At 31.6% G+C, this 57,671-nt stretch carries 57 protein-coding genes, 1 tRNA gene and 1 riboswitch; of the genes, 33 read left to right on the top strand and 25 right to left on the bottom strand.

The genetic code is table 11. The features are described 5' to 3' along the window. Positions 1 to 82: 82 nt before the first annotated feature. The 3 genes from B3578_RS08505 to B3578_RS08495 form a co-directional block, all read right to left on the bottom strand. The gene (locus B3578_RS08505; RefSeq protein ID WP_291047838.1) at positions 83 to 1,177 is read right to left on the bottom strand and encodes an LptF/LptG family permease; all 1,095 of its coding nucleotides are present in this window, start codon (positions 1,175 to 1,177) and stop codon (positions 83 to 85) included. A 1-nt stretch (position 1,178) separates the two neighbouring features. Next, a complete protein-coding gene (gene tgt / locus B3578_RS08500) occupies positions 1,179 to 2,309 on the bottom strand; it encodes a tRNA guanosine(34) transglycosylase Tgt (protein ID WP_291047836.1) in 1,131 nt (376 codons plus the stop codon). Between the two features lie 111 nt (positions 2,310 to 2,420). Next, positions 2,421 to 3,722 carry an OmpA family protein gene (locus B3578_RS08495; RefSeq protein ID WP_221856083.1) on the bottom strand — a complete coding sequence of 434 codons (1,302 nt, stop codon included), beginning with the start codon at positions 3,720 to 3,722 and terminating at the stop codon, positions 2,421 to 2,423. 172 nt (positions 3,723 to 3,894) lie between these two features. Here B3578_RS08495 and B3578_RS08490 point away from each other — a divergent pair, with 172 nt between their 5' ends. Both B3578_RS08490 and B3578_RS08485 read left to right on the top strand, forming a co-directional pair. Continuing rightward, complete coding sequence (locus B3578_RS08490) at positions 3,895 to 4,797, top strand: mechanosensitive ion channel family protein (protein WP_221856081.1); 903 nt, start codon at positions 3,895 to 3,897, stop codon at positions 4,795 to 4,797. Then, on the top strand, positions 4,797 to 6,053 hold the full coding sequence (locus B3578_RS08485; protein WP_219033816.1) for a D-alanyl-D-alanine carboxypeptidase: 1,257 nt from the start codon (positions 4,797 to 4,799) through the stop codon (positions 6,051 to 6,053). The genes B3578_RS08490 and B3578_RS08485 overlap by 1 nt, the downstream gene beginning before the upstream one ends. A gap of 49 nt (positions 6,054 to 6,102) precedes the next feature. Here the strand turns inward: B3578_RS08485 and B3578_RS08480 are convergent, their stop codons facing one another. Continuing rightward, complete coding sequence (locus B3578_RS08480) at positions 6,103 to 6,576, bottom strand: DUF6702 family protein (protein ID WP_114998668.1); 474 nt, start codon at positions 6,574 to 6,576, stop codon at positions 6,103 to 6,105. A gap of 179 nt (positions 6,577 to 6,755) precedes the next feature. After that, positions 6,756 to 7,184 carry a hypothetical protein gene (locus B3578_RS08475; RefSeq protein WP_114998669.1) on the bottom strand — a complete coding sequence of 143 codons (429 nt, stop codon included), beginning with the start codon at positions 7,182 to 7,184 and terminating at the stop codon, positions 6,756 to 6,758. Positions 7,185 to 7,319: 135 nt separating this feature from the next. Between B3578_RS08475 and trmB the strand changes: the two genes are divergently transcribed. Both trmB and B3578_RS08465 read left to right on the top strand, forming a co-directional pair. Continuing rightward, entirely contained in the window at positions 7,320 to 7,997 is a 678-nt protein-coding gene (gene trmB / locus B3578_RS08470) for a tRNA (guanosine(46)-N7)-methyltransferase TrmB (protein ID WP_219033815.1), read from the top strand. Between the two features lie 94 nt (positions 7,998 to 8,091). Further along, positions 8,092 to 9,543 carry a M20/M25/M40 family metallo-hydrolase gene (locus B3578_RS08465; protein ID WP_291047830.1) on the top strand — a complete coding sequence of 484 codons (1,452 nt, stop codon included), beginning with the start codon at positions 8,092 to 8,094 and terminating at the stop codon, positions 9,541 to 9,543. 73 nt (positions 9,544 to 9,616) lie between these two features. Here the strand turns inward: B3578_RS08465 and B3578_RS08460 are convergent, their stop codons facing one another. Together B3578_RS08460 and B3578_RS08455 are read right to left on the bottom strand one after the other, a co-directional pair. Next, positions 9,617 to 10,972, bottom strand: a complete 1,356-nt coding sequence (locus tag B3578_RS08460; protein WP_286495706.1) for an orotate phosphoribosyltransferase — start codon at positions 10,970 to 10,972, stop codon at positions 9,617 to 9,619. Positions 10,973 to 11,131: 159 nt separating this feature from the next. Then, a complete protein-coding gene (locus B3578_RS08455; protein ID WP_286495705.1) occupies positions 11,132 to 11,596 on the bottom strand; it encodes a hypothetical protein in 465 nt (154 codons plus the stop codon). Positions 11,597 to 11,722: 126 nt separating this feature from the next. Here B3578_RS08455 and B3578_RS08450 point away from each other — a divergent pair, with 126 nt between their 5' ends. The 14 genes from B3578_RS08450 to B3578_RS08385 all read left to right on the top strand — a co-directional run bounded on the left by B3578_RS08450 (position 11,723) and on the right by B3578_RS08385 (position 25,910). Further along, positions 11,723 to 12,841 carry a C1 family peptidase gene (locus tag B3578_RS08450; protein ID WP_291047827.1) on the top strand — a complete coding sequence of 373 codons (1,119 nt, stop codon included), beginning with the start codon at positions 11,723 to 11,725 and terminating at the stop codon, positions 12,839 to 12,841. 12 nt (positions 12,842 to 12,853) lie between these two features. Next, positions 12,854 to 13,858 (top strand): quinolinate synthase NadA, encoded by a 1,005-nt coding sequence (gene nadA / locus B3578_RS08445; protein WP_291047825.1) that lies wholly within the window; start codon positions 12,854 to 12,856, stop codon positions 13,856 to 13,858. Then, entirely contained in the window at positions 13,858 to 15,423 is a 1,566-nt protein-coding gene (gene nadB / locus B3578_RS08440) for an L-aspartate oxidase (RefSeq protein WP_291047823.1), read from the top strand. Before nadA ends, nadB begins: the two co-directional genes overlap by 1 nt. Beyond that, the gene (locus tag B3578_RS08435; RefSeq protein WP_291047821.1) at positions 15,423 to 16,313 is read left to right on the top strand and encodes a hypothetical protein; all 891 of its coding nucleotides are present in this window, start codon (positions 15,423 to 15,425) and stop codon (positions 16,311 to 16,313) included. The genes nadB and B3578_RS08435 overlap by 1 nt, the downstream gene beginning before the upstream one ends. After that, positions 16,313 to 17,176 carry a carboxylating nicotinate-nucleotide diphosphorylase gene (gene nadC, locus B3578_RS08430; protein ID WP_291047819.1) on the top strand — a complete coding sequence of 288 codons (864 nt, stop codon included), beginning with the start codon at positions 16,313 to 16,315 and terminating at the stop codon, positions 17,174 to 17,176. The genes B3578_RS08435 and nadC overlap by 1 nt, the downstream gene beginning before the upstream one ends. A 465-nt stretch (positions 17,177 to 17,641) precedes the next feature. Next, positions 17,642 to 20,158 carry a TonB-dependent receptor gene (locus B3578_RS08425; RefSeq protein WP_291047817.1) on the top strand — a complete coding sequence of 839 codons (2,517 nt, stop codon included), beginning with the start codon at positions 17,642 to 17,644 and terminating at the stop codon, positions 20,156 to 20,158. An 81-nt stretch (positions 20,159 to 20,239) separates the two neighbouring features. Then, entirely contained in the window at positions 20,240 to 21,196 is a 957-nt protein-coding gene (locus B3578_RS08420) for a S66 peptidase family protein (RefSeq protein ID WP_291047815.1), read from the top strand. Beyond that, a complete protein-coding gene (gene upp / locus B3578_RS08415; RefSeq protein ID WP_180905396.1) occupies positions 21,183 to 21,818 on the top strand; it encodes a uracil phosphoribosyltransferase in 636 nt (211 codons plus the stop codon). The genes B3578_RS08420 and upp overlap by 14 nt, the downstream gene beginning before the upstream one ends. A gap of 9 nt (positions 21,819 to 21,827) precedes the next feature. Next, the gene (locus B3578_RS08410) at positions 21,828 to 22,193 is read left to right on the top strand and encodes a YraN family protein (protein ID WP_114998692.1); all 366 of its coding nucleotides are present in this window, start codon (positions 21,828 to 21,830) and stop codon (positions 22,191 to 22,193) included. A gap of 9 nt (positions 22,194 to 22,202) precedes the next feature. Then, complete coding sequence (locus B3578_RS08405; protein ID WP_180905395.1) at positions 22,203 to 22,874, top strand: DedA family protein; 672 nt, start codon at positions 22,203 to 22,205, stop codon at positions 22,872 to 22,874. A gap of 50 nt (positions 22,875 to 22,924) precedes the next feature. Next, the gene (locus tag B3578_RS08400; protein ID WP_114998694.1) at positions 22,925 to 23,563 is read left to right on the top strand and encodes a VTT domain-containing protein; all 639 of its coding nucleotides are present in this window, start codon (positions 22,925 to 22,927) and stop codon (positions 23,561 to 23,563) included. A gap of 3 nt (positions 23,564 to 23,566) precedes the next feature. Continuing rightward, the gene (locus B3578_RS08395; protein ID WP_125349578.1) at positions 23,567 to 24,169 is read left to right on the top strand and encodes a hypothetical protein; all 603 of its coding nucleotides are present in this window, start codon (positions 23,567 to 23,569) and stop codon (positions 24,167 to 24,169) included. Positions 24,170 to 24,217: 48 nt separating this feature from the next. Further along, the gene (locus B3578_RS08390) at positions 24,218 to 24,739 is read left to right on the top strand and encodes a DUF4833 domain-containing protein (RefSeq protein WP_286495691.1); all 522 of its coding nucleotides are present in this window, start codon (positions 24,218 to 24,220) and stop codon (positions 24,737 to 24,739) included. 46 nt (positions 24,740 to 24,785) lie between these two features. Further along, the gene (locus B3578_RS08385) at positions 24,786 to 25,910 is read left to right on the top strand and encodes a GNAT family N-acetyltransferase (RefSeq protein WP_291047809.1); all 1,125 of its coding nucleotides are present in this window, start codon (positions 24,786 to 24,788) and stop codon (positions 25,908 to 25,910) included. Between the two features lie 413 nt (positions 25,911 to 26,323). On the opposite strand, the gene B3578_RS08380 is transcribed toward B3578_RS08385, so the two are convergent. Next, positions 26,324 to 26,405, bottom strand: a tRNA-Leu gene (locus B3578_RS08380). A gap of 117 nt (positions 26,406 to 26,522) precedes the next feature. Here B3578_RS08380 and B3578_RS08375 point away from each other — a divergent pair. Both B3578_RS08375 and aat read left to right on the top strand, forming a co-directional pair. Then, complete coding sequence (locus B3578_RS08375) at positions 26,523 to 26,894, top strand: DUF3127 domain-containing protein (RefSeq protein ID WP_019976879.1); 372 nt, start codon at positions 26,523 to 26,525, stop codon at positions 26,892 to 26,894. 82 nt (positions 26,895 to 26,976) lie between these two features. After that, positions 26,977 to 27,609, top strand: coding sequence for a leucyl/phenylalanyl-tRNA--protein transferase (gene aat / locus B3578_RS08370; protein WP_114998700.1), 633 nt, complete (start codon positions 26,977 to 26,979; stop codon positions 27,607 to 27,609). A 40-nt stretch (positions 27,610 to 27,649) separates the two neighbouring features. Here the strand turns inward: aat and B3578_RS08365 are convergent, their stop codons facing one another. The 3 genes from B3578_RS08365 to B3578_RS08355 form a co-directional block, all read right to left on the bottom strand. Beyond that, positions 27,650 to 28,420, bottom strand: a complete 771-nt coding sequence (locus B3578_RS08365) for a DUF3108 domain-containing protein (RefSeq protein ID WP_114998702.1) — start codon at positions 28,418 to 28,420, stop codon at positions 27,650 to 27,652. A gap of 109 nt (positions 28,421 to 28,529) precedes the next feature. Then, positions 28,530 to 28,820, bottom strand: a complete 291-nt coding sequence (locus tag B3578_RS08360) for a NifU family protein (protein ID WP_114998704.1) — start codon at positions 28,818 to 28,820, stop codon at positions 28,530 to 28,532. A gap of 15 nt (positions 28,821 to 28,835) precedes the next feature. Further along, positions 28,836 to 29,936 carry an Mrp/NBP35 family ATP-binding protein gene (locus B3578_RS08355; RefSeq protein WP_114998705.1) on the bottom strand — a complete coding sequence of 367 codons (1,101 nt, stop codon included), beginning with the start codon at positions 29,934 to 29,936 and terminating at the stop codon, positions 28,836 to 28,838. Positions 29,937 to 30,070: 134 nt separating this feature from the next. Between B3578_RS08355 and B3578_RS08350 the strand changes: the two genes are divergently transcribed. Then, positions 30,071 to 30,532: a DinB family protein gene (locus B3578_RS08350; RefSeq protein ID WP_038336414.1), complete on the top strand. Its 462-nt coding sequence runs from the start codon at positions 30,071 to 30,073 to the stop codon at positions 30,530 to 30,532. A 32-nt stretch (positions 30,533 to 30,564) separates the two neighbouring features. Then, positions 30,565 to 31,062: a GNAT family N-acetyltransferase gene (locus B3578_RS08345; RefSeq protein ID WP_114998707.1), complete on the top strand. Its 498-nt coding sequence runs from the start codon at positions 30,565 to 30,567 to the stop codon at positions 31,060 to 31,062. A gap of 50 nt (positions 31,063 to 31,112) precedes the next feature. Here the strand turns inward: B3578_RS08345 and B3578_RS08340 are convergent, their stop codons facing one another. After that, positions 31,113 to 31,946 (bottom strand): alpha/beta hydrolase, encoded by an 834-nt coding sequence (locus B3578_RS08340; protein ID WP_291047801.1) that lies wholly within the window; start codon positions 31,944 to 31,946, stop codon positions 31,113 to 31,115. Positions 31,947 to 32,055: 109 nt separating this feature from the next. Beyond that, positions 32,056 to 32,628, bottom strand: a complete 573-nt coding sequence (locus B3578_RS08335; RefSeq protein ID WP_291047799.1) for a nitroreductase family protein — start codon at positions 32,626 to 32,628, stop codon at positions 32,056 to 32,058. A gap of 72 nt (positions 32,629 to 32,700) precedes the next feature. Here B3578_RS08335 and B3578_RS08330 point away from each other — a divergent pair, with 72 nt between their 5' ends. The 5 genes from B3578_RS08330 to B3578_RS08310 all read left to right on the top strand — a co-directional run bounded on the left by B3578_RS08330 (position 32,701) and on the right by B3578_RS08310 (position 38,979). Then, entirely contained in the window at positions 32,701 to 33,462 is a 762-nt protein-coding gene (locus tag B3578_RS08330) for a hypothetical protein (protein ID WP_291047797.1), read from the top strand. A 15-nt stretch (positions 33,463 to 33,477) separates the two neighbouring features. Next, the gene (locus B3578_RS08325; RefSeq protein WP_221855634.1) at positions 33,478 to 34,437 is read left to right on the top strand and encodes an aminodeoxychorismate synthase component I; all 960 of its coding nucleotides are present in this window, start codon (positions 33,478 to 33,480) and stop codon (positions 34,435 to 34,437) included. Then, positions 34,421 to 35,020: an aminotransferase class IV gene (locus B3578_RS08320; RefSeq protein ID WP_114998715.1), complete on the top strand. Its 600-nt coding sequence runs from the start codon at positions 34,421 to 34,423 to the stop codon at positions 35,018 to 35,020. Before B3578_RS08325 ends, B3578_RS08320 begins: the two co-directional genes overlap by 17 nt. Before the next feature lie 58 nt (positions 35,021 to 35,078). Continuing rightward, a riboswitch (SAM riboswitch) is annotated at positions 35,079 to 35,182 on the top strand. A gap of 53 nt (positions 35,183 to 35,235) precedes the next feature. Beyond that, positions 35,236 to 37,623 (top strand): TonB-dependent receptor plug domain-containing protein, encoded by a 2,388-nt coding sequence (locus tag B3578_RS08315; protein ID WP_221855632.1) that lies wholly within the window; start codon positions 35,236 to 35,238, stop codon positions 37,621 to 37,623. A gap of 69 nt (positions 37,624 to 37,692) precedes the next feature. Beyond that, the gene (locus B3578_RS08310) at positions 37,693 to 38,979 is read left to right on the top strand and encodes an APC family permease (RefSeq protein ID WP_219033802.1); all 1,287 of its coding nucleotides are present in this window, start codon (positions 37,693 to 37,695) and stop codon (positions 38,977 to 38,979) included. Positions 38,980 to 39,017: 38 nt separating this feature from the next. On the opposite strand, the gene B3578_RS08305 is transcribed toward B3578_RS08310, so the two are convergent. From B3578_RS08305 to B3578_RS08295, 3 genes are all read right to left on the bottom strand, one after another. After that, positions 39,018 to 41,024 carry a flavohemoglobin expression-modulating QEGLA motif protein gene (locus B3578_RS08305; RefSeq protein ID WP_286495153.1) on the bottom strand — a complete coding sequence of 669 codons (2,007 nt, stop codon included), beginning with the start codon at positions 41,022 to 41,024 and terminating at the stop codon, positions 39,018 to 39,020. Further along, positions 41,021 to 42,001 (bottom strand): glutathione synthase, encoded by a 981-nt coding sequence (gene gshB, locus B3578_RS08300; RefSeq protein WP_286495152.1) that lies wholly within the window; start codon positions 41,999 to 42,001, stop codon positions 41,021 to 41,023. Before gshB ends, B3578_RS08305 begins: the two co-directional genes overlap by 4 nt. Positions 42,002 to 42,189: 188 nt before the next feature. Next, entirely contained in the window at positions 42,190 to 42,708 is a 519-nt protein-coding gene (locus tag B3578_RS08295; RefSeq protein ID WP_286495151.1) for a TlpA family protein disulfide reductase, read from the bottom strand. Between the two features lie 112 nt (positions 42,709 to 42,820). Here B3578_RS08295 and pth point away from each other — a divergent pair, with 112 nt between their 5' ends. The 3 genes from pth to B3578_RS08280 are packed head-to-tail and all read left to right on the top strand — an operon-like array spanning position 42,821 to position 44,020. Then, on the top strand, positions 42,821 to 43,387 hold the full coding sequence (pth, locus tag B3578_RS08290) for an aminoacyl-tRNA hydrolase (protein WP_038336392.1): 567 nt from the start codon (positions 42,821 to 42,823) through the stop codon (positions 43,385 to 43,387). Then, positions 43,377 to 43,790 (top strand): rhodanese-like domain-containing protein, encoded by a 414-nt coding sequence (locus B3578_RS08285; protein ID WP_286495149.1) that lies wholly within the window; start codon positions 43,377 to 43,379, stop codon positions 43,788 to 43,790. The genes pth and B3578_RS08285 overlap by 11 nt, the downstream gene beginning before the upstream one ends. Further along, positions 43,790 to 44,020: a DUF3820 family protein gene (locus B3578_RS08280; protein ID WP_038336390.1), complete on the top strand. Its 231-nt coding sequence runs from the start codon at positions 43,790 to 43,792 to the stop codon at positions 44,018 to 44,020. Before B3578_RS08285 ends, B3578_RS08280 begins: the two co-directional genes overlap by 1 nt. Here B3578_RS08280 and B3578_RS08275 read toward each other — a convergent pair. The 5 genes from B3578_RS08275 to B3578_RS08255 all read right to left on the bottom strand — a co-directional run bounded on the left by B3578_RS08275 (position 44,017) and on the right by B3578_RS08255 (position 47,522). After that, positions 44,017 to 44,457, bottom strand: a complete 441-nt coding sequence (locus tag B3578_RS08275; protein ID WP_286495147.1) for a GNAT family N-acetyltransferase — start codon at positions 44,455 to 44,457, stop codon at positions 44,017 to 44,019. The two genes, B3578_RS08280 and B3578_RS08275, sit on opposite strands and share 4 nt — an antisense overlap. Positions 44,458 to 44,998: 541 nt before the next feature. Continuing rightward, on the bottom strand, positions 44,999 to 45,565 hold the full coding sequence (nadD, locus tag B3578_RS08270) for a nicotinate (nicotinamide) nucleotide adenylyltransferase (RefSeq protein WP_286495146.1): 567 nt from the start codon (positions 45,563 to 45,565) through the stop codon (positions 44,999 to 45,001). 75 nt (positions 45,566 to 45,640) lie between these two features. Beyond that, positions 45,641 to 46,225 carry a Maf family nucleotide pyrophosphatase gene (locus B3578_RS08265; protein ID WP_038336384.1) on the bottom strand — a complete coding sequence of 195 codons (585 nt, stop codon included), beginning with the start codon at positions 46,223 to 46,225 and terminating at the stop codon, positions 45,641 to 45,643. An 11-nt stretch (positions 46,226 to 46,236) separates the two neighbouring features. Next, positions 46,237 to 46,761 carry a KdsC family phosphatase gene (locus tag B3578_RS08260; protein ID WP_114998734.1) on the bottom strand — a complete coding sequence of 175 codons (525 nt, stop codon included), beginning with the start codon at positions 46,759 to 46,761 and terminating at the stop codon, positions 46,237 to 46,239. Then, entirely contained in the window at positions 46,758 to 47,522 is a 765-nt protein-coding gene (locus tag B3578_RS08255) for a Rossmann-like and DUF2520 domain-containing protein (RefSeq protein ID WP_114998736.1), read from the bottom strand. Before B3578_RS08255 ends, B3578_RS08260 begins: the two co-directional genes overlap by 4 nt. Before the next feature lie 300 nt (positions 47,523 to 47,822). Here B3578_RS08255 and B3578_RS08250 point away from each other — a divergent pair, with 300 nt between their 5' ends. Continuing rightward, positions 47,823 to 50,231, top strand: coding sequence for a TonB-dependent receptor (locus tag B3578_RS08250; protein ID WP_280049370.1), 2,409 nt, complete (start codon positions 47,823 to 47,825; stop codon positions 50,229 to 50,231). A 99-nt stretch (positions 50,232 to 50,330) separates the two neighbouring features. Here the strand turns inward: B3578_RS08250 and B3578_RS08245 are convergent, their stop codons facing one another. The 4 genes from B3578_RS08245 to B3578_RS08230 form a co-directional block, all read right to left on the bottom strand. Continuing rightward, on the bottom strand, positions 50,331 to 51,500 hold the full coding sequence (locus B3578_RS08245) for a dicarboxylate/amino acid:cation symporter (protein WP_291047785.1): 1,170 nt from the start codon (positions 51,498 to 51,500) through the stop codon (positions 50,331 to 50,333). A gap of 115 nt (positions 51,501 to 51,615) precedes the next feature. Beyond that, the gene (locus B3578_RS08240) at positions 51,616 to 53,463 is read right to left on the bottom strand and encodes a LysM peptidoglycan-binding domain-containing protein (RefSeq protein WP_114998740.1); all 1,848 of its coding nucleotides are present in this window, start codon (positions 53,461 to 53,463) and stop codon (positions 51,616 to 51,618) included. A gap of 42 nt (positions 53,464 to 53,505) precedes the next feature. Then, positions 53,506 to 55,104, bottom strand: a complete 1,599-nt coding sequence (gene bshC / locus B3578_RS08235) for a bacillithiol biosynthesis cysteine-adding enzyme BshC (protein ID WP_114998742.1) — start codon at positions 55,102 to 55,104, stop codon at positions 53,506 to 53,508. Further along, positions 55,105 to 55,959 carry a glycerophosphodiester phosphodiesterase family protein gene (locus tag B3578_RS08230; RefSeq protein WP_260509597.1) on the bottom strand — a complete coding sequence of 285 codons (855 nt, stop codon included), beginning with the start codon at positions 55,957 to 55,959 and terminating at the stop codon, positions 55,105 to 55,107. It lies immediately after the preceding gene. Between the two features lie 132 nt (positions 55,960 to 56,091). On the opposite strand from B3578_RS08230, the gene B3578_RS08225 reads away from it, so the two are divergent. Together B3578_RS08225 and B3578_RS08220 are read left to right on the top strand one after the other, a co-directional pair. Beyond that, complete coding sequence (locus tag B3578_RS08225) at positions 56,092 to 56,526, top strand: hypothetical protein (protein WP_038336372.1); 435 nt, start codon at positions 56,092 to 56,094, stop codon at positions 56,524 to 56,526. Positions 56,527 to 56,645: 119 nt separating this feature from the next. Further along, positions 56,646 to 57,620, top strand: a complete 975-nt coding sequence (locus B3578_RS08220; RefSeq protein ID WP_280035376.1) for a hypothetical protein — start codon at positions 56,646 to 56,648, stop codon at positions 57,618 to 57,620. The last annotated feature ends 51 nt before the right edge of the window (positions 57,621 to 57,671 follow it).

Below are 57,671 nucleotides of genomic sequence, written 5' to 3'. Positions count from 1 at the left end.
ATATTCTTTTAATTAAAAATATAATTGGTTTAATATCAAATAAAAAATCCAGTTCTTTTCGAAACTGGATTTTTGAAATATTTTATGAACGAGCTCGTCTGAAATATAAAAACAAAGTTAGTAATCCGAAGACGATGTTTGGTATCCACGAGGCGACAAGTGGCGAAACATATCCTTTTTCGGAAAACGTAGACGTTGTTTGCGAGAAGAAAATGTAGACAAACGCTAACGAAATACCAACTGCAAGATTGATTCCGATTCCTCCACGACGTTTTTTAGATGAAAGCGATAGAGCCAAAAGTGTCAAAATAATAGTTGAAAATGGACCGCTCAAACGGTTATTTAATTCATTTTCGTATGTATTTACATTGGCAGAACCTTTTGCTTTTTGTTTCTGAATAAATTCATTTAATTCGAAGGTATTCATTGTTTCGGCAACATATTCTTCTGGTAAAATTTCGTCAGGAGAAGCTGGTAACTTCAAATTTGTATTGGCTTCGTAATTTAACTTTTCAGTTTTATCCTTGTTAATTTCGCGTGTGTAAACACTCATTAATGCATAAGTAGAATCTTTATCATTCCAATTAAAACTTGAAGCGATGATTTGTTTTTTCAACTCAGTCGAATCAAATTTTTGATACATAAAAGAACTTCCTAATTTTTCAGTTCTGTCATAACTATCCACAAAAACAAACTCATCAGGAGAAATTTGCGAACCGATACGTTGTCGTTTGTAATATTCTTCCTTGTCGTTATTACTCAATAAATGGGTATATTGGTATTTATTTTTTTTAATATTTGCCCAAGGTAAAACTACATTTCCTACTAATAAAGCGGAAATTGCTAAAAATATAGCAACCCAAATATATGGAAGTGTAAATCGATAAAAACTAATACCACCCGAAAGCACACCTACAATTTCGGTTTGCATCGTCAGTCGTGATGTAAAATAGATCACAGTGATAAAAACGGCAATTGGTAAAAAGGTGTTAATAATCCAAATAGACCAATAAGGGTAAAATTGGGTTAAAGCCGAAAAAGCTGTAGAACCACTATCATTAATACGTCCTAATTTTTGACTAAGATCGACAATAACAGCGATAGTAGACAAAATCAAAACCATGAAGATAAAGGTTCCGATAAAGTTTCGGATGATGTATTTATCAATTATTTTCAAACTACAGACGTTGTTTTAATTGTGGAACAATTTGTTCTTTCCATTGAGCGAAATCTCCTGCTAAAATATGCTGTCTTGCAACTCTTACCAAATCTAAATAAAACGCAAGGTTATGAACAGATGCAATTTGTTTTCCTAAAGCTTCGTTGGCATTGAACAAATGACGAACATAGGCTTTTGTGTAATAACTATCCACATAGCTAGTCCCGTTTTCGTCTAATGGTTCAAAACAATCTTTCCATTTTGCATTTTTCATATTCATAACACCATTCCACGTGAACAACATGGCGTTACGTGCATTACGCGTTGGCATAACACAGTCGAACATATCAACTCCTAAAGCAATACATTCGATGATATTCCAAGGTGTTCCAACTCCCATTAAATAACGAGGTTTATCTTGCGGAAGAATTTCTGTTACGATATCCGTCATTTCGTACATCACAGGTTCTGGTTCACCAACAGATAATCCACCAATAGCATTTCCTTCTGCACCGAAATCCGCAATATATTTTGCTGATTCTTGACGCAAATCTTTGAAATCATTTCCTTGTACAATTGGGAAAAGCGTTTGTTTGTGATCGTAATATTCAGGATTATTGTTTAACCAAGTTCTACAACGCTCCAACCAACGATGTGTCATGTGCATAGCACGTTTTGCATCGTGATATTTTGCTGGAATTCCTGTTAATTCATCAAAAGCCATAAAAATATCAGCTCCGATATAACGTTGAATTTCCATTGATTTTTCTGGCGTAAACATGTGGTAAGAACCATCGATATGCGATTTGAAACGCACACCTTCTTCAGATTTTTTACGACTTGTCGCTAAAGAATACACTTGGAATCCTCCAGAATCTGTTAAGATTGGTTTTTGCCAATTCATAAATTTATGTAATCCGCCCGCTCTGTGCAAAATATCAGTTCCTGGACGCAAATACAAATGATAAGTATTTCCAAGAATGATTTGGGCTTTAATATCTTCTTCTAATTCACGTTGGTGAACAGATTTTACTGTACCAACTGTACCAACTGGCATAAAAATAGGTGTTTCGATTTTACCATGATCGGTTTCTACAACACCAGCTCTTGCCTTAGAAAATTCGTCTTTTTTATCGATTGAAAATTTCATAGTGTGCAAAGATATTAATTGTTTAGCTTGTTGCGAGTTGGTTTCGAAAAAAATAACAAAAAAATAAGGATAAAGTTGTCTTTACCCTTATTTAGAAATTTTATGAAATGATTATTTTGTGAAACGTAATGACATTTTGCGGTCAGAAGCTCTTTCTGTGTCAGAAGCTGTTTCAGCTACTTTTGCAAATTCTTCTCCGTAACCTTCGGCAGCAATAACTTGCGCACCAACACCACGTTTTGTTAATTCAGCTTTTAAGTAATCTGCTCTTTTTTGAGAGATTTCTTTGTTTTTCGCATCATCACCAACTTTATCTGTGTATGCTCCAAGTTTAATTTTTGCAGTTGGATATTTTTTCAAAATTGCAGCAACATTATCTAATTGAATGTCAGAACCTGGTTCTAATTGATCTGTTTTACCAAAAACGAAGTTAACGTTATCGAAGTTGAACCATTTTTCTTTCAATTGATCTTCTGTCATTGTTGCAAAATCTGGCGCTTTGATAAATTTGATAATTTGATCTTCTAATCCATTTGCATATCCTTTCAATGCAACACCATCTAAATCGATATCAGATAATTCTTTTGGTGCAGCGTTTAGAGAATCCTCATTTAATGAATCAACCACAATTTCAGATTCTTCTGTAATAACTGTTTTTTCTTCGTTCTTATTACATTTTTTTAATAAGAAAAAGGCTGCTAAAGCAACTAAAATTAATGGGATTAACCATTTCCAAAAACCTCCACCACCATTGTTATTATGAGTTTCTGCATAAGCATCAACTGGCGCTACATATGGTTTTTCTTCTGGTTCTACATCAACTACTTTTCTTGTTTCTGTAATAGTTTCAGTTATATGATCTTTTGCAACATCTATAGTTTCAGTAATTTTAGGCGCATCGTTAAATATTGTTCCTAAACCTAAAGCTCCAAGTCCTAAACCAGTCGGAATTAATCCTAAAATTTTATCTTTAATTCCTCCTAAAGATGAAAAGAAATCAGCTTCTGTTACATTGTTAAATTCGGCTTCTTTTCCAATAGATCCAAAAGTTGTTAACGCAGTTAAGTCTAATAATTTTGAAGATGAACCTGTCGAAATTCCTGCATATTCAGCAATTTTAGAAACGATTGGTTGAGCATTCGAACCAAAAACAACATTGATTAATTCTTTAATCGTGTCTGGCGTTTCTTGTTCTGTCGAAATATTTGCTAATCCACGAGAAGCACCAAAAGATTTGATGGTATGAAATAAGCCTGTAGTAGAATTCTTTTTTTCTAAAACACCTCCTAAAAGAATAGGAATAAATGCATTGATTGCTTTAGAAATTCCCGATTCATTTTCACCTAATTCTGATGAAGTTTTCGAGATCAAATCTGGGGTAATATACCCTTTTACTAATTCAATAATGTTCATAGATTTTAATTTTTAATTATAGTCTTTTTTTAGTTGTAATTTGTTCTTAACGAATATTGTACCAATATTCAGATTTATTAAAATTAGTTAAAAAAAATGATAATTTTTCTATTTTTTTGAAAAGATGTAAGAATGGAATTAATTTTATCCGCTGAATTACTAAAAAAATATTATGCAAGAACAAGACAAGGTTGATAGTTTACAAGATGTGATTTCAACACCTATCAAAGATGTAGAATATATTACGAACTGGTTAATTACGAAAGGGTCTGAAGTGGGGTGGAGTTTAGTCTCTGCGATATTTACGTTAGTAATTGGTTTATGGTTGGCGGGCAAATTGAAAAAATTGATTGAAAAACGTATGATTACTCGTAATGTGGATCTATCTATTCGTACTTTTCTTATTCCGATTATAAATATTGTTCTAAAAATGATCGTGATAATGTTTGTTGTTTCACGATTAGGTTTAGATGCTTCCGGTTTAATCGCAGCACTGGGAGGAGCTGGTTTAGCAATTGGTTTAGCTTTGCAAGGGTCTTTGTCAAATTTTGCAGCGGGAATTCTAATTATTATTTTCAAACCGTTTAAAGTAGGAGATTATATTGTTTCACAAGGAAATGAAGGAACTGTCGAATCAATCAGTTTATTAAATACAGTGATTGCTACTGGAAAAGGGCAGGTTGTGACGCTACCAAATGCAAATTTGTTTAATAATCCAATTACCAATTATTCCGTCAAAGAATATCGTCGATTAGATGTGAATGTTGGTATTTCTTATGATGATGATTTTGACAAAGCGCGCGAAGTTTTGTTGAATGTTTTAGAGAAAAATGAATTGGTTGATGATACACAATCTAAAACGGTTGAGATTTTAGAATTTGCAGCAAGTTCTGTGAATTTGGCTGTGCGTTGTTATGTGAAGAATAGTGATTATTGGACGGCTTATTGGCAATTGTATCGCGCGGTGAAATATGCATTAGACGATAATAATATCTCGATGCCTTATCCGCATACAGAGATGATTATTAAGAATGATAGTAATTCGCCAACAGTTCCTTTCGATAATAAAGATTAATGAAGTATTTACTTACTATATTATCAATTTTTTCGTCTGTGCATCTATTTGCGCAGATCGAATTAATTGAGAAACATCTCAATTCTGATTTCTATTCCACTCAATTCACAGGATTTTATTTGTATGATCCAATCACGAAAGAAGAAATCTATAATTATAACGGGAATAAATTTTTTATTCCAGCATCAAATACCAAAATTTTTACGTTGTATACAGCAATGAAAATGTTGAACGATTCTATCCCTGCATTCAAATATCAGTTGATTGGTGACGAATTGCATATCGAAGGAACTGGAGATCCAACTTTTTTGCATCCAAAATATAAAAATACACGAGCGGTAGATTTTTTGAAAAATAATGGTTCTAAAATTGTTTTTCATTGGAATAATTTCGACGAAGAATCTTTTCTACCAGGTTGGACTTGGGACGATTTTAGAAAAGATTATGCACCAGAAAGAAGTCAATTTCCAATTCATGAAAATTTAGTTTCAATTTCGAAAAATGGAAGTTCAATCAAAACATTTCCGACATATTTTGAAGAATTAACAGAAATTAGAGAAATGCCAGAGCCGAGGAATTTTTATGATAATAAATTTTATATCAGTAATAAAAAACGAACAGAAAAAGTTCCTTTTATAGTGAATGAAACGGTGATAGAAAAATCGTTGTCGCAAATTTTGGGTAAACCTGTTGATATGGTCAAAACGCCAATGATCAATAATCCGAAAGTGTTTTATAGTCAGAAATCAGATGATGTTTACCGCGAAATGATGGAAAATAGCGATAATTTTTTGGCGGAACATTTATTGATTTTAGCTTCGAGTACTTTACCAGGAAAATTGAGCGCTTCTGAAACGATTACCTTTTCTAAAAGATATTTGTTGAATGATTTGAAACAACAACCAGAATGGTTTGACGGTTCGGGATTATCGCGTTATAATTTGTTTACACCGCAAAGTTTTGCTCAAGTTTTGGGGAAAATGTACAACGAATTTCCCGAGCAACGTTTGTTTTCTATTTTCCCAATAGGTGGTAAAACTGGAACAATCAAAAATAGATACAAAGATTCGGCGCAACCTTATATTTATGCCAAAACAGGAACGTTGAACAATAATGTAACGTTGAGTGGTTATTTGAAAACGAAATCTGGAAGAACGTTAATTTTTAGTTTGATGAATAATAATTCGATCAAAGATTTATCTTGGATTCGAAATGAGAACGAAAAGTTATTACGAATTATTAGAGATAATTATTAAGCATATTTGAAATAAAAAAGCCTTCCGATTTCGGAAGGCTTTTGCTTTATTAGAAAGACATCTTTACGGTGTCGTTATTTCCTGTTAATACTTTTGTGTCTTTTTTATTTTTGACATCAAAAGTTACAATGTTTTGTTGATCATTAAAAATATCTGTCAACAAAGCTACTTTTAGTTCTATCGAGCTGATATTAGAAATTTTATCAAACTTAAAAAAAACTCGTGTCGATTTATCATTTACCTGATAACCATAATAAGAAGTTCCCAAAGCTTTACCATTTACTTTTACATCAACTTTACTATTTACATACGCTTTCAACTTGTTTTCGAAGTTAGATTTGTTTGAAACATCAGCACCAACTGCTTTTTCCAACTGATTGGTAAATGTACGCGCAGTGATATTTAAAGTTCCAGTTTCTTGTTCGTAATCAACCTTGATATTTGCTGTATGAAAATCTTGAGCGTTTAGGTTAAAAGTTACTAAAACCAAAAGCAAAGAGAATAGATATTTTATGTATTTCATTTTATTTCTTAGTTTGTACAAGTCTATTTCAAATCGAGTGCCAAAGATTCTTAAAATTTAAAAGAAAGCTTTAGCGACTTGTTAATAACGAAATTAGAATAAAAAAATTATAAATCACATAAAAATATAAAAAGAGTATTAAGTTATTAATACTCTTTTTAGTGAAATTATTCTAATTTTTAAACTAACCAAAGTTGATTTTGGTATAAAAAGAAAACTCCTAAAGCTACTAATAGAAATGAAACTATTGCAAAAATAGGGACGCTCATTGGTACAGTTATAGAGCGTTTTAGTTTTGCATTTGCAATCGTCATAAAAATAACAGCAGAAATCATAATTAATGGATGTTCCATCAACTTAAATCTTAAAATATCGTTTTTCATAATGTTTTCTGCCCCAGAAACATCAACAGCCAATTTTATTAAATTTACTAATCCAAGTAATAATTGAACGTGAAAAGTAATGGTTGTAAATAACCCGATTTTTTTTATTGTTGCGTTTGTATCTTTTTTAGAAATCGCATAAATTAATGTTGAAATCACAAAGATAACGCCCATCAAAATCACAAGATAAGCCCAGCCACTATGAAATTGTTTGATAAAATCCATTTTTCTAATTTTAGTTTTTCAATACAAAAATAACAAACCTTTTTACATAAATACTATTTGATGATATTTATGTGTTTTCAGAACAGTTTTTTAGATTAATCAAAATCTCGTAATTTCGCGCAAAATATATCCGAAATGGGAAAAGATAAAATCAGAAGATTTAACGAAAATAAAACTTTTCAGAATGTTGTTCAACCAACACGAGAAGAGGCAATTAACGAGTTTGCATTAAAAGGAAATTGGAACAAAGAATTTTTCAAGAACGACAAACCAATTGTGTTAGAACTTGGGTGCGGAAAAGGAGAATATACAGTTGCAATGGCGCGTCGTGACAAGGATCGTAATTTTATCGGAGTAGATATTAAAGGATCAAGATTTTGGCGTGGTGCTAAGACTTGTTTGGATGAAGGAATTGAAAATGCTGGATTTCTTCGAACTCAAATCGAAATTATCGATCATCTTTTTGCAGAAAATGAAGTGAGCGAAATTTGGATTACTTTCCCAGATCCACAAATCAAATACAGAAGAACAAAACATCGTTTAACAGATCCTGAATTTTTGAGACGTTACAATACCATCTTAAAACCTGAAGGAACAGTTAATTTAAAAACGGACTCTGAATTTTTACACGGATATACACATGGTGTTATTCACATCGAAGGACACGAAGTTATTCGTTCTACACACGATGTTTATCACCCAGATCATTCAGATATTCCAGAAATTGTAACAGCTGTACAAACATATTATGAATCGAAATTTTTGGAAGAAGGTAAAAAGATTACCTATATAAAATTTCAATTAAAATATTAATAAAAAAATCCATCGAAAGATGGATTTTTTTGTTTTGATAAATACGATAAATCATTATTAATCATATATTTGTTTTACACTAATATGATTTTTTATGAAAACTAAACTTTTACTACTTACCACATTTTTATTGAATGGGCTTTATTCTTTTGCGCAAACCAGAGAAAACTTCATTTTTGCGACAATGGAGACTGAGAATGCCGCTTTTTTACAAAAAAATCATGCGGATTCTATTGAAATAATTTCTTCAAAAAATAATTTTTCTGCTATTTATTTTCATCCAGAAATTGCTGAAAGTTTACATGGAAAATTTGCGCATGGACATGCTTATATTTTTAGAAATTCGAAAGAAGATGCACTAGAATCACTTCAAGAAAAGCCATCTCAGAAAAAAGCACCTTTCAATTATACAATATCAGAACAAGCTTTTATAACTACGGCATTGAATGATGTTGATGTCAAAGAAATTGAGAAAACAATTTTGATGTTAGAAGATTTCAAAACGCGTTATCATACACGACAAGAAGCAAATAATGCGGTTCTTAAATTGAAAGAAGTTTGGGTGAAAATGATTGCTGATGCAGGACGAACTGACGTATTTGTAAGAATCGTTGATCATGTGAATACGCCAATGAAGTCGTTGATTTTGACTTTTAATGGAATTGAAAAGAAAGATGAATTTGTGATTATTGGAGGTCATGCCGATTCGACTGTTGGTTGGAATGCAAATCAAACTTTTGCACCAGGAGCAGATGATAATGCATCTGGAATTGCAACAATCACCGAAGTTTTGCGTGTGTTGTTAAAAAATAATTTCAAACCGCAACGAACTACCGAAATTATGGCTTACGCAGCAGAAGAAATAGGTTTAGTAGGATCGAAAGAAATTGCGCAGAAATACGCTTCGGAGAATAAAAATGTAATAGGTTATGTACAATTTGATATGACGAATTACAAAGGTTCTACGAAAGATGTTATTTTGATGACGGATGCTTATTGTGATGCAAATCTCAATTCGTTTTTGATGCAATTGATGGACGAATACAACAAAACTGGTTTACATCAATTCACGTATGATACTTCACAATGTGGATACGGATGTTCAGATCATTTTAGTTGGTCGGATAATGGTTTTGCGGCAACTTTACCTTTCGAGGCTAAAATGCAAGATAGCAATCCATACATTCATTCTGTAAATGATACATATGCAACTCTTGGGAAAACCTCTACGCATGCTACGAAGTTTACAAAATTAGGAATCGAATATGTGGTTGAAGCTGCTAAAACATCAACTTTAGGGACAAATGATGTTGATAGAAATTCATCTAAAATTTATATTTCAAACAAAACATTGAATTATCAATTAAATTTTGAGTCTCAAATTTCGATTAAAATTATTGATGCAACAGGACGAATGATTAAAACGATAAATACTGAAAATTCTAATGGAAGTGTAAATCTTTCTAACTTATCAGCAGGATTTTATGTCGCAACAATTCAAGATGATAATGGAAATAGTGTTTCGCATAAATTTATATTGAAGTAGATTTCTTACCAAATAAAAAACAAAAAGCAAGCTGAAATAGCTTGCTTTTATATTTTTGAAATTTATCTAAATCTTAGTCATTCAAACTTTGTAGGTAAGAAACCCAACCTAACGTTTGGTATTCTTTTGCCGCAGTTTTTACATCAGCAGCTTTGTAAATTCCACGACCAACAATCATAAAGTCTGTGTGGTAATTTTTGAAAACTAATTCTGGCGTATTATACTGTTGTCCTTTGCTATCTCCAGTCGAAGAAATATTAACACCAGGCGTAAACAATAACAAGTTATCAGGAATTTGGCGTTGTGCAACAGCTCCTAAAACATTTCCAGATTGTTCCGAAACATTAATTGCTTTTGTAAAGTAATAATCATCAGTCAATGTTCCTTTCGAAGACATTTCAACAATTGTGATAACTCCGGTATTTTCGAAAACTTTTAATGATTCTAAACCTCCAATTGGATGAACAGTTACTAAATCTGCCCAATCAGAAATTTTGTAAATCGATTTCTTAAATTGTAATTCTTGCGTATTTCCAATATCTCCAAACTTGCGATCTTCGAATAATAAGAATTCTTTTTCACGTGCGATTTTTTTCAACTCAACAATTAAGTTATCCGAAAAATCTTGAATAATATCTGAATGTAATTTTAACGCAACAATATGATCACCAACCTTTTTAGCGAAATCTGTAATTTCTTCAGAAGTAATTAAATCTGCAGAAGCAATTAAGTTAGATTGTTTTTTCAATGCTAATTCAACCAAACGTTTTCCAACTGGATGTACAATTTTTTTGTTTTCCAATGCAATACGTTGTTTTGCAGGAACCGCTTCTGGAGGTAGAGCTAAAAAGTCTTTGATTTTTTTCGCTTCATCATCACTTAAACGGTGATATTTATGTAAAATATCGATTACCTCGTGAATTGTAAATAACGTTTTCACATTGTAACCTTGTTCTTTCAATTTTTCAGATCCACCTTGCGCACGATCTAAAACAACCACCAAATCTTTTACACGTAAACCTTCGCGCTCAACTTGATCAATTGTTTCTAATAAAGATTGTCCAGAAGTAATTACATCTTCGACCAAAAGACAAGATTGTCCTTCCGTAAAAACACCTTCTACCATACGTTTAGTACCGTAACCTTTGTTTTCTTTACGTTTGATAATCAAAGGAATATTCGATGTTAAACTCATTGTAGTCGCCATTGGCAAAGCTGCATAAGGCACACCACAAATCAAGTCGTATTCTACATCTTCAACTAAATCTAATAAGTTATTTGCTAAAGTTTTTAGTAATTGTGGACTCGAAGCTAAAGGTCTTAAATCGACATAGAAAGGAGATTCTATACCACTTTTTAAAGTAAAATTTCCAAATTTTATAATTCCCAGCTCGTAAGCTTTCAATAAAAAATCTTCTCTTGGTTGCATCTGTGTAATGTTTGAGCAAAGTTAATAGGTTTTTGAGTCATTTATGGCATTTTAAGGGAAATTAATTTTTAGATGTATAAAAATTGAATATTTATACTAATTTGATTTATAATTTGTTCTAAAAGTGAAATATTATGTATTTAAAATAAATGAAAATTTTTAATTAATGTTATTTTTTATTGAATCAATAGTGCATCTTATGTTTTCTAAATCTTCTTCGCTATTAAATGTAAAATTATCACCAAAAGGATCAATAGCTCTTGATATAAAAAAGAACTTTTTGTTATTTATTTTGATATAATTTAAATATGGAAGTACAAATTGATTAATTTCTTGAACTTCATTAAGATTAAATGTTTTTTTTGAAAATACCTTTTTAATTGTAAGTTGGTTAATGTTATTATCTAACACTATTTCATTAATCTGATAATTAATCCGAATAAAAACACATAAAATTAGTATAAATGAAATACAAAAAATCAAGACATCATATTTATTTTTTGCAATTATTTCGTCTAAATAAGTGAAAATAATTACTGAAGTAAATAGAATTAATATGTTTAAAACAATTATAATAAGCACATTATAAAAACTATTATATTTTCTACTAATATATTCTTTCATTTATAAGAATTAAATATTTACGTAAAAATATAATTTTTATGTAATTCAGAAAAGAAGTTTTCGTTCTACATTTTATAATAAAACTTCATAAAATAACTTTACTTTTGAAATCTATACAAAACACAAATGAAAAAATATATAGTTGCCAGCATTGCTTTTGTAAGTATGTTGGTTTCGGCACAAGAAACGCCTTTCAAATTTACAGAATTAGTTAACAACACTGCGCTTCCAATTATTTCGCAAGGAAAAACGGGAACTTGTTGGTCATTTTCTACAACTTCTTTTTTAGAATCAGAAGTAAAACGATTGACAGGAAAAGATGTCGATTTGTCGGAAATGTACAATGTACGATATACTTATCCAGAAAAAGCATACAATTATGTTTACCGTCAAGGAAAAGCACAGTTTAGTCAAGGAGGTTTGTCGCATGATGTTTTAAATTCGGTTCGTAAAAATGGATTAGTTCCAAACGAAGTTTATGCAGGTTTTGCGAATGGAACAGATGTGAAGCATAACCACGAAATATTGGTAAAAGATTTGAAAGTTGGATTAGATTCGATTGTAAAAAATCCTAAAAAATATTTAACAGCAGATTGGAAATCAAAATTTGATCAAAAATTGAATGATAAATTAGGTGTTCCTCCAACAAAATTCAAGTTCGAAGGAAAAGAATATACACCACAAGAATTTGCAAAAGCCTTGAAAATAAATCCTGATGATTATGTAACCTTGACATCTTTTCAGCAAGCGCCTTATTATTCACAATTTATTTTGCAAGTGCCAGATAATTTTTCAAATGGTTCATATTATAATTTACCATTAGATGAATACATGAAAGTCTTGGACGAAGCGTTATATAAAGGATATACAGCGGCTTTTGATACAGATGTTTCTGAAAAAACATTTTCTAAAAAGTATGGAATGGCAATTTGGCCTTCAGAAGGTTTAGAATCAGATTATTTTGTTCAGATTTTACCTGAAAAATGGGTTTCTGCTGATGAGCGTCAAGCTGCTTTTGAAGATTATTCGACAGAAGATGACCATTTAATGCATATTACAGGAATTTTGAAAGATCAATTGGGAAATCAATATTATGATGTAAAAAATTCTTGGGGAACAACAGATTTAGGAAATAATGGACACATTTATATGTCGAAACCATTTTTCAGAATGAAATCAATTGCTTTTACAGTGCACAAAGATGCGTTGTCAAAAGAAGTGAAAAAGCAATTAGGTATAAAATAAAATCACTCACAAATGAATACATTAGAACAAGCGATAGAAAAGTTAGATTATAAAGGTTATTTGGATGTTGAAATTCCAAAAGGAACTGATTTAATTGCGGAAATCAATAAATTACGCAAAGAGAAAAATGCAATGATTTTGGCGCATTATTATCAGTCAGGAGAAATTCAGGATTTAGCAGATTATTTAGGTGATTCGTTACAATTGGCGCGTGCTGCTGCAAAAACTGAAGCTGATATGATTGTTTTTTGTGGTGTTCATTTTATGGCAGAAGCTGCAAAGATTTTGAACCCTTCTAAAAAAGTTGTTTTACCCGATACAAAAGCGGGTTGTTCTTTAGCAGATTCTTGTTCGGCAGAAGGTTTACGTGGTTTGCGTGAGCAACATCCAAATGCGATTGTCGTGAGTTATATCAATTGTGATGCGGGTGTTAAAGCGGAATCAGATATTATTGTTACTTCTTCTAATGCGGAAGCGATTATTAATTCGTTGCCAGAAGATCAAGAAATTATTTTTGCGCCAGATCGTAATTTAGGTCGATACTTAAATCAAGTTTGTAATCGTAAAATGATTTTGTGGGACGGAGCTTGTATCGTGCACGAAGCTTTTTCTTTGGAAAGAATTGCACAACAAATGGCTGATCATCCAAATGCAAAATTAATTGCGCATCCAGAAGCGCAAGAAGATTTATTGAAATTCGCACATTTTATTGGTTCAACTTCTCGTTTATTAGATTATGTGGTAGAAAATGATGCACAAGAATTTATTGTGGCAACGGAAGAAGGAATTTTACACGAAATGCAAAAACTTGCTCCGAATAAAACATTAATTCCAGCATTAGTTCAAGATGAATCGTGTAATTGTTCTGAATGTTTTTACATGAAATTATCAACATTAGAAAAATTATATCTGTGCATGAAATATGAATTGCCAGAAATTCAAATAGAAGAAGAATTGCGAGTTAAAGCGTTAGCTGCAATTAATAGAATGTTAGATTTATCAGAAAAAATCAAATAATGGCTATTCAAGATGTATTAGTCATTGGTTCTGGAATTGCTGGACTTTCGTATGCGTTGAAAATCGCGATTCGAAATCCTGATGCGAAAATTACCATTGTAACCAAAGCAAATAAAGACGAAACCAATACGAAATATGCGCAAGGCGGAGTAGCTGTTGTGAGCGATTTCGAGAAAGATAGTTTCGAGAAACATATCGAAGATACGCTTCGTGCAGGAGATGGTTTGTGTAAGTTAGAAGCGGTTGAGGTTGTCGTAAAAGAAGCACCAGAACGTATCAATGAAATTATAGATTGGGGCGTTCGTTTTGATAAAAATAACGAAGGAATTTATGACCTTGGTCGTGAAGGTGGACATACCGAAAACAGAATTGTTCATCATAAAGATGTGACAGGTTGGGAGATTGAGCGCGCGATGTTAGAAGCGATCAAAGAATATCCAAATATTCAGGTTTTTACGCATCATTTTGTAGTAGATTTGATTACAGAACATCATTTGAATCGTGATATAGCACAGAAAACAACATGTTTTGGTGCATATATTTTAGATTTGAATACAGATAAAGTTGAACAACATTTAGCCAAAGTAACTTTGTTAGCAACAGGCGGAGTTGGTCATGTTTATAAAAATACGACGAATCCAATTATTGCAACAGGAGATGGAATTGGGTTGGCTCGACGTGCAAAAGCAACCGTTTCGGGAATGCAATTTATTCAGTTTCATCCAACGGCTTTTTACAGCGAATTTGATGGACAGTTATTTCTGATTTCGGAAGCAGTTCGTGGTTTTGGTGCGAAGTTGCGTACGAAAGATGGCCAGTTGTTTATGCACAAATATGATGAACGTGAAGAATTGGCTTCTCGTGATATTGTGGCGCGTGCGATTGATAATGAAATGAAATTGCGCGGAGATGATTATGTTTATATTGATTGTCGACACTTAGAGAAAGAAAAATTCTTGGAACATTTCCCTAATATTTACGAAAAATGTAAATCCGAAGGCTACGATATGTTTACCGAATTGGTTCCGGTTGTTCCTGCTTCGCATTATTTGTGTGGTGGAATTGACGTCGATTTAGAAGGAAAAACATCTATCGAGAATTTGTTTGCGGTTGGCGAATGTTCTAATACGGGTTTACATGGTGCAAATCGTTTGGCTTCGAATTCGTTGTTAGAAGCGATGGTTTTTGGTCATCGTGCAGCGTTAAAAACGGTCGATTTATTAAATGATAATCAATTTTCGATTTATAATTTTGAGTTTCCAGAATGGAACGAAGAAGGCATGAAAGTGCAAGAAGAATTAGTATTGATTTCTTATTTACGCAAACAATTACAAGCGATGATGAGCGAATTGGTCGGAATTGTACGAAGCGATAATCGTTTGCAAATTGCACAAAATCGTATCAATGAAATTGAGATAATGGTCAACGAAATTTATTATTTTACGATTGTTTCACCTAAAATTTTAGAACTTCGAAATTTGGTTGATGTCGCACATTTAATCATTGAGCAAAGTATCAATCAAAAAGAAAATCGAGGAACTTTTTACAACAAAGATTTTAATTAATGAAGAAGTTATATCTGTTCGTTACATGTTTTGCAATGAGTTTTTCTTTTGCTCAAAATTCGAAAGAAAAACAAAACGTAAGTTTGACTTCTGGTAAAGAATCCAAGAAAGCGGTTGTGTATTTTGGTTGTGAAAATTTAAAAGAAAATAGCGAGCTACAAGCATGTATGAACAAAAATTTGAATCAAGATATTCAAACTCAAATTTCATTCTTTTCTAATATTGCTGATTATCTTCATATCGAAACTGCTCAATCTAAATTAGGTTTTAAAATTAATGAAGATGGTAATTTTGGAGATGTCTCGACTGATGGTTCGAATCCAATTTTTAATAGTGTAGCATTGTCTAGTTTAGTTTTGTTGAATAATAAAATGGAGCGAGCTAATCTAAAAATAACTCCTGCAAAAGGAGTTGATGGAAAAGCAGTTGCAATGAAATATACAATGCCTTTACGTTACGAATCGGCAGAAAAAAATAATGATTTTGAGAAGTTCCCTTCGGAAAATCGTGTATTGTTTACTTTAAAAACTGATGAAGAAACGATTGAAGTAAGAATTGATAAAGAATTTAATTTAACAACTTTTGGTAATAACGGAAGTCGGGAATATTATTTAGGAAAGTTTTCTAATCTTTTCGAAATGGCTTCTATCGATCCTTATGCAACCGCTTTTGATGCGGCTTTCAAATCTGGAGCAATAGATATTACAAAAGGTAAAATTGATGACAAAGAATATAAACTTCAGATCAAAAATTTCTTCGAAAATGATCCTTCAGTACAAGTGTTGATTACGGTTGTGCGCGAAGAAAATGGTACTTGGGCCGAGTATTACGAATACAAAACCAAGAAAGAATTTAATCAATCAAAATTTGCATCCTTAACATATAGATAATGAATTTTCCTCCATATATCACACAAGAAAAATTACAACTTTTTATTCGTCAAGCTTTTTTAGAAGACGTTGGCGATGGCGACCATTCAACGTTAGCGTCGGTTCCGTATGATGCAATTCAAGAAGCGGAACTGAAAGTGAAAGATAACGGAATAATTGCTGGAATTGAATTAGCGAAAATTATTTTTGATACGTTTGATCCATCTTTAAAAATAGAACAATATATAAATGATGGCGATAAAGTACAATTTGGAGATGTTGCTTTCAAAGTAAAAGGATCTTCACAATCAATTTTAACTTGCGAACGATTAGCGTTGAATTGTATGCAGAGAATGTCTGGAATTGCAACTTATGCGCACGAAATGATGGAATTGGTAAGCGGTACAAATGCCAAAATTTTGGATACACGAAAAACAACACCTAATTTCCGAATGATCGAAAAATGGGCAGTTAAAATTGGAGGAGCAGAGAATCATCGTTTTGGTTTATACGATATGGTGATGTTAAAAGATAATCATGTCGATTTTTGTGGAAATATTACAAAAGCGGTTGCGCAAACCAAAGATTATTTGTCAAAACATCATTTACATTTAAAAATAGAAGTGGAAACGCGTAATATGGATGAGGTAAAAGAAGCTTTGGATGCAAATGTAGATTTTATTATGTTGGATAATTTTGATCTTGAAACGATGAAAGAAGCGGTTCAATATATAAATGGGCGAATAAAAACGGAAGCTTCGGGCGGAATTACAAAAGAATCTGTTCGAGCAATTGCCGAAACGGGTGTTGATTTTATTTCTTCTGGTGCGATTATTCATTCCGCTCCCAACTTTGACTTGAGTTTAAAAGCTGTTAAGGCTTGATTTCTTTAACATTTTAATTTTTTTGTTGTAGTAAGAATACTAAATAATAGATTTTAACGTTAGCTATATTGTATTTGAATAATTTATTTTGAAAATTTATTAGTATCAGCTTATAAATAAAAAAGTTATTGGATAATATTTTATTAATACTGATTCTAAATAGTGAAATTTTAATTACTTTTCTCTTTTTAAAATGAAAAATAACAATCTAAAACAAGAAAAAAATGTTAATTTTTAATGTTTTTATTATGTTAAATTTTGATTAAATGTTTAAAAATATTTAAAAATCTTCAATTTTTTTTCATGTAATTTAGTTTATTGTTTGTTTTTAAGGGGGGATTTTATTGATATGATAATTAATATTTAAGTTATTCAAGAAAAGTTTAAAAATTTACCATAATTTAACAATAATCTCATTTAAAGTGTAGAACTTTGCGAAAGTAAACTTTTAAACTATTTCAAAAGATGAGGTTAAACTCAACTAAGCTTTTACTTGTAGGAGCTTTTGCCTTAATGGCATCATTATCTTTCGCCCAAGTTGTTGAACCAACAGATTCTACAAAGGTTGAACAGGACGAAAACGTATCTTTAGGAGAAACATTAATCATTGGTAAAGGAGTTATTGATGTTGCGGAAAATCGTAAAACACCAGTTGCTAATACAATTATCACAAGAGAAGAAATTCAAGATAAAGCAGTTGGTAATGTTGAATTTCCTGAAATCATGAAAAATTCTCCGTCTGTTTATGTGGCTGACCAAGCTTCTGGATTTGGAGATGCTAAAATGTTTTTACGTGGTTTCGATCAGTCAAATACAGCTTACTTATTAAACGGACAGCCAATAAATGGTATGGAAGATGGTAATGTATATTGGTCAAACTGGTCTTCTATGACTGATGTTGCAAACGTTATTGACGTTCAACGTGGTTTGGGTTCTTCTAAATTAGCTATTTCTTCAGTAGGTGGAACAGTTAATATTGTAACAAAAGCAACCGAATTAAGACAAGGAGGATTTGTTCGTTATGTAGCTGGAAATGACTCTTACCAAAAAGCGACTGTAGGGTATAATACAGGAATGAAAGGTAAATGGGGAGCTTCTATTTTATTAGATTATTGGACTGCTCATCGTAAATATGCACGTGGAACAGGAGGAGAAGGACAATCATATTTTGTGTCTGTTGGGTACAAACCAAATGATCGTCACCAATTCAACTGGATGTTATTTGGAGCACCACAAGAGCATGATCAAAATTACTCTAAGCCTTTAACGACAACTTATAATAAAAATGGATCTGTAAACACTCCAGGTTATGATATGACTGGTCGTAAAGGTAATTCTAACTATGGTTTTTACAATGGAGAACCATTATCGTTAAGAACAAATTATTACCACAAACCAGTAACAAATTTAAACTGGGATTGGACAATTAATGAAAATGCATCTTTATCTACAGTTTTATATGCGTCTATGGGACGTGGTGGAGGAACAGGTAATTTAGGTAGAGGATTATTTAGTTTATCTCAAGATGGCTATAATGTATTTACTCAAGACGGGGCTATTAACTGGAATGAGGTTGAAAGATATAATAAAACTATTGCTGGAGGTATTGGTTCAGGAACATCTTCATCATCTTCTAAAGGGATGGTTTTGAGAGCTTCTGTTAATAATCATTTATGGTACGGAGGAGTAACAAACTTCAACTATGATACAAAAACAGGTTGGGCTTTTAACGTAGGAGCAGATGTGCGTTTCTATGAAGGTGATCACTTCCAGCAGGTTGTAAATTATTTAGGATTGAATGGTCGTCAAGAAAATAACAAAAATAGATCAAACAATTTAATAACTAATACATATAAAGCGAAACCATGGGCTTCTTTATTTAATTCAGCTGATAAAGAAGATCGTGTAAATTACGATAACTCGGAAAAAATTAACTATCAAGGTGGTTTTGGACAAGTAGAGTATTCTAATGACATCTTCTCTGCTTTTGTTCAAGGAGCTATTTCTAATCAGTCTTACCAAAAATTTGACCGTTGGAATTATAACGCTGACCACAAAGATGTTGTTAGTGGAGTTGTTTCTTATAAAAATGGAGAGGCAAAATCTAAAGTTCGCAATAAAACTGGATGGAACATTAAAGGAGGTATAGCATTGAATATTACTCAAGAAAACAAAATTTTTGTTAACGCTGGTAAATATTCTCGTCAAGCATTCTTAGATAATGTTTTTATGCAAAATACAGTTAGTTTCATCGATCCAGCAATTGATAACGAAGAGATCTTAGGTTTAGAGGCTGGATATAAATATATGACTCGAAACTTAAATGTTAATATTAATGCTTATTATACTAAGTGGGAAAATCGTGCAGATTCTTATACAGCAAATGGATACTATGTTGGTGAGGATTTTGTTCAACAAGATGTACGTTTCTTATTAACAGGAATTACTCAATTACATAAAGGTATAGAAATAGATTTTAATACAAAAGTTAATAGAGATTGGACTATTAGAGGATATGCTTCATATGGAGATTGGAAATATGATGGTAATGCTAATTATAGAATCCAAGATCAAAATAGTAGCTCAATTGTTATTGACAATAAACCTGTTAATTTAGATGGTGTAAAAGTTGGTAATGCTGCACAATTTACATTTGGTATGGGTACGAAAGTAAATGTAGCTAAAGGATTATCTTTTGATACTGATTTCAACTATTTCGCGAGACTATATGAAAATGTAAATGTAGTTGATATTGTAAAATCAGAACTTAAAGGCAATGATTATTTAAATGTTCCTTTAAGACCATATGCAATTGTTGATTTAGGTGCAACCTATGAATTTAAATTTGGTTCTCAAAAAATTAGATTCAGAGGTAACATTAAAAACTTATTCAATGATCAATACTTATCTCGTAAAGATGGTTATGGTTACTTCTGGGGATTAGGTAGAACTTGGAATGCAGGTGTTACATATAATTTCTAAGATAAATTTTATAAATAATAAAAAGACGAACTTTTATAGTTCGTCTTTTTTTTGTGTTTACCTTTGATGAAAATTTGTAAAATGATTCAGCCTGATTTTTTAAAAGAAGGGGATAAAATAGCAATAGTAGCTCCTGCAAAGCGAATGCTCAAAGGAGAATTAGAAGAAACAATTGAGCTCATAAAATCTTGGAAATTAGTTCCAGTTTTAGGGAAAAATATTTATGCCGAATATGATTTTGGTTATCGATATGCAGGCACAGATGAAATGAGAACAGAAGATTTTCAGTGGGCATTAGATGACCATGAGATAAAAGCGATTTGGTGTGCTAGAGGAGGTTATGGTTCTGTGAAAATTATTGATGAACTTGATTTAACGAAGTTTACTAAAAATCCAAAATGGATCATTGGTTATTCTGATATCACTGTTTTTCACAATCATTTTAATCGATTAGGATATCAAACTTTACACGCGGTTACAGCAAAAAAATTAGCAAATACCGAATATCATCCAACATCCTATCAAAGTATTTATGAAGTACTATTTGGACATGAAATTAATTACGAAATTCAATCACATGCTTACAATAATTTAGGCGAAGCAAATGGAGAATTAATAGGAGGAAATCTTTCGATTGTTTATTCACTTTTAGGGAGCGAATCTGCGATTACAAATCCTACGGATAAGATTTTATTTTTAGAAGATTGGTTTGAGAGTTGGTATGCTGTTGATCGAATGTTGATGAATCTTAAACGAAACGGAATTCTTACTCATGTAAACGCAATTATTTTAGGGAACTTTACGCACATGGATACGGAAGAAGAAAATGCTGAAAACTACAATCATCCATTCGATCCAAAAACGTATGAAGTCATTCATAGTTTTACAAAAAAAATAAATATTCCAATCGCTTTCGGATTTCCTGCAGGACATACAGGACACAATGTTGCGCTAAAAATGGGTGCAAAAGTTCAGTTAAATGTTACTTCAAATAATGTAACTTTGCATCATTATACAAACATATATGAAACAAGATAATTTAACAGTCATTTCTCACCCGTTGGTAAAAGCAAAAATTACGCAAATGCGTGATAAAAACACAACAACGAAAGAATTTGGTGAATTAGTAGACGAAATTTCAGGTTTGATGTGTTACGAAATTACACGTAACATCGAGCTTGAAGAAGTAGAAGTTGAAACGCCAATTACCAAAACAATCGGTTACAAATTAAAAGGAAATGATATGGTTATCGTTCCAATTTTACGTGCAGGATTGGGAATGGTAAAAGGAATTCATCAATTAATTCCTACCGCTAAAGTTGGTCATATTGGGCTTTACCGCGATCATGATACATTACAACCAGTTGAATACTTGTGTAAACTCCCAACAGATTTAGATTCTCGCGATGTGATTTTGGTTGATCCAATGTTAGCAACAGGAGGTTCTGCAATCAAAGCAATCGAAATTCTAAAAGAGAAAGGAGCGAAATCTGTTCGTTTGGCTTGTTTAGTTGGTTGTCCAGAAGGAGTGGAGGCAGTACAAAATGTTTATCCAGAAGTTCCAATTTTCTTGGCTGCTTTGGATGAAAAATTGAATGAAAATGGATACATCGTTCCAGGTTTAGGTGATGCTGGAGATCGTTTGTACGGAACAAAATAATTTTTTTGAATGAGTATTAGTTACGATTTCGGAAAAGAAGCAGAAGATTTTGCCGTTAATTATTTAATCCAAAATGGATACAAAATATTGGCTCGAAATTATTTTTACAGAAAAGCCGAAATCGATATTATTGCTCAATTTGAAAATGAGATTGTTATTATAGAGGTTAAGAGTCGTACTTCAAATTATGTTGCGGAGCCAGAAAGTTCTATTAACACAAAGAAGAAGAAATTGTTAATTCTTGCCGCAGATGATTTTATTCAGAAAAATAATTTTATTTCTGAGGTAAGATTTGATATTTTAGCACTTTTAAAAAAACAACAATCTTGGAGCGTAAATCATATCAAAAATGCATTTAATGCTTCGGAAATTTAATCAACTTTTATGGAAGTATTTATGAGTCTTTTTGACTTTATTATGCATATCGACCAACATTTAGCAGAGTTTGCAAATGAATATGGTTTGTGGTTGTATGCAATTTTATTTTTAATCATTTTCGTGGAAACAGGTGTAGTTGTGATGCCTTTTTTACCTGGAGATTCATTGTTGTTTGCGGCAGGGATGTTAGCTGCACAAGAAACAAATGATATGAATGTGTGGATTATGATTGCAATTCTTTTGGTGGCCGCGATACTCGGTGATACATTGAATTATACCATCGGAAAGAAAGTTGGTTACAAAGCAACTAAAGTTAAGATTTTTGGTAAAAATTTCATCCAAGAAGAACATATCAATAAAACGCACGAATTCTACGAAAAATACGGTTCAAAAACCATTGTAATTGCACGTTTTGTACCAATTGTAAGAACTTTAGCGCCTTTCGTTGCAGGAATTGGGAGAATGGGATACTCTATTTTCATTACATATAATGTGATTGGAGCCGTGTTATGGGTTGTTGGTTTAACACTTATTGGATACTTTTTAGGAAATATAGAATGGGTTCAAAATAATTTTTCTAAAGTAATTTTAGGAATAACAATCGCTTCTGTACTTCCAATTTTAGTGGAAATTATCAAAGAAAAGTTCGGCAAAAAAAAGGTAGCTGAACAAGAATAACTATAAAAACTTAACTCGACTTCGGTCGAGTTTTTTTATACCTTTAAATCATGGAAATTTTAGATTATATTCTACATATCGATAAATATTTAGAAACCATTTTGAATGATTATCAACATTGGTTTTACTTGATTTTATTTCTCTTAATCTTTATCGAAACAGGTTTGGTTGTCATGCCTTTTTTACCTGGCGATTCGCTTTTATTTGCAGCAGGGATGTTAGCTGCGGCTTTTCCAGCTCAACTCAATATTTATATTGTATTAGGTTTACTTTGGATCGCGGCAATTGCAGGCGACACAGTCAATTATACGATTGGGAAAACCTTAGGAACGAAATTAGTTACAACTAAAATTTTCGGTAAACGAATTATTAAAGATTCTGCGATACTAAAGACCGAAGATTTCTTTACAAAATATGGTTCAAAAACCATTGTAATTGCACGTTTTGTTCCGATTGTAAGAACGCTTGCACCTTTCGTTGCAGGGATTTCTAAAATGCATTATGGCACATTTATCAAATATAATTTTATCGGAGGAACAATTTGGGTTTTCGGGATTACATTGGCTGGCTATTTCCTTGGAACAATTCCATTTATCAAAAACAATTTCGAAATTGTCGTAATGGCAATTATTGTGTTTTCTTTGGTTCCAATTATTGTAGAATTCGTCAAAGAGAAAATAAAAAAATAAAAAATGAGTACAGAAAATTCGATTTTCATCATCTTACTTTTGTGGATAATCTTTTTACCAATTATTTTATTTATCATTGAGTCTCAAAAAGAATATAAACACGAAAATGATGAAGTTATTCGCGTCAAAATTGGTTTTTTAAGCTATATTTCAGTTTTTAATATGATTCTTTTTGCAATTCTTTGTCTTACTTTTTTATTTATAGCTTATCAATTATTGTTTGTGACAGATTTCATTTTAACTAACATAATTATTGGAATGATTTTTTTGATACTATTCTTTTTTTTTACCATTCCAGTTGTCAATACTTACAATCATCTCTTAAAGGAATCTAAGCGCGAAATTTATTTTTTCAGGAATAAAAAGGCTTTGTTAGTTGTAGAAAAAGAAACAGAAATTACTATTGATTTAGAAGATGAAATGATTGAAATCAATCACGAAGTTTCTAATAAAAGTTCTAAATATCAAACTGGTCATGGTAAATATAATTTTATTCAGAATGATGAAATTATTCCAATTTCAGATTTAATCAAATTTCCGCAAGATTTTCTTGATCAAAATAATATTGAACAAGTTAAAGTTTCGAAACTTTTTATTTGGATTTAGATAATCATTCAAATAATTCCTATCTTCTATTTTTAAAAATATCAATCAATGAAAAACCTATTAATTATTTGTTCTATCCTTTTTTCTTTTGTTGTAAATGCACAACAAGGTTATCCTGTTCCTCCAAAATCAGAAAATAGATTATTTTACATTCAACACAACGACAATAAAAATACGTTTGTTTACGATGCACTTTTTTCGAGCAAAGGAATTTTAGATGCTAACAATCCAGTTGATATTTATCGCATTCTTTATGCTGAAGATGGTTCAAAAAAGCCCTTGACTTCTATACAAAAGAAATTGGCATATGGTTTAGATATTAAGAAAATTGAAAAGAATGTTTTTCAGTTGACATTGGTTTCTTATCCAACTCAAAAATTAACGCTTAAGCTTGATTCTCAAAAAAATCCAATTGTTCAAACAACTGTTAATAACAAGTTGATAACACTGAATCGTGTTTTCTTAAAACAGAAGAAAGGAACGGCTGGAATCTCCGTAAAGCTTGATTATATTTTATTTTACGGAAAAGATAAAAACGGAAAATCTGTAGAAGAGAAAATTGTTCTCTAAAAAAATCTCCCTAAATTAGAATCTGTAAGACGCAATTTAATAGCATATGATCGAAGTAAGAGAGGTGAATACGCCAAGTGAAATGAAGAAATTTGTCGATTTACCTTTTGAAGTGTATAAAGATAATCCGTATTGGGTGCCTTCTTTAAAGAAAGATGAACTCGCAAGTTTTGATAAAAATAATGCAATTTTTGAGACGGTTGAAGCTAACTATTTTTTAGCTTACAAAGGAAAAGAAGTCGTTGGACGAATTGTTTCGATTATTAATTGGACCGAAGTAAAAGAACTTGGAAAGACTAAAATTCGGTTTGGTTGGTTAGTTTTTAAAGATGATATCAACATTTTAAAAGCTTTATTAACAACTGTTGAAAACATTGCTAAAAATAATAAACTGAGTTATATAGAAGGTCCGATGGGATTTTCGAATATGGATAAAGCTGGATTATTAACAGAAGGATTTGATAAAGTTGCCACTTTGATCGGTTTATATAATTACGAATATTATCCAATATATTTGCAAGAATTAGGTTATCAACCAAAAGCCGAGTGGTTAGAATATTCTATTGATATTGCCAATTTGGGCAAGGTAAAGCAAATGGATAAATTGTGTGAAATGCTCAAAAAACGTTACGAAATAGATACGTATAAATTTGATACAATTGACGAAATGTTACCTTACGTAGATGAGATGTTCGATTTGTTGAATGTGACGTATGCAGAATTGCAAAGTTTTGTTCCGATAGAAAAATTTCAGGTTGAGCATTACAAAAAGAAATATCTAAAATTTCTTCATCCCGATTTTATTTCATGTGTAAAAGATAAAAACAACAAAATGATTGCTTTTGCGATTACGATGCCTTCATTTTCAAAAGCTTTCCAGAAAACGAAAGGAAAATTGTTCCCATTTGGTTGGTGGCATTTGATGCAAGCGCAAAAAAAGAACGATCATGTCGAATTTTATTTGATTGGAATTCATCCTCATTATCAAAATAAAGGTGTTAACGCCTTGATTTTTAAAGAGCTTTATGATCGATTTATAGCGAGAGGAATTAAAACTTTAGAGACCAATCCTTTGCTAGAGGAGAATACAAAAGTGCAACAATTATGGAAAAACTTTGATCCGGTTATCCATAAACGTAGAAAAACATTTTATAAAGATATAGAAGCATAAAAAAATGGTTAGAATCTAAATTCTAACCATTTTCTATATCAATTAAGGTTGTGGCTGATAATTTTTCGCATTATCTTCAGCATCATCATCAAACTAATCTCCAAATTTTTGCTTAACAGATTCTTTGATTTGATTCTATTTTTCTTCTAAATAATTATAAATTAATGTTTAAAAAAATGAAGAATAATTTCCTTAGAAAACTGCGAAGTAAATCAAAATAATGATGATAATTACAACCACTATAAATTCAAAAATGGGGATAGTTCTCCCTCCAGATTTCAAATTTCTTTTTCTTTTCGAATACATACCAAACAACTTGTAACCAAATAATTATCTAAATTTATAAAAAATATTATAAAGTAATAAGTCATAAAAAAAAGACTTTGAAATATTTTTCAAAGTCTTTGCTGTTGTACGGGCGGGGAGACTCGAACTCCCACACCTTGCGGCACTAGATCCTAAGTCTAGCGTGTCTACCAATTCCACCACGCCCGCTAAAATCTCACCGATTTGGATTGCAAATATACACAAGTTTTCTTTCTAACAAAATTTCGAAATAAAATTTTTTTAATCTTTTTTTACATTCTAAATTTGTACAAAGCTTTTACAAAAATGGAAATTACAGGAAGAATTAAGAAAGTATTTGAAACTCAAAATATTACTGCAAGTTTCAAGAAAAGAGAATTTGTTGTTACAACGCAAGAACAATATCCACAAGATATTTTAATTGAGCTTACACAAGATAAGACTGATGTGTTGAATGCTTACAAACCTGGTGATGAAGTGAAAGTTTCTATCAATATTCGTGGTCGTGAGTGGATTAATCCAGAAGGAGTAGCAAGATATTTTAATACAATCCAAGCGTGGAGAATTGAGAATATGGCGAATGCAGCTGCACAAGCACCTCAAGGTTACGATAATTTTGCACCAGCGCCTCCAGTTGATACTTTTTCTAATGGAGATGATGATGATTTACCATTCTAAGTAAAAAAACATCAATTAATACTAAACGTGTTCTTTATTGGACACGTTTTTTTAATTTTATATAAATTATACACAAAACGATATGTATTGGTTAAGTTCTGATTTAATCTTTCCTGATTACGATGAAGTGAATAGCGAGGGAATTATAGCTGTTGGAGGAGATCTTTCGCCAGAACGCCTAATTTTGGCTTATCAGAAAGGAATTTTTCCTTGGTTTAATGAAGAAGATCCAATTATTTGGTGGTTTCCACAAGATCGATTTGTTTTATTTCCAGAAAATTTACATGTTTCGAAATCGATGAAGAAAGTTTTTCGAGATCAAATATTTACGTATTCAGAAAATAAAGCGTTTCGAGAAGTGATTACAAATTGTTCGCAAGCGTATAGAAAAGATCAGGACGGAACGTGGATTACAAATGATATGATCGAAGCATATTGTACGTTACATGAAATGGGAATCGCTAAAAGTATTGAAGTTTGGCAAAACGACGAATTGGTTGGTGGTTTTTATGGAATTGATATGGGCGATGTTTTTTGTGGAGAAAGTATGTTTGCGAAAGTGAGCAATGCTTCCAAAGCTGGTTTTATACAATTTGTTGCAAAATACCACAAGAAATATAAATTGATCGATTGTCAAGTTTATACCGAACATTTAGCGAGTTTGGGTGCAATGGAAATTCCGAGTGATGTTTTTTTGGAATATTTGGAGAAATAAAAAAAAGCGAAATTCGGATTTCGAACTTCGCTTTTTCAATTTACTTCGTAAAAGTAATAGGATATTTTAAATTTTTATATTCATTTAGATCTGCATTTAACGATCCAACTAATAAACCCGCTTTTATTTTTAGCGGAACTAAGTTATCATCGTCAGAAATCCACATTGTAACCGATTCTGATTCTTTGAAAACACGACCAGATTGTACATACGGACGAATTTTGATTGCTGCAATTTTTCCGAATTTTGTTTTTAGGGTTTCACGTCCCAAAACTTTCAATCGAAATTTAAGCGTTTCATCACCAAGAAAAATATTTTCGTTCAAATAATCTCCTGTTTTAAGAGTGGTATGATTGGCATTACGTAAGCTATAAAAAGCAGAAAGTAAATCTTGCGCATCGTAAGGAATCGTTTCTGTTGTAACTTTTCCATCTCGTTTATTTTCAACTTTTGCTTTTCTATTGGCATGATCAAAATAATAGATTTGATGACGTTTGTAACTTCCTTCTACAATATTTCGAACAAATTTTGTAGGTTTCAAATCTGTTTTGTCAATATACGATTCGTAATTATCATCTACCTTAAAAAAAGCACGCACAGCACCTGTTGAAGTTCCTTTTCCTATGATGTGATAATGGCTTTTTCCATTCAATGTAGCTTCTCTTACATCAATGGAAGCAAAACCTGCATTCAATCCAGAATAATGAACTCTAAATTTTAGATTTTCGCCAACTTTGTAGTTGTTTTGAGCATTTAAAGGCAATGCAAATGAAAGGACAATAAAAGTAAAAAATAAAATATATTTTTTCATTTTGAATTTTTGGTTTTGAGGTTAAGATTCAAATTGTTTGCCAAAAATAATAAAACGCCTTTATAAATTGATATAAAGGCGTTTTAATTTATGAGAATCTAATGATATTCTAATTTTCTTCTTTTAAGGAAGATATTTGATCTGCTTCAGTTGAAGTTTCAAAATCTGAAACATTGATAACCGAAACTATTTCTGGAACATATTTTTTGATGGTCATTTCAACACCAGACTTTAAGGTCATTTGGTTGACAGAACATGCTATACATGCACCTGTAAGGCGAACTTTTACAATATTATCTTCTACAGATACTAATTCGATATCGCCTCCATCTGAATTTAAGAATGGTCTAATTTCAGTTAAGGCCTTTTCAACTTCTGAATATTTTTCTTCTGGAGTCATGATCTTTTACTTTTTTTAATTTTTTGCCGAACAACCTGCCATCGTTGTAATACGAACGGCTTCTGTTGGAGGCAAAGTATTGTTACGTTCTACTAAACTTTGTACTGCGTTACGTGCAATTTCTTTGTAAACATTAGCTACAACAGTATCTTCTTGCATTGCAGCTGGACGACCAACGTCAGCAGCTTCGCGAATAGATTGTACAATTGGAATTTCGCCTAAGAAAGGAACACCAATTTGTTCTGCTAAGTTCTTTGCACCATTTTGTCCAAAGATATAATATTTGTTGTTAGGTAATTCTTCTGGTGTAAAATACGCCATATTTTCTACAATTCCTAAAACTGGAACATTAATCGCTTCCATTTGGAACATTCCAACTCCTTTTTTTGCATCTGCTAATGCAATATTTTGAGGCGTAGAAACTACAACAGCTCCTGTAATTGGAACTTGTTGAACGATAGATAAATGAATGTCACCTGTTCCTGGAGGTAAGTCGATTAATAAGAAATCTAATTCTCCCCAATGTGCATCACGAATCATTTGATTCAATGCTTTTGCAGCCATCGGTCCTCTCCAAACAATTGCTTGATCTGTATCAGCAAAGAATCCAATTGATAATAATTTAATTCCGTAAGCTTCTACTGGTTTTATTTTCGTTTTTCCATTAACTTCTACAGAATATGGACGAGCATCTTGACAATCGAACATAATTGGCATAGAAGGTCCGTAGATATCAGCATCTAATAAACCTACCTTGAATCCCATGTTTGCTAAACTTATTGCTAAGTTTGATGAAACAGTAGATTTACCAACACCACCTTTACCTGATGCTACAGCGATAATATTTTTAACACCTGGCAATTCAGAACCTTTGATTTCGTTCGGATTTTTTTCTTCAACTTCAACAGAAATGTTAAGTTTAAGATTTGACTCAGGTAAATTTTCTTTAAATGCATTTTTCAACGCAATTTCCAAACGCTTGCGTTCGTGCATTGCAGGCGAAGGAGAAACAATATCCAATATAATATCATTTCCCATCACTTGAGCGTTACGCATCCAATTGCGAATACCTAATTCTTCTAATACTTGATATATTTGATCTCTTGTGTAAGCCATCTTTTAATTTTAATGAGACAAAATTACGAAGAATCAAAGACTTTAAATAATCTAAAAACGTGATTTTAATTGTTTTGCTTTATAATTTGATAAATAGACTTAATTTGATGTATATTTAAACTTTAAATCTGACTATGGAAGAGCATATTATTTATCTGACGAATATAAGAAAACAGATTATTGATGAGCTTGAACAACACTCTCTGAAACAACTACTTTATATACCTGTTGGCTATAAAAACAATTTGTTTTGGAATGCGGCTCACGTTTTGGCAACACAGCAATTGATCCATTATTATTTAACCGATAATAGGATGTTGGTCGATATTCAGTTTATTCAGAAGTATAAAAAAGGAACAATCGGAAATACGGAAGTAACGGAAGAAGATGTGACAGAATTGAAGGAAATGTTGGAAAGTACACCAATGCAGATGTTCAAGGATTATCGTTCGGAAAAACTATCGTATTATCGATCATATAAAACAAGTTTTGGTATGACGTTAGAATCGATTGAAGATGCAATTTTGTACAACAATATTCACGAAGCAATGCATTTGGGCTATATGATGGCGATGAAAAAGAATATTCCTTTTTAAAATCAAAAAGAGAATAAAATTTAAAAATTTAGATGTTAACATACAGAGATGCTAAACGAAGCGATTTAGAAAAAATAACAGAAATTTATAATTCTACAATAGCTTCGCGATTAGTAACTGCCGATACAGAACCAGTTTCAGTTGAAAGTAAAGCAAAATGGTTCGAAGAACATTCACCTGAAAAAAGACCACTTTGGGTTGTAGAAAATGAATTGAAAGACATTGTAGGTTGGGTAAGTTTTCAATCTTTTTATGGAAGACCAGCTTATGATGCAACTGTAGAAATTAGCATTTATTTAGATGCTATGCAACGTGGAAAAGGTTTAGGAAAACAAGTGTTGGAATATAGCATTACGAAAGCAGCAGAATTTGGAATTAAAACGATTTTAGGTTTTATTTTTTCGCATAATGAACCAAGTTTAAAACTATTCAAACATTTTGGTTTCGAAGATTGGGGAAATTATCCCAATATTGCAATTTTAGACGGAATAGAAAGAAGTTTAACTATTTTAGGAAAACGAATCGCATAAAAAACCCTCACTTCATTTGAAGTGAGGGTTTTTTGTTTATCAGATAAATTTTATTTACCAATACTCCAAATCAGTGCTTTTTCTTTAGTTGCTCTGTAAATTGTAGCATGTTCTTCTTTCGGTTCTGGAGAATAATTCCATTTTAGGTTTGGAAGTTTTTCTTGTGTTAAAATATTCTTCAAATCATCTGTATAAGGCAAAATATCACTTGCTCCAGATCCTGCAAACCATAACTTTTTTGGAGTTAAAGGAAATTTAGCTAAATCATTTTTTGCATTTAATAGCATTTTGTGATCGTTCCACCAAAGTGAAGGATCAATTGCGATATAATAATCAAACATTTCGGGTTGTTTCAGGAACGTTTCCATAATAAATAATCCAGCCAACGATTCGCCAATAATTCCTTTATTATTTTTAGTGCGATACTTTTTCGTGATTTCAGGAAATAACTCATCCTTGACAAAGCTTCTAAATTCATTAGAACCTCCCACAACATCGGCTATTTTTTTATCTTCTTCATTTTCAGTTGGTGGACTCAAATCTTTGCGACGTTGTATATTTTCTATTCCAACCAAAATAACTGGTTTTATTTTTTTCGAAGTAATCAAACTATCTAATGTGTTTGCAATATGTGGAAAATCTTCTTTTGTTCCGCCATCAGGCATATACAAAACGGATAACGAATCCTGAGAAGTCGAATATTCTATTGGAACCCAAACATTAATAACTCGTTTTTCATTTAGAATTTTAGAATCAATTGTAAATGTTTCGTGTTTCGGGATTGGATCGTTGTAAACAGGCAGATTAGAGTTTTTGCAAGATGTAAAAAAACTAATAGAGATTACAACTAATAAGTAGTTAAAAATCGATTTCATGTATTTCATATTAAAGTATTTATTCAAATATACAAAAATCATAAAGAGTTGATTTTCTATTTAATAAAAAAGACCACTAAAAAATAGTAGTCTTTCTCAAATTATTTTCAGAAGATTTTTAATATTCTAAAAATCTCACTTTATCTTCGATTGGTTGACGAATAGCTTCTGGGATTTCTCCATCAAATTTTCCCATATAGAAAACACCAACACATTTTTCACCTTCTTCCATAGTTGTAAACTCATCAACATTGGCGATAATATTTGCTGGAGAAGACCAATATGCACCAATCTTTAGCGCACTTGCCATTAACCACATATTCTGAACTGCCATAGAAGTAGCAGCTAATTCTTCCCATTCAGGATTTTTTTCTGTGTTGATAAAATTGATTAATACAATTTTATTCGACTTATCACATTTCTCAATTAATGCATTTATTTTTCTGTCGCTCAATTGATCTGTTGGCGTTCCTTGCACATAAACACGCTTTACGTATTCGCGGAAACGGTCTTTTGCAGGCCCTTCTAAAACGACAAAACGCCAAGGTTCTGTTTTTTTATGAGATGGCGCCCAATTTGCTGCATCAAAAATTTGATTCAATTCTTCGCGCGTAATTTCTTCTTGATTGTATTGCGGAGGAAATATAGAGCGTCTATTTTTTATGATTGATAATAAATCGTTTGCATTCATGTTGTACCAATTATTAATTTTATTCTACTAATCAAGCAAATTTACATTAATTTCAATTAAACCAACGTTAAGATGAAAACATTAGACTACAACAAAATTGAATATTACAAAAACAATAAATTCCAATTTGATATCGGGAAATATTTCAATCAATCATTAGAACTTTTTCAAAATAATTGGCAGCCATTTGTTATTTATGCTCTTGTTGCAGCTATTATTTATATGTTTACTTCCTTCACTATAATCGGATTGCTTTTTGTGATGTATCCACTTATAATGGGATTTATGATTGGTGCAGAACGTGCCGAAAACAAAATGTCGTTAGAGCTAGGTGACTTTTTTGGAGGTTTCAAAAATATAGGAAGCTATTTCCTTTTAACACTTATCGTAATGGGAGTCGCAATAGTTGTAATGTTACCATACATTATTTTTTCTTTTTTACCACTTATGTTTAATGATCCCGAAAATGTAAACCCAGCATTAATGATTGGTTCATCGCTTTTTGGTATGTTATACATCTTAGTGGCGACAGTATTTTTATTGTTCTTACAAGCGTGTATTTATCTGGCTCCGTATCTTATTCATTATGGAAATATGAGCGCTATTGACGCAATGAAAACTTCTTATGCAATCGTAAAAAAGAATTTTTGGTGGATGGTTCTAATAGCTATTGTTGTTAGTCTGGTTGCTTCAATAGGAGCTATTGCTTGTTATGTAGGTGCGTTAGCAACTTATCCAATTGGCTATATGATGGTTTATTTTATGTTAAAAGATATGATTTTGACAGATGATGAAAAAACAGAAATTGATCTACTTGGTACAAACCAAGAATAATATTAATTTTATCGAATGTTAGCAAAGCATTCGATTTTTACGAAAATGAATGAATTGGGAGCTGCAAAAGTTCCCTTTTTTTTTATGATCGATTTTTTGAAAGAAAATGGAGAAGTAGTTCCGTTAAATGAATTACCTGATGAGATAAAATTTGAAGTAGATTCAACAAAAAAAGAATCTTTTCAGAAAGATTTTAAATTCAATAAATTCCCGATTTCTTTCGACGAATATTTGCCAAAATTCAATTATGTTCACGATAATCTTTTGTTTGGAAATTCATATTTAACGAATTTAACGCTTCCAACAAAAATTGAAACTGATTTGACTTTACACGAAATTTTTCAGTTTTCTGAAGCAAAATATAAACTGAAATATAAAAACGAATTTGTTTGTTTTTCTCCCGAACGTTTTGTGAAAATTGAAGATCAAAAAATCTTTTCAAATCCAATGAAAGGAACCATTGATGCCTCGATTCTAAATGCGAAGCAACTTATTTTGAATGATGAAAAAGAAGCTGCCGAACATGCAACAATTGTCGATTTAATCAGAAATGATTTGAGTCTTGTTTCCGAAAATGTTGAGGTGATAAATTATCGCTACATGGATGAGGTGAAGACAAATGATGCAACACTTTTGCAAGTGAGTTCTGAGATAAAAGGCGATTTGAATGATGATTATTATCAAAATTTAGGAACGATTTTCGATCAACTTTTACCTGCTGGTTCTATTTGCGGTGCGCCCAAAAAGAAAACCGTTGAAATTATTTTAGAAGCCGAGAAGTATCATCGAAATTTTTATACAGGAGTTTTTGGTGTTTTTGATGGCGAAAATCTTGATAGTGCTGTGATGATTCGTTTCATCGAAAATAATCAAGGTGAATTATTTTTCAAGAGTGGAGGAGGAATAACAGCAAAAAGTAAGGCAAAAGCAGAGTACGAAGAATTAATACAAAAAGTGTATGTTCCAATTTATTGAATCGATTTGTTGTGTAAACAAACAACTTCGAAATTTAGAATTTCATCAAGCGAGATTTGATCGAACAAGAAATGATAATTTTACTGAAATCAATCCGATTTTATTGGACGAAATTATTAAGTTTCCTACAGATTTAACGGACGAAAAATATAAAGTTAGAATTGTTTATGATCGTGAAATTCAATCGGTAGAATTTCAATCGTATCAAATCAAACCCATTGAAAGTATTCAACTTTTTGAGATCGAAAATAAAATTGATTATTCCTACAAATATTTAGATCGTTGGTTTTTTGATGAATATTTAAAAGAGTCAAAAACAGATGATTTGGTCTTGGTAAAATCAAATTATATTACAGATTGTATTTATTCGAATATTGTTTTTTTTGACGGTTCTCAATGGATCACGCCACGAACTTTTCTGTTGAAAGGGACAATGCGAGAAGCTTTGTTACAATCAGGCGAAATCATTCAGAAAAATATAAAAGTTTCAGATTTAGTTAATTTTAAATCATTCAAACGAATCAATGCGATGATGAATTTAGACGAAAGCCAAGAATTGGATATTTCGTTGTTAATTCAATAACTCTATGAAATTGATAGAGTATTGTTTGCGTTTTCATTTTTTAACATTACCTTTGCATAACTTATCAAGAAAGGTGGAGGGATTGGCCCTGTGAAACCTTAGCAACCAGATGACTTATAATCTAAGGTGCTAAATCCAACCTATTAGAGGGAAAGATGAGTAAAAGTATTTCACTTTTATCTGTTGGTTTCTTGAAAGTTTTATGATAATTAAAAATGAAAAGAAACAAATTTTTACTTGCTTCATTCGCATTTATTTGCGCATCTACACTTTTTGCTCAAGAAGTTGAAAAGGAGGAAACAAATCTTAACGAAGTTATTTTAATCGGTGGTCGTACATCAGAAAGAACGGTGGTTAATTCGTCAGTTCCTGTCGATATTATCGATGTTGAGAAATTGAAAACGTCTTCTCCTCAATTGAGTGTGAATGATATTTTGAATGTGGTTATTCCTTCTTTTAATTCTGTTCGTCAATCATCTGCCGATGGAACGGAGCATATCGATCCTGTGACATTGCGTGGAATGGGACCAGATCAGGTTTTGGTTTTGATTAATGGAAAACGACGTCACACAACTTCGTTGGTGAATTACCAAAATACAGTTGGAAATGGTTCTGTAGGAACAGATTTAGGCGCAATTCCGATTTCAGCAATTGATAAAATTGAAGTTTTACGCGATGGTGCGGCTGCGCAATATGGTTCTGATGCAATTGCGGGAGTTGTAAATATTGTTTTGAAATCTAAACCAGGTGGTGACGCGTCTTTGACGTATGGTCAGACTTCTCGAAATGATGGAGAAACGTACAATTTTAACGGAAGTTATGGAACGAAACTAGGACAATCGGGTTCGATTGTTTTTTCGGCTGTTGTAAGTGAACGTAAAAAAACAAATCGCTCGAAAGATCATAATTTAGATATTTTTGGAGATAATTTCGCGTACGATTTTGCAGATGATCCAGATGTAGCAAGAGCTGTGGATGACGCTAAAATTGCTGCTTTAGGGCTTTCGAGAAAAGATTTTAGATTTCAAATTGGAGATGCGGCAATCAAGAATCAACAATTTTTTGTAAATGCTGAAACGGCGATTAATGATCGATTAGATTTTTATTCATTTGGAGGAGTTTCGTTGCGCCAAGGTAATGGATTTGGTTTTAGAAGATTGCCAAGTGAATTGTCTGAAGATGCGTTAAAAATTTATCCAAATGGTTTTCAAGCAACGTTAAAATCTAATGTAAATGATTATTCAAATTCTACAGGATTACGTTATTCATATGATGGATGGAAAGTTGACTTGAGCAATACTTTTGGATTAAATTCATTCAAGTATGATTTAGAAAATTCAATTAATCAATCATTAGGCTTAAATTCTCCAACCGATTTTTACGCTGGGAAACATCAATTTTTACAAAATACAGTCAATTTAGATTTTTCGAAACGAATCAATCAAAATGTTAGTTTAGCGTTTGGAGGAGAATATCGTTTTGAACAATATAAAATTGAAGCTGGAGATGAAGCGTCTTATTCAGGTTCTGGATCTGAATCTTTTGTAGGGTTTTCTCCATTGAATGTTGTAAAAGGTGATCGTCACTCAGTTGCGGCTTATGTAGATGGAGAATTGAAATTTGGAGATTTTACGGCTGATTTAGCTGGACGATTTGAAAATTACTCAGATTTTGGAAGTACAATCAACGGAAAATTAGCGATGCGATATGAATACGCAAAAGGATATTCGGTTCGTGGAGCGATTTCGACAGGATTTAGAGCACCTTCTTTACAACAAAAATATTTCAGTAATTCGTATACCGATTTATTCTTGAATGATAATGGTGATCAAGTTTTGGTAACAAAAGGAATTATTCGAAATGAGTCTGAATTGTCGAAAGAAATTGGTTTGGATAAATTAAAAGAAGAAAAATCAATCAATGCAAGTTTAGGTTTAACATTTCGTCCGACTTCAAAATTATTTATCACATTGGATGGATATTTTATAAAAGTTGATGACCGAATTGTCTTAACTTCTGATATCACAGATCCTGCTTTAGAAAAATATAATGTAGCGACAGCGCGTATTTTTACGAATGCAATTGATACAGAAACCAAAGGTTTGGATTTAGTAATTTCCTATGATACTCGTTTAGGTCGAGGAAAATTGAATGCAAGTTTATCAGGAAATATCAACGAAACAAAAATTGTCGGTTATCATTTTCCAACAGCTTTAACAATTCCAACGGAAGAATTTTTTGGTCCTGATCAAGTCAATATTATCGAATCATTAAGTCCAAAAACAAAAGCAACTTTAGGATTGAATTATGCAATTTCTGGATTCAATTTTATGGTGCGTAACACGTATTTCGGAAAAGTGACAAAAGATGGATATCCTTGGGGAAGTATCCAAGAACATACGGGAAAAGCGGTGACGGATGCTTCGATTGGTTATGATATTACAAAGAATTTCAACTTTACAATTGGTGCAAATAATTTGTTTGATGTTTTCCCAGACAAGCAAGTTTATGAGAATTCTTATTATGGAATTTTTCCGTATGCGCCAGTTCAAATGGGGATGACAGGAGCGTATTATTTTGCACGTGCAAGTTTTAAATTTTAATCAATAATAAAATATTCAAAGTGTCAATTTTAATGTAAATTCAAACATTCAATTGGCACTTTTTTGTGTATGGCACATTCAAAAATTGGTTGGAAAACCGCAGCAGCTTTAGTGATTTCGAATATGATCGGAACAGGTGTTTTTACCAGTTTGGGTTATCAAATTTCTGATTTAAAAAATACAACTTCTATCTTATTATTGTGGTCAATAGGAGGATTGTTAGCGTTGATTGGCGCATTTATTTATTCGGAATTAGCTTCAAAATTTAAACAATCAGGAGGAGATTATATTTATTTATCTCGGACATTTCATCCCGTTTTTGGTTATTTATCAAGTTGGATTTCTTTATTCGTTGGTTTCTCAGCGCCGATTTCTTTAGCGGCTTTGGCAATGGGAAAATACTTGAATGTTTTCGGGTTTGATTTAGGAAAAGAATTTGCAATAGCCATGATTTTGATTGTTGCCGTTTTTCAATCATTCAGTCTAAATTTGAGTAGTAAATTTCAGAATATTTTTACTATTCTAAAAGTTGTATTTATTGTTGTTTTAATTGTTTTAGGTTTTTATTTTGCTCCAGCAGTTGAGCCAAATGCGGTAGTTTTTGATTCGACTTGGAAAAATGAATTGTTACTTCCTGCATTTGCGACGTCTTTGGTTTATGTTACTTTTGCTTATACAGGTTGGAATTCGGCTTCATACATCGTAGAAGAAATTGAGCAACCAAAACAAAACTTACCAAAAGCACTATTTATAGGCGTTATTTTTGTCACGATTTCTTATGTTTTGCTAAATTATGTTTTCTTGAAACATGCATCAGCAGGAACTTTGGCTGGACAAGAAAATGTTGCAAATATTTCGTTCGGTAATCTGCTTGGAAATAATGTAAAATGGGTGAGTTGCTTTATTGCTTTACAATTAATTGCGACGATTAGCGGTTATTTGTGGATTGGTTCTCGTTTGACGCAAGCCACAGCGCGCGAAAATAAATTGTGGAATTTTATGGCGAAAGAGAACAAAAATAGAATTCCAGTTCGTGCAATTTGGGTGCATACAGCAATTAGTATTTTGCTAATTTTTTCAGGAGATTTTGAAGTGATTTTTACCTATACATCGTTTGTTTTACAAATATTAGCAACATTAGCAGTTTGTACAGCTTTCTTTATCAAACAAGATCAATTAACTATTATCAAAAGTAAATTCTTTTATATCTTGCCTGCTATATTTTTAGCATTTAGTTTATATATCTGTTATTTCGTTTTGATGCAAAAACCAAAAGAAAGTTTATTTGGTTTAGGTATTATTGCATTAGGAATTGTATTATTCTATTTTGATAAAAGAATTGAGAAAGAGAATTAATCACAAAACCCACTCAAATTTGAGTGGGTTTTTATTTTTTAATCTTTTATTCCGTTAAAAATATATTGTAAAATAGGGTTGATTTCTGGATTTTCAAGATGTTTTTTGAAAATTTTGGTATGATATTTTGGTTTATTAATCATTTTACGTTCAACTAATTCGTCAATTGTATCAATGTATTCAACTGAAGTTTTTCCAATCAATAAATTATCCAAAGAACGTCCTTGATCGACATAATTCAAAATTGTTTTCAAACCTTTCAAGTAAAGTGCATCTTTTGTAAAACCACCACCACGATAAACGCGAGTTGTCAGATAAAATGCATCTTCTGGTTGCATTTTGTATTCTTCCATCAAGGTCATAAATGTTTCGTTGAATGATTTTCCATTTGTCAACATATGAACTGCCATAACGCGTAAACCAAGTTCTCTTAGTCGGCTATGATTAATAGAATCAGAATAATATTCACTTAAAATCGCTAAACCTTCTTGCGTTAATGTATTTACAGGTAAACCAATACTAAAGATTTTTAATGGTTGATCCAACGCATTCATGGTTGTCACCATGTGAACTCCAATTTCGTGCTCAATTAAACCATTTGTAAAACGTTTGTCAAACTTAACGCCACGTTTAATCACAACTTTTCTCTTGCTATTGATTACAAGTGCTTTTGATGCGATATCATCCGAAACTTCGATGTCAAATTTGAAACCATAATCATTCGTAGCATTTCTAAAAAGATTAACCACTTCTTCCTCTGTATAATTTCCTTGTTTATCCATTCTAAATTCAGGACAATAAAGGATAAAGTTCGCGTTTTCGATATCTTTTTTGGATGGTTCGCCAAAGTAACGCAACGAATTGTATAAAAATTTATCCGTACCAAGATTGGCTAATAAATCGACCTTATCAAAATAAGCGTTAATCGTGTTAACATACATATTTTGAATACTAATATCATTGATTTTTTCGACTTTAATATTCGATAATTTTCGTTTAAATTCGAATGGATCAATGTTAAGCGGATTGTATTTAAATTGTGGTTCGTATGTATATTTTGAAGCTAAAAATTTCTTCTTTTCAAATTCTAAATTGATCGGATTGATAACACTTAACAATTCAAAATTCTGAACCAATTGGCACAATTGTTTATCAATTTTAACCAAGTCAGATTCTAATTCATTGTGCAAAATATTTACTTGCTTAGAACCTACTTTGTACGTTGTTTCCGTTTTTACAAACTCATAAGCGTGGTTAAGAATCGCTGATTTAAAACCTTCTTTAATTTGGTTAATAATTTCTGGAAAAGATTCTCCTGTTAATTCATCACAATAAATTTTTGAAACTTCTGTCGCTAAAACCAACGTATTTTTGAATCGATTTGTAACAAATTCTAACAAATAACCGCGTCCATAAAATACATCGTTAATCGCTGAATAATTGTGAATATTTTCTAACTCAATATTCGCCAATTCATCGCGCCAACTTTCTACATAGTTTCCGTAACGTTCGTTGTCAATTCGCTCCGCACCAATGTTGAAGACAGGAACCGGACGATCCCAACGTTTCCAATTGTACGAATGAATATCATAAACCAAACATGACTTAAATTTAGTTTCAAGCTTGTTGATTAAAGCTTCTAAAACTTCATAAAAGGCGTGATGTTTTGCAATACTTTTTTGTTTTTGAGAAACCGACAAAGGTTCTTTCCAAACCTGTTTTCCCCAAGCTTCTTCGTACACAGCAGTTTCTGGACCACGGTTCAAATCGTATTCAAATCGAGAATCGCAACCTTGAATTAAGATTGGAAAAGTCTCAACAAACTCAGCAGTATGTGGATCTTCTTCATACCAACGCTCATAATTACTCAATAAACATTTTTCGCGAATATCGTCACGCATTTGTCCACCATCGTGAATAGCTGCACAAACGTAAGGAATGTATTCGTCAATTTTTATTTTGAATGATTCGTCTTCTGCATAAGCTTCAAATACAATTTCGTTCTCAATATTATCTAAAATTTGCTGTATACTTATGGATTTCATGCTTTAAATTCTTTATATTTCTCCAATAACATCGATACGATTTGTTTCTGAATTTCGTTGTTATTGTTTACATTATTGTGAGGAACAATTCCTCCAGGACTTACGACATTTAGCTCAACCATTTTTCCGTTAATCAAATCAATTCCGCAAAAATAAATTCCATCTTCATTTAATTGTTTTCCTATTTTACGGCATAAATCTAACTCATGTTCACTCATTTCGTGTCTAATCGCAGAACCACCAGCCGAAATATTAGAACGGTGGTCACCTTCTGCAGGAACACGCATAATTGCACCAATCGGTTCACCATTAATCACAATAGCGCGAACATCACCTTTTTCTGCACCTTCTATATAATTTTGACAAATAATAGGCTGAGAATATCCGGTATGATTGATATAAAAATCGCAAATCGAGCTTAAGTTACCAATATTTTTTCGTTCGAAAAGTATAACACCTTTACCACCCATTCCGTCTAAAGGTTTGATGATAAATTTCTCGAAATTATTTTCTTCTACAAACGATTTTATCAAATCAATATCTTTTGTAATAAGTGTTTGAGGAACAATTGTTTCTTGACCATCATCAAAAGATGCGGCGTATATTTTATTATTTGCTTTACGTAATCCCGAAATTTTATTGACGAAGAAAACTTTATCTTCGATTAATTCTAACATATTCAACAAAAGCGGATCAATTGGTGGGTCGGCTCTCATAAAAATTATATCAAATTCGGTCAAATCTTTTATACTACTTTCAAATTTCATGGTGTGATAAAACTCAACACAATCATTTGTTTCTGTAGTTATCATCTTTTTGCAGTTTCCTACAACTTTGCCTTTGGCAATAGAGATATCTTTTTTTGTTAAATAGGATACTTCAAATCCACGATCTACGCATTCTTTAATAATTCGCATAGTGGTGTCTTTTCCTGGTTCAACCTTGTCCCAAGGATACATTACGAAGCATATTTTCATATAAATAAAAAGGGTATTAAAATCAATGCAATAATAACTAAAAGTTTGATACAAAAAATGATCTATAAAAAATTATAGAATATTTATTTTTATTCTATGAAAGATATTGATTTCTAATGATTAATAAAAGAAAATGGTGATTGATTTTTTAATTTCAATCACCATTTGGTTGGTAAACTATAAACTATTTATTTCTTATTTCTTAAACGATCAATTGTTTCTTGAACTTTAGGATCATCAGCTTTTACGCTGTAATAATCTGCAATTTTTCCATTTTGATCAAGAACCAAATATCTTGGTATCCAATTTAAATCAATCCCTGTGCCAAAATTGCCTTTCCAGTTGTTTCCTAAGTAAAAGTGTTGACCTTCAATCTGATATTTTTTAATACCATTTTTCCAAGCTTCCTCATTCTTGTCCATTGAAAGGTAAACAAAGGTTACGTCAGGATTTTTTTCGTGCAAAGATTTCAAAGCTGGCATGTTTTTGATACAATCTCCACACCAAGTTGCCCATAAATCCAACAAGACAATTTTTCCTTTATAGTTCGAAAAAACTTTTTCGATGGTCGCCGAATTTCCTTCTAAATCAACTACGCTATCTTGCAAAGCTGTTGCAGGAAATTCAGTTTTCATTACTGACGGAATGTTTTGCGAAAATGCATTAATTCCAACAAATAATATTAAAACGCTAATTATTTTTCTCATGATAATTTTTTATCGATTTCATGTATTTACAAAATCTATACCAATTCAGTAGACTTTAAAGCAAAGGTAAATATTTATTTCTAATCATTGCAAAAAGATGTAATTTTGTTTCATGCAAAAATATCTGATTATTGGGCTTGGTAATATTGGTGCTCAATACGAAAATACTCGTCATAATATTGGTTTCAAGGTTGTTGAAGAAGTTGCTAAAAAAGTTGATGCTAAATTTTCACCATCAAATTTTGGTGAAGTAGCACAGTTTAAATATAAAGCGCGTCCAGTTACGTTGTTAAAACCAAATACATACATGAATTTGAGTGGAGATGCGGTTCGTTTTTGGATGAAAAAAGAAAATATTTCGTTAGAAAATATTTTTGTCATTACAGATGATTTGAACTTGCCTTTCGGAACAATTCGTATGCGTGGAAAAGGTAGCGATGGTGGACACAATGGTTTGAAGGATATTCAAAATAAAGTTGGCGGACAAAATTATGCGCGATTACGCTTTGGTGTAGGAAACGAATTTTCGGAAGGAAAACAAGTGGATTATGTGTTAGGTGATTGGTCGGCAGAAGAAAATGAAAAAATGAATGAACGATTGAATTTGGCTGCTGATGCAGTTTTGTCGTTTATTTTTCAAGGATTAGGTAATACAATGAATCAATATAATGGTAAATAAAATTTTAGGAGTTGCAATGATTGCAGGAACACTTTTTTTAGGTTCTTGTGCAAGCAATTCGTCAAGCTCAGAAGGAAAAGAAGCGAAAATAGAAGAAATAACTTCGACATTAGACAATGTAAATGAAATTAATTTCAAGAGTAAAAAGAATGTTTTGTTAGACGTTCGTACACCTGAAGAGTTTGCTGAAGGTCATGTTCCTGGAGCGGTAAATATAGATGTGAAAAATCCAAATTTCGAAGAAGAAATTCAGAAATTAGATATAAAAAAGAATTATTTCATTTATTGCAAATCTGGTGTTAGAGCAAAATTAGCAACAGAAAAAATGCAAGAAAAAGGTTTCAAAAATGCGAAGAATTTTAAAGATGGAATGTCAACGTACAAAGGAACTGTAACAAAATAATGGAAGGATTTCGTCCCGAAATATTAAAAGAAATTGTCACAACTAAAATGCCTTTCGGTAAATACGAAGGGCGATTGTTGTGCGATTTACCTGTTTCTTATTTGGAATGGTTTGTTGGTAAAGGTGGTTTTCCGAAAGGGAAATTAGGAATTCTTTTATCAACTGTTTATGAAATAAAATTAAATGGTTTAGAAGATATTATCTACGAATTGAAACGTCAATTTGGTTAAACTTCCCATTCATAAAAATTTGCATCATCACGCAATTGAAATCCAGCACTTGGATATAATGAATTTCCAATATCATTCGTAACACTTGTTTCTAACAACATTGCACAAGCATCTGTTTTGCGACACAGATTTTTTGCTTCTTCTATCAATTCTCTTGAAAAACCTTGTCCGCGAAATTCTGGTGAAACAAATAAATCATTCAAAATCCAGAAACGTTTCATTCGAGTAGATGAAAATGAAGGAAATAATTGTACGAAACCAACTGCTTTTTCGTCTTTATTATAGGCTAAAAAGATAACCGATTCGTCATTTACAATTCTTGCTTCTAGAAATTTTTCCGCTGCTTTTACATCAGATTCCTTATCATAAAATTGACGATACGCATCAAATAAATGAACTAATTCTTCTAAATTATTTATAGTAGCTTGTTTTGTCATGGTGTTGAATTAAATTATTGTTGGAGTCAAAAATTATTGCATTTATTTTGAAGACTTTTTTATTTCCAAAATCAAAAATATAGAAGTAAGATCCCATCTCAGCACTAATAAAAGAATCTTGTAAAGATTGCAAATATTCAATATTCCCATTTAAATAATTTTCTAATATGAAGTCAAATTCTTTGAAATTTGTTAATTCAATATTAGAAGTTTCAAATTTTTTTCGATTATATTTTTCTGTTTTAATGTATGTTTTTTCTTTTGTTGAATAATTATAGGTAAGACTTTTAAATCCATTTACCTTTTTTTTAACTACATTATTATAAAATGAACGAATATAAATTATATTTTGATATTTACTTGATGCGTTTTTTTCAAATGAATTTGTATTGAGTTTATAAAAATTATAATATAATTTATCTTGAGTTTGACAAGATGATAAAAATATGAGTAATAAAATCGAAATGAATTTAGACATATAGTTTTATACCAAATTACTAAAATTAATCCAAATCATAATCTTCAAATTTCCAAATTAAAATCATCCATACAAATTACTTCCATCCAAATATTCCCAAACTTTTGGAGGTAACATAGGTTTTATATTTTTTTCATCTTTTATTGCATTTCGAATAAATGTAGAAGAAATTTCCATCAAAGGCGCTTCAACCATTTCTACATTATCCAAATTTTCTTTTTGCGAATAACCAGGACGCGGATAAACATACAATTGATAATCGCGCATTAAAATCTCAGCGTTTTTCCATTTCGAAATTCCATCCAAATTATCAGAACCCATAATCAACGCAAAGTCATGCTCAGGAAATTTTTCGTTCAGATGAATTAAGGTATCAATCGTGTAAGAAGGTTTCGGTAACGTAAATTCGATGTTAGAAGCACGAAGATTAGGATAATCTTTAATCGCTAATTCTACCATTTCTAATCGATCATATTCATTTGCTAAAGAACTTTTTTTCTTCAATGGATTTTGAGGCGAAACCACAAACCAAACCTGATCTAAATCGGTGAATTGTTGAAAATGATTGGCAATAATTAAATGTCCGACATGAATAGGATTGAATGATCCAAAATATAAACCGACCTTCATAAAATTGATTTTTTAGAAAAACAAAAATACGATAATTGTAGAATAAAAAAATCCAGCCGGAGCTGGATTATATGTTTAGAATTTTACTAATTCTTTATATAGTTTGTGCGTTGGAAGTCCCATTACATTGAAATAACTTCCATTCATATTCTCCACACCAATGTAACCAATCCATTCCTGAACTCCATAAGCGCCCGCTTTATCGAAAGGTTTGTAATTATCAATGTAGAAATAAATTTCTTCATCTGTTAAATCTGCGAAAGTAACTTGCGTTTCGTCTGAAAAAGTAACTTCTTTTTCTAAAGAACGAATTGTAACTGATGTATAAACAGAATGTGTTTTTCCGCTTAATTTTTTAATCATTTCGTACGCTTCTTCTCTATTCGAAGCTTTTTCTAACGAATCATCATCCACCCAAACAGTTGTATCCGACGTAATAATCAAATCATTTGGTTGAATATCTGTATAAGCTTTTGCTTTTTTAGCGGAAAGATATTCGGTGATTTGTTCTTTCTTGAATTCGTTGCGATCAAATGTTTCGTCAATATCCAATGAAATTGTCGAAAATTGCAATCCTAATCCAGCTAAAAGTTCTTTTCTTCTTGGCGATTGTGATGCCAAAATGATATTGGTATCTTTTAGTTTTTCTGTTAATAACATTTCAAATTCTTTTATACAGAAGCAATTTCTTCTGCATTATACCACTTGTTTTGAACTTTCAAAATTTGTTCTAATAAATCGCGAACGCAACCTTTCCCTCCATTTTCTGGCGAAATATATTCTGAAGCTTTGCGTACATCCATACAAGCATCGTTAGGACAAGCTGATAATCCAACTAAATTCATCACAGCTAAATCTGGATAATCATCGCCCATATAAGCAATTTCATCAGGATCTAATCCATAAGAAAAAAGTAAATCTTCGAAAGCTTCTACTTTATCACGTTTGTTTACATAAATATCAGTTAAGCCTAAATATTTTAAACGATTTACAACAGCTTCATCTCTTCCGCCTGTAATCACCGCAATACGAATTCCTTGTTTGATGGCTAATTGCATCGCATAACCATCACGCGTATTCATTGTTCTCACCATTTCGCCAGTTGGTAATAAAATTAAATTTCCATCTGTCAAAACTCCATCTACATCTAAAATAACGGTTTTAATGTTATTTAGTTTTTCTTTATAACTTATCATTTTTCGTAAACTCGTTTGATTGAATCTGTCAATATTTGGTAAATCTGTAATAATCTCGAATCATCTTGTAAGGCCTCTAAATGACGATCAATAATGACTTGATCTCCACGTTTTGCTGGACCAGTTTGCGCATCTTTAGGACTCATTTCGATCACTTTATTTGCTGTTTCTTGTATAAGAGGCAACAAAACATCGAACGGAACATTGTTTTGTTCACAAATATTTCCAGCGATATAATATAAATGATTGACAAAATTATTTGCCCAAACACCTGTCATATGAACTTGCATTCTACTTGCAAAATTTAGTTTGTGAACTTCGTTTGAAATACGATTTCCTAATTCATTCAATTTTTTCAAATCTTCAGGATTTTCTGCTTCGATGAAAAATGGAATATTATCATAACGCATTGTTCTTTCTTTCGAAAAAGTTTGCAATGGATAAAAAACGCCTTTTCGGTAATCGCCTTTCAGAACAGACATAGGAGACGATCCAGAAGTATGAACAACCAAAACATCATCATACGGAATATAATGAGAGAATTCTTCGATTCCAGAATCGGCACTTGCAATAATATAAATGTCTGCTTTTTCTATTTCAGAAATTTTATCAGTATACGAAATTCTATTTGCTTCTCCGATTTCTCTAGCATGTTCTAATGTTCTATTGAAAATTTGTCGAACATTGCAAGTGTTTTCGATTAATGCACGAGTTAAGTGAAACGCAACATTTCCTGCACCTAATATGACAATTGAACTCAATGTTTTAGCAATTTTTTGATTAATATTAATTGAATGATAAATGTAAGTTTTTCAGCCGAGGAAAAAAATTTTAAAAAAAAATTAAAAATTCTTGTAACATTTTTGAAGTTGTTGCGTCTTATTAATAAAATCATCCAACAATTGGGTTTACCTATTATGTAAAACATAGTACTTTAAAATTTAAAAAAAAGTTTAAAAATTTTGTAACAAAACATTTTTTAAAACGTCTAATTAGGAAAAAGTACGGACAACTCTTATTATGTATTATGTAAAACATAGTACTGTTAAAAAATATTAACTATGAAATTAAACAAATTTACTTTAGCTATTCTTTTCTCCGTTTGCTCTATTTACGGATTCTCGCAGGAACAACATCCTGTGAAAGGAAAGATTGAAAATGCAAAAAATGAAGCGGTTGGTATGGCTGCGATTCAGATTTATAAAGCAGATTCAAAAGAATTATTCGATGAAGTGTATGCGAACGCAGACGGAACATTCGAGATTCCAGATTTAGAAGACGGAAGTTATCGTTTGGTGATTACAGAATTTGGTTATCAACAATCTGTAACAACTGCAGAAGTAAAAGGAGGTGAGTTAAATTTAGGTAACATCATTTTAGAAACTGCTAAAACTGAAACTGTAGAATTGAAAGGTGCTTTCGTTCGTGCAGAAGTTTCTCAATATCGTAACGAAATAGACAAACGTGTTGTAGAAGTAGGAAATGATTTAATTTCTTCTGGAGCGGATGCTGCTGCGGTTTTGAATAACATTCCGTCTGTAAATGTTGATCAACAAACAGGAGAATTATCGTTACGTGGAAATGAAAATGTGAAAATTTATATTGATGGAAAGCCTTCATCTTTATCAGCATCGCAAGTATTGAAGCAAATTCCTTCGAATCAAATTCAGCGTGTAGAAATTATTACTAATCCTTCTGCAAAATATGAGGCGGACGGAAAATCTGGAATCATCAATATAGTGATGGTAAAAGGAAAGAAAAAAGGATACAATGTTGCATTGAGTACAGGTTATGAGCAAGGGAAGAAAAGTCGTTTCAATAATTCGTTAACAGCAAATGTAAATACAGGTTCTTTCAATTTTTTCGGAAATTATAGTTACAATAAACGTCCAAGTGAATTTCATGGCTCTTTAAATAATTTTGACACAAATTTCAAAAGTGCAATTGATATTTTAAACAATGACGAAAGCCAAGCAGGTAAAATTGGTTTCGATTGGTTCATCAACGACAAAACAGCTTTGACGATTTATACAAATCAATGGTTTGGAAAAGGAAATGGATTAATTGGATCGGATATGGTGAATACCAAAACACAAGAGTTTTATCCCAATAATTCGAATTTTGATGGAGATTGGAGAAGTCAAGATTATAGTTTGAATTTCAAACGTGATTTTGATAAAGCAGATCACAACATTGTTTTGGACGCATTTTTCTCTAGAGCTAAAAGTGTAGATTTACGAAACATGCATAATTTTTATCCAGATGAAGTAAAATATTATGAAGATCGTGATGATAGAACAAATAACATTCGTGTTAATTTAGATTATACGAATCAAATCAAAGATGGTGGAAAAATAGAGGCTGGATTACAATTTAGAAGAGAAGATAACGATAATATTTTATTAACAGACCGAAGAATAATTGTAAAAGGTGAAACATACAATCCAAGTACAGATTTTAATTTTACACGAGATTTCTTTTCTGCATATGTAAATTATGGTCAAAAATTTGGGAAATTTGGAATGCAGTTAGGCTTACGTGCAGAACAGTTTAGAGACAAAGGAGATTTCGTTGTTAATGTAAATGAAGAAGGAAAAATTGAACAAGATAAATTAGATTTCTTTCCATCAGCTTTCTTAACATATGATGTTACCGAAAAAGGACAAGTGTCATTAAATTATAGCCGTAGAATTGATCGCCCAGGAATTGGGCAATTATCTCCAGTGCCAGAATGGTCGACACCAATGATGTCAAGTATCGGAAATCCAGCATTAAGACCAGAATATACAGATAATTTCGAAGTTGGATATTTACAACGAATTGGTAAAAATTCTATTTCTGCGAATGTGTTTTACAGACATATTAAAGACAATATTTTTAGAAATGTTTTACGAAACGAAGAAGTTTATGGAGCATATATTCAGAATTATCTAAACTATGATAAAGTAGATGCATATGGTTTTGAATTAGCATTTAATCTTGTGCCAACAAAATGGTGGTCATCTAATATCAGTGGAGATTATACACATAACACAATGGTTGTTCAACAAGAGAAAGAAGAAAATGGGGTTAAAGTTCCATACTTTGTCGAGATTGATGCAAATCGTTTAACAGCTCGTATGAATAATACATTCAAAGTTTCGAAAGCTATCAGTTTACAACATTTCTTTATGTATCAAGGGAAATACAAATTTATCCAAGGAGAAATGCGCGATATGTGGCGTATGGATTTAGGAGCGCGTTACACATTTATGGGAGGAAAAGCAAGTTTGAGTGCACGTGTAAGTGATATTTTCAGAACATTTTATGGACGTTTAGAAATGTATAATCCAGATAGAGCAACAGGAAAATTCCGTTGGGAAGCACATACAATGAACATCGGATTTACGTATAATTTCGGTGGAAAAGTACGAAATCGTGCAGAAGCTCAACAAAACAAATCTGAGCAATCAGGAGGAGTTGGTTTCTAATTAATAAAATGTATTCTTCATTTATTTAAATATTCTTAAAACGAAAAAGAGTTCCAATATTTTTTGGAACTCTTTTTTTTTGAATTAATATTTTATTTTTTATTGAACTTCTTTCTTGAATAATTTATTCAACGTTACAGCAATTGCACCGTCTCCAGTTACATTTCCTGCTGTTCCAAAACTATCCATTGCGATATAAAGTGCAATCATCAAAGCTTGATTTTCTGCATTAAATCCTAACATAGAAGCAATAATACCAATTGCTGCCATAATCGCTCCACCAGGAATTCCAGGAGCTGCAACCATTGCAATTCCAAGCATCATGATAAATCCTAAAAATTGAACAAAATCAATTTCCATTCCTTGGATTAACATCAATGCTAAACAACAACAAACGATTTTTAACATCGAACCAGATAAATGAATTGTCGCACACAACGGCACAGCGAAATTAGCAATTTCGTCACGAACACCAATTTTCTTTACTTGCGCAATTGTTATAGGTATTGTTGCAGCAGAAGATTGTGTTCCTAATGCTGTGAAATAAGCTGGTAACATCAATTTCATCATGGTAAATGGATTTTTTTTTGTAATAATTCCAGCAATTGTAAATTGAAGCACTAATAAGAAAACATGAAGCACGAAAATTACACCAATTATTTTAAGGAATACGTTCATAATTGTTACAACTTGTCCTGAATATGACATGTTCAAGAAGATTCCGAAAATGAAAATTGGTAATAATGGAATGATTAAATTTTGAATTAAATACGTAATAATTTCTTCGAAATCATCTGCAAATTTTCCAAAAGTCGAATCTTTTAATCGTGATAATCCAATTCCGAAAAGAAATGAAAATACCAAAGCTGGCATTACATCAAATAACGGAGGAAACTCTATCGAAAAGTATGGTGTAAATTCTTTGGCTTTTTCTGCTAAATTAATTTGCCCAGTTTGATGTTCTAATAATTGTGGAAAAATAGACATACTCGCTGAGTAGCCTAGTAATCCTGAAAAAATGGTTGATCCGTAAGCAATTAAAACGGTTGCTAATAATAATTTTCCGGCTGTTTGTCCTAATCTTCCAATTGATGGAACGATTAATCCAACAATGATTAATGGGATTAAAAAGTTAAGTAATTCGCTAAAAAAATCATTGAAAGTCATAAAAATACGACCAACAGCTTCTGGGATAATTCCACCGAGTACAATTCCGAGTACAATGGCTAGAATAACTTTTACGAGTAAATTGTCTTTAAGTTTGTGCATAGTCAAATTTAGAAAAAATCCGTTCAATTCAAGGTTTTAATTCTAAATGTTGATAAAAAGAAAAAAGCGATACTAAAATTTAGCATCGCTTTTTGGTATATAATTTTTGATAAAATTATTTTTTAGGTAAACGTACAATTCGGCTCGCATCGTTCGTATAAGCTTTACTTCCGCTTATTTTTTTGTAAGCAAATTTTGACGCCAAACGTGTGTTTTCTGTCGTAATATTGTTGGTAACATCACCTTTATTATTCATTCTGTCCACAATATCATACGTTACATCGTAACCTAATTGCTCGTAACGCGTCGGAAATTCACAATAAACTTCTTTGAAATCTTTGATCACACTTTGCACTTCCGTATCTCTTGTATTGATTAAACGCGCAGTACTAAACACAAAACCAAATTCGCGGAATGCATCGATATTTTTTGCATTATCTGCGTTATAAACATCATAAACCGAAACCGATTTTATTCCGTAAGCTTTGATATTGTCTTTGTTAAATGTTTTTAATTTTTCTAAATATTGTTTTCCCAAATTATCATCATCACCAACTAAAACCGTAATAATTGGCGTATAATAATCTTCACCGTTAACTTTATCGTGTGGTTGAACAATTTTTGCAACACTATCTACAATGACAACATTTGCTTTCAACTGTTTTTCTAATTGTTTTTTCGTATAACTTGCTAACTCTTGATCGTCACGATTTGTTAATAAATAAACTTGTTCTCCAGCAAAGTTTTTCCCAATTTCTTCGATGATTTGATCTGCAATTACTTCATCTTTTGGATTAGAAATCAATAAATCATTGAAAGAATTTAACGAATCGTCATTTGCATAAGGCGAAATCACAGCGATACCAGAATTACTGAAGAAGTTGGCAACTTCTGTAATATCAGACGTGTTCAACGGGCCGATAACAGCATCCGTTTTACTAAAATCTGTTGTTGATAAAATATCTTGCAAGTTTCCGTTTTTCGTATCGATCACTTTCACATTTACATTTTTACCTTTTTTCGCCAAATGAGTCAACGCTAATTTAGCTCCAGTAAAAAATTGCATTGCTTGCGAATTTTTTAATTGCGGATTATTTGCAACATCAAAAGGTAGCATAATAGCAACATTAATTTCATTGTCATTAGCACGTTTCAACTTTCCTGCAGTTCCGTATTTGATGATTTTAGCATTTTTTTGCAATGGAATTTTAAGTGTCATTCCAGCTTTTAAACCATTGATTAAATCAGGATTTAAACGCAATAACTCATCTAAATTCGTGTTGTATTTTTCTAAAATTCCGTAAGCCGAATCTCCATTCTGAACAACATAGTTGATCGTGTTTTCTTCGATTACAACAGAACCAGATTTTTTAGGAATCGTTATCACCATTCCTTCTTTTACACCTGTTTGTAAAGCTGGATTTTCTGCATATAAATCGTCAACACTTACATTATACTGTTTTGCTAAAGTGTATAAAGTTTCTCCTTTTTTGATTAAATGCGTTCCTTTTGGAACAGAAAAAACTTTATTTGTCACATCTTTTGGAAGCTTGATTACGTCACCAATTTCTAAACCTCTTTCTTTGATTTGAGGGTTTAATGAGTTCAATGTTTCTTCCGAAATTTTATATTTTTTTGTCAAATTGTAAACCGTTTCTTTCGGCTCAATTGTAATATATTGATAATTATCGTCCGAAATTTTTACGTTTGACGTAGTCGTTTGTGTATTGGTTTCAGTTGGTTTGGTTGTCGTAGTTCCTTTACCTGGAATCACAATCAAATCACCTGGATGAATCCCATTTTTTTCAATTTTAGGATTGGCTTTATACAATTCTTCTTGCGAAACACCATATTGCTTCGAAATTCCGTAAACGGTTTCTTTTGCTTGAACTGTATGCGTTTTTTGTTGAGCATAAAGTGCTGATGCACCAACAAATAACAATAAAGCTAATATTTTTTTCATTTAGATGAATTTTCGTGGTCAAATATACAAATTATGTTTTGTTTAGAGTTCCTCTTTCAATGTATTTATGATGAACTCAAATTCAAAAGGTCGAAGACTATCTTCAATAAAATCAATGAAATACTGAATATTAATGTAATCAAAATCAGCAAAATTTTTCACACGTTCTTGCAAACCATTTTGTTGAGAAAGATCATTTAATAATTGCTCGATTCTCTTCAATAAATCTTCATTTTTTTTCACTTCTGCATGCACCAAACGTTGTTTTATTTTCTCAAAACCTTTCAATTGTTTTGTACGCTGCGCTTGTATCATATCGGCAAAAGAAGATTCTGTTAACGAACTCAAATGTTCCAAACGTTCAAAAATGCTTTTTAATTCTTCTTCCAATTCAGGAAGTTTTGGAGCAATTTCTGATGAATTTATCGAACGTTTTTTTGTGATTGCTAAACTATTCGAAAATAAATCTTCGTTTGATAGATCTAATTTTTGTTGTTTTTCGTATTGTTTTTCAGTTCGGATTAACAATGAATTTCTCAAAACTAAAAGTGGAAAATCAACTTCAAATTGATTGAACATTTCTTTCAGTTGTAACCAATAAGCCATTTCGCCACCGCCGCCAACATAGGCAACATTTGGTAAAATTGTTTCTTGGTACAATGGTCTCAAAATCACATTTGGGCTAAATTTATCTGGATTTTGATGTAAATCGGCAATAATTTCTTCTTTCGAAAATTTGATTGAAGTGTTATTGACAAAATACGTTCCATTTTGTTCAACAATACGTTCGCGCGAATTATTTTGATTGATATAAAACAAATTTATCTCACGAGGATTCACTTGAATAGAATACCCCAATTGTTCTAATTTCTCATTTTGAGGTATTACTTTTTTGAACGATATTGACTGAATTAATTCTTCTTCAAAAGTTGGAATCATCAATTTTTTCAATTCTTTATCATCTCCATCAATCATCAACAATCCAAGATCTTTGAATAATAAATGAACCAATTTTCGTGTTGCGTCTGTCAAATTATCATTCGATAAATAAGATGCTTCAATCAAATTTTGCAATTCAGTTTTCTTTTTTCCATTTGGAATTAATGACAAAAATGAATCAAAAACTTTTTGTAAACCGTTTGTTGATAAACGACCAACTGGTCCACCAAATTCTTTTTCCCAATGAATAATTCGATCTCCAAATTTGAAATGATTAATTTCTTCGAAATCGTGATCTTCTGTCGCCATCCAAAACATCGGAACAAAATTGATTTCACTTTGTTCATTATTCAATTCTTCGCATGCTTTGATAACTTGCAAAATTTTATAAAAAAAGAAAATTGGACCTGTAAATAAATTTAATTGATGTCCAGTCGTAATTGTTACTGTATTCTTTTCTCTTAATTTTTGTAGATTATTTTGTTGCTTTTCCGATAAATCTAAATGACCTAATTGTTTCGAAATTTGTTCAACAAGAATTGCTCTATTTTTATAATGTCCAAGCTTATTTTTCGCTTGTTTTATATAGTTTTCTTTGGTTGGAAATAGGTTGTAGAAGTTTTTCAAATCCTCGTCTTGATTGATATAATTTAGCATCAATTTTGAAAAATAATTTGAATCCTTAAGTGATATTGTTTCCATTTAATTTTTATTAATCGTTTGATGTACATCCATTGCTCTGTCTGTTGCAAAAATGTCGACACCATCTTTTTCTAAATCGCGGTAAAGTTGTCCATTTCTCGCCGAAACACTTTTGTCTAAGTTTCCTAACGTCCCAAAAATGACCAAAATATCCTTGTCATGAATTTTGTTTAAAAATGATTTGTCATTGCGTCGAGTTCCTGTAAAGGCAACCATTTTGTCAGTCGGAATTCCGCTGTTCATCATTTCATTAAATTCGCGTTCGTTTCGCATCGAAACAGACAATAGCATATCTGGCGCAAGTTGATGCAACTTTTTCGCTTGACCAACTGTATACGTCACCAAAACAACCTGTTTTTGCATGTTTACATGTTCTATTGTCTTCACAATATCACGATAATCAACACCTTTTTTGATGTCAACCATAAAATAAATCGGTTTACTTTTCCCCCAATTTAGCGCTTCTGCAAAAGTCGGAATTTTGTATGACGTTTGTTGTCCAAAATCATCTACCAAAAAGTATTCCTTAATGGTTTTTAAGTCAACTTGATTGACATCTTGTCGCCCTGTGCTTGTTCGTTGCAACGAATTATCGTGCATTAAAATAAGTTGATTATCCTTTGTTTCGGCAACATCAATCTCAAAAATTTGTATTCCTTTTTGATAAAGATGTTCAAAAGTTTCGACACAATTTTCGGGAAAACCATGTATTCCACTTCCTCCACGATGCGCGCTGACAAAATTTTTGTTTTTGGTCGAATATTTGAAGGATATTTCTTCGGATGAAGTATTTTGATGTGTTTTGGATTGATTTTTCTTCGGATTACAACTAAAAATAGTCAGTAAACTGAACATTAAAATTCTGAAATAATATCGTTTAAAATAGCTGAAATTCATATTTTTAAATAAAAAATTAAATTAATTCATTCTAAAATTACGAATGAAGCTGTAAATTTAAACTGAAAATAATCAACAAAATAAATTATTATGGGACTTAGAACTTTTTTGAAAAGAATTTTAGGAAAAACGGAAACCGCGATTGATGTTGCGGGAGATAAATTTGACGATGTTTCGGCAACTGTGAAAAAAGCAGGAACATTGATTGCAGATGATGCATCGGATTTTGCGCGTAAAACAATCAATAATATAAAAGATGCTTCTGGTGATCTGAAAGAACAATCGAAAGAAGCCGCTAGAGATTTTAAAGAAAGATCGAAGCAAGATTATAACGAAGTAAAAGATATTGCGGAAAAGCAAATGAAAGAAACAAGTGCTTTTGTGAAAGAGAAAGTTTCGGATTTGAAAGAAACTTTTAAAGAAGAAAAAACAGAATTGGAAGAAAAAGCTGATGAGTTAAAAACAAAAGCCGAAAATAAATTAGACGAAGCTTCTGAAGATATTAAAAAAGAGACAAACGATTAAAAAGTCTTTATTTATCAAGTTTTATTACAATTTATAAATGTTAAATTTAACATTAGTTATTGATTATTATAAAATTGGTTTAATTTTTGATTCAATAATTTTTCCTCGAAATAATTAAAATGACTGAATACAAAGATCTCGAGCCCTCTACAAACCCTAAACATAAAAATGAATTCGTAAAGAATATTATTATTGCTGTTTTAGCAGTATCCTTGTTATTAGCTATTGGGTATATTGTATATTCTAAAGAAGCAAATGCAAAATCTTCGATAGAAATGCAAAGTGATATCAATGATTTGGAACGATCTAGAGAAATTCTGAAACAAGAATTACGTATAATTAGATCAGATTTTGATGATGCTAAAACTCGTGTTGTAAAAAAAGATTCTTCTTTAAGTTATCAAGATCGATTGATTTTGGAGAAACAAAAAGAGATTCAATCAATCTTAAATAAAGAAGGAATTACAAGTGGAGAATTGCAACGTGCTAAACGTTTGATAACCTCTTTACAAGCAGATATTAAAGTTTATAAAGAAGAAATTGTTCGCTTGAAAGACGAAAATAAAAAGCTGACAAACAAGAATACAGAGTTAACTTCGGAAAATTCTCATTTGAATGAGCAGAAAAAAACTGTTGAATCAAATTTGAGTACTGAAAAAGAAAATCATCAGAATTTAATCAAAGAAACAAATTCTACTTTATCGATTTCAAATTATACGATTAAAGGTTTGCGAGTAAAATCAAGCGGAAAAGAAGTGGAAACAACGCGAGCAAGAAGAATTGATAAGGTTAGAGTATCCTTTGATTTGGATAAAAACTTGAATGCGACTTCAGAAACCAAAGAATTGTATGTATCTATTTATAAACCAAGCGGCGAGATAGGAAAATTTAAAGGGGCTGATGCTGGTGAAACAACTTTACGTTCTGGATCTTCTGTAGAATATTCTGATCGTGTAAAAGTTAATTACAATAATATGTCTGGTTCAAGAGTTAATTTTGACTGGGTTGATTATGATTTTCCAAAAGGTGAATATAAAATTGATATTTACCAAAATGGATACAAAGTTGGTCAAAATGTGATTACACTTCGATAAAGATTAAAATTATAAATACATAAAAAAAACTGACACTGTACCAAAAACTGT

It is taken from the genome of Empedobacter sp. UBA1574 (genome assembly GCF_002322895.1).
Classification (GTDB): Bacteria; Bacteroidota; Bacteroidia; order Flavobacteriales; family Weeksellaceae; genus Empedobacter; species Empedobacter falsenii_B.
Note: the sequence above shows the minus strand (reverse complement) of the source record. Positions and strands in the feature narration are given on the sequence as shown.

Bases quoted from the DNA above. Each gene is read 5' to 3' on its own strand.
- B3578_RS08295 (WP_286495151.1), bottom strand. From the start codon at position 42,708: ATGAGAAAAATAATTAGCGTTTTAATATTATTTGTTGGAATTAATGCA.
- B3578_RS08345 (WP_114998707.1), top strand. From the start codon at position 30,565: ATGTTAACATACAGAGATGCTAAACGAAGCGATTTAGAAAAAATAACA.
- B3578_RS08260 (WP_114998734.1), bottom strand. From the start codon at position 46,761: ATGATAAGTTATAAAGAAAAACTAAATAACATTAAAACCGTTATTTTA.
- pth (WP_038336392.1), top strand. From the start codon at position 42,821: ATGCAAAAATATCTGATTATTGGGCTTGGTAATATTGGTGCTCAATAC.
- B3578_RS08395 (WP_125349578.1), top strand. From the start codon at position 23,567: ATGAGTACAGAAAATTCGATTTTCATCATCTTACTTTTGTGGATAATC.
- nadA (WP_291047825.1), top strand. From the start codon at position 12,854: ATGAATACATTAGAACAAGCGATAGAAAAGTTAGATTATAAAGGTTAT.
- B3578_RS08335 (WP_291047799.1), bottom strand. From the start codon at position 32,628: ATGAATGCAAACGATTTATTATCAATCATAAAAAATAGACGCTCTATA.
- B3578_RS08400 (WP_114998694.1), top strand. From the start codon at position 22,925: ATGGAAATTTTAGATTATATTCTACATATCGATAAATATTTAGAAACC.
- B3578_RS08225 (WP_038336372.1), top strand. From the start codon at position 56,092: ATGGGACTTAGAACTTTTTTGAAAAGAATTTTAGGAAAAACGGAAACC.
- gshB (WP_286495152.1), bottom strand. From the start codon at position 42,001: ATGAAAATATGCTTCGTAATGTATCCTTGGGACAAGGTTGAACCAGGA.
- B3578_RS08355 (WP_114998705.1), bottom strand. From the start codon at position 29,936: ATGGCTTACACAAGAGATCAAATATATCAAGTATTAGAAGAATTAGGT.
- B3578_RS08265 (WP_038336384.1), bottom strand. From the start codon at position 46,225: ATGTTATTAACAGAAAAACTAAAAGATACCAATATCATTTTGGCATCA.
- B3578_RS08450 (WP_291047827.1), top strand. From the start codon at position 11,723: ATGAAAAAATATATAGTTGCCAGCATTGCTTTTGTAAGTATGTTGGTT.
- B3578_RS08220 (WP_280035376.1), top strand. From the start codon at position 56,646: ATGACTGAATACAAAGATCTCGAGCCCTCTACAAACCCTAAACATAAA.
- B3578_RS08420 (WP_291047815.1), top strand. From the start codon at position 20,240: ATGATTCAGCCTGATTTTTTAAAAGAAGGGGATAAAATAGCAATAGTA.
- B3578_RS08310 (WP_219033802.1), top strand. From the start codon at position 37,693: ATGGCACATTCAAAAATTGGTTGGAAAACCGCAGCAGCTTTAGTGATT.
- B3578_RS08390 (WP_286495691.1), top strand. From the start codon at position 24,218: ATGAAAAACCTATTAATTATTTGTTCTATCCTTTTTTCTTTTGTTGTA.
- nadB (WP_291047823.1), top strand. From the start codon at position 13,858: ATGGCTATTCAAGATGTATTAGTCATTGGTTCTGGAATTGCTGGACTT.
- B3578_RS08250 (WP_280049370.1), top strand. From the start codon at position 47,823: ATGAAATTAAACAAATTTACTTTAGCTATTCTTTTCTCCGTTTGCTCT.
- B3578_RS08405 (WP_180905395.1), top strand. From the start codon at position 22,203: ATGGAAGTATTTATGAGTCTTTTTGACTTTATTATGCATATCGACCAA.
- B3578_RS08360 (WP_114998704.1), bottom strand. From the start codon at position 28,820: ATGACTCCAGAAGAAAAATATTCAGAAGTTGAAAAGGCCTTAACTGAA.
- B3578_RS08275 (WP_286495147.1), bottom strand. From the start codon at position 44,457: ATGACAAAACAAGCTACTATAAATAATTTAGAAGAATTAGTTCATTTA.
- B3578_RS08285 (WP_286495149.1), top strand. From the start codon at position 43,377: ATGGTAAATAAAATTTTAGGAGTTGCAATGATTGCAGGAACACTTTTT.
- upp (WP_180905396.1), top strand. From the start codon at position 21,183: ATGAAACAAGATAATTTAACAGTCATTTCTCACCCGTTGGTAAAAGCA.
- bshC (WP_114998742.1), bottom strand. From the start codon at position 55,104: ATGGAAACAATATCACTTAAGGATTCAAATTATTTTTCAAAATTGATG.
- B3578_RS08305 (WP_286495153.1), bottom strand. From the start codon at position 41,024: ATGAAATCCATAAGTATACAGCAAATTTTAGATAATATTGAGAACGAA.
- B3578_RS08475 (WP_114998669.1), bottom strand. From the start codon at position 7,184: ATGGATTTTATCAAACAATTTCATAGTGGCTGGGCTTATCTTGTGATT.
- B3578_RS08460 (WP_286495706.1), bottom strand. From the start codon at position 10,972: ATGCAACCAAGAGAAGATTTTTTATTGAAAGCTTACGAGCTGGGAATT.
- B3578_RS08465 (WP_291047830.1), top strand. From the start codon at position 8,092: ATGAAAACTAAACTTTTACTACTTACCACATTTTTATTGAATGGGCTT.
- B3578_RS08490 (WP_221856081.1), top strand. From the start codon at position 3,895: ATGCAAGAACAAGACAAGGTTGATAGTTTACAAGATGTGATTTCAACA.
- nadD (WP_286495146.1), bottom strand. From the start codon at position 45,565: ATGAAGGTCGGTTTATATTTTGGATCATTCAATCCTATTCATGTCGGA.
- B3578_RS08455 (WP_286495705.1), bottom strand. From the start codon at position 11,596: ATGAAAGAATATATTAGTAGAAAATATAATAGTTTTTATAATGTGCTT.
- B3578_RS08350 (WP_038336414.1), top strand. From the start codon at position 30,071: ATGGAAGAGCATATTATTTATCTGACGAATATAAGAAAACAGATTATT.
- aat (WP_114998700.1), top strand. From the start codon at position 26,977: ATGTATTGGTTAAGTTCTGATTTAATCTTTCCTGATTACGATGAAGTG.
- B3578_RS08385 (WP_291047809.1), top strand. From the start codon at position 24,786: ATGATCGAAGTAAGAGAGGTGAATACGCCAAGTGAAATGAAGAAATTT.
- B3578_RS08365 (WP_114998702.1), bottom strand. From the start codon at position 28,420: ATGAAAAAATATATTTTATTTTTTACTTTTATTGTCCTTTCATTTGCA.
- B3578_RS08240 (WP_114998740.1), bottom strand. From the start codon at position 53,463: ATGAAAAAAATATTAGCTTTATTGTTATTTGTTGGTGCATCAGCACTT.
- nadC (WP_291047819.1), top strand. From the start codon at position 16,313: ATGAATTTTCCTCCATATATCACACAAGAAAAATTACAACTTTTTATT.
- B3578_RS08325 (WP_221855634.1), top strand. From the start codon at position 33,478: ATGTTAGCAAAGCATTCGATTTTTACGAAAATGAATGAATTGGGAGCT.
- B3578_RS08340 (WP_291047801.1), bottom strand. From the start codon at position 31,946: ATGAAATACATGAAATCGATTTTTAACTACTTATTAGTTGTAATCTCT.
- B3578_RS08425 (WP_291047817.1), top strand. From the start codon at position 17,642: ATGAGGTTAAACTCAACTAAGCTTTTACTTGTAGGAGCTTTTGCCTTA.
- trmB (WP_219033815.1), top strand. From the start codon at position 7,320: ATGGGAAAAGATAAAATCAGAAGATTTAACGAAAATAAAACTTTTCAG.
- B3578_RS08245 (WP_291047785.1), bottom strand. From the start codon at position 51,500: ATGCACAAACTTAAAGACAATTTACTCGTAAAAGTTATTCTAGCCATT.
- B3578_RS08320 (WP_114998715.1), top strand. From the start codon at position 34,421: ATGTTCCAATTTATTGAATCGATTTGTTGTGTAAACAAACAACTTCGA.
- B3578_RS08410 (WP_114998692.1), top strand. From the start codon at position 21,828: ATGAGTATTAGTTACGATTTCGGAAAAGAAGCAGAAGATTTTGCCGTT.
- tgt (WP_291047836.1), bottom strand. From the start codon at position 2,309: ATGAAATTTTCAATCGATAAAAAAGACGAATTTTCTAAGGCAAGAGCT.
- B3578_RS08280 (WP_038336390.1), top strand. From the start codon at position 43,790: ATGGAAGGATTTCGTCCCGAAATATTAAAAGAAATTGTCACAACTAAA.
- B3578_RS08230 (WP_260509597.1), bottom strand. From the start codon at position 55,959: ATGTTCAGTTTACTGACTATTTTTAGTTGTAATCCGAAGAAAAATCAA.
- B3578_RS08330 (WP_291047797.1), top strand. From the start codon at position 32,701: ATGAAAACATTAGACTACAACAAAATTGAATATTACAAAAACAATAAA.
- B3578_RS08375 (WP_019976879.1), top strand. From the start codon at position 26,523: ATGGAAATTACAGGAAGAATTAAGAAAGTATTTGAAACTCAAAATATT.
- B3578_RS08485 (WP_219033816.1), top strand. From the start codon at position 4,797: ATGAAGTATTTACTTACTATATTATCAATTTTTTCGTCTGTGCATCTA.
- B3578_RS08315 (WP_221855632.1), top strand. From the start codon at position 35,236: ATGAAAAGAAACAAATTTTTACTTGCTTCATTCGCATTTATTTGCGCA.
- B3578_RS08480 (WP_114998668.1), bottom strand. From the start codon at position 6,576: ATGAAATACATAAAATATCTATTCTCTTTGCTTTTGGTTTTAGTAACT.
- B3578_RS08495 (WP_221856083.1), bottom strand. From the start codon at position 3,722: ATGAACATTATTGAATTAGTAAAAGGGTATATTACCCCAGATTTGATC.
- B3578_RS08435 (WP_291047821.1), top strand. From the start codon at position 15,423: ATGAAGAAGTTATATCTGTTCGTTACATGTTTTGCAATGAGTTTTTCT.